Below are 57,671 nucleotides of genomic sequence, written 5' to 3' on the forward strand. Positions count from 1 at the left end.
AACCGTGGTGTAGTTGGCCTAACATGCCTGCCTGTCACGCAGGAGATCGCGGGTTCGAATCCCGTCGGTTCCGCCATTATCATGGATAAACTTATATGGCTCGGTAGCTCAGTCGGTAGAGCAAAGGACTGAAAATCCTTGTGTCGGGGGTTCGATTCCCTCCCGCGCCACCATTTAATACAACTTAATACGCCGGTGTAGCTCAATTGGTAGAGCAACTGACTTGTAATCAGTAGGTTGGGGGTTCAAGTCCTCTCGCCGGCACCATCCTCGGAGGCTTAGCGAAGTGGCCAAACGCATCAGACTGTAAATCTGCTCACGTACGTGTTCGGTGGTTCGAATCCATCAGCCTCCACCATTTTTAGGGGCATAGTTTAAAGGTAGAACAACGGTCTCCAAAACCGTTGGTGTGGGTTCAATTCCTGCTGCCCCTGCCAAACTAATTTCATAAGCTTAATATGGCGGCCGTGGCGAAGGGGTTAACGCACCGGATTGTGGTTCCGGCATTCGTGGGTTCGAGACCCATCGGCCGCCCCATTTCTTTTGAAATTGTTAATTGATCTGAGATCTACTAACTTCATATGGCGACTGTGGCGAAGGGGTTAACGCACCGGATTGTGGTTCCGGCATTCGTGGGTTCGAGACCCATCAGTCGCCCCATTTCTTTAAACTTAATATTGGGGATTAGCCAAGCGGTAAGGCAACGGACTTTGACTCCGTCATTCATAGGTTCGATTCCTATATCCCCAGCCATTAATGCGGACGTGGCTCAGCGGTAGAGCATCGCCTTGCCAAGGCGAGGGTCGCGGGTTCGATTCCCGTCGTCCGCTCCATTTACATGGCGCCATAGCCAAGTGGTAAGGCAAAGCTCTGCAAAAGCTTTATCCCCAGTTCGAGTCTGGGTGGCGCCTCCATTTTTATTAAGAACTAATTCATATGTATGTGCCGGCGTGGCGGAATGGCAGACGCGCTCGACTCAAAATCGAGTGGGAAACCGTGGAGGTTCGAGTCCTCTCGCCGGTATACTTAAAGGGTTTATAAATTTGCTGATCAGCAGATTTATAAACCCTTTTTTATGATTTTAATATAATTTTGAATAAATTATTAGTGATATTATTATATGATTATGGAGGAACATTTGGACAGGATCTTTTATTGCAAAAGCACCGGAACTTTAAGAGTCCTATTGGGAGTCATAGGGAGTTCCTTAGGATTGATGGAGTTTTATGAACTTTACACGTCTCAAAAAACCCGTAAAAACCTTGAGTCTAAAGGTCTTTACGGGTTTAGTATTTAGTAGCGTCTTTATGGAAGCTTGTTGCCGGCCGCGCGGTAAATTTCATACCATTCTTCTCTGGATAGGGTAATGTCCGAAGCCTTTGCAATATCCAGCAGGCGCTGAGTATTGGTAGTTCCTACAATCGGTTGCATCTTGGCAGGATGTCTTAAGAGCCAGGCGATAGCGATGGCGGTATCGGCAACGCCTTTTTCGTCAGCTAAACGGTCAATGACCTGGTTCAGTTCTGGGAACTTGTCATTGCCCAAGAATACGCCTTCAAAGAATCCGTATTGGAATGGTGACCAAGGCTGAATGGTCATGTCGTGCAGACGGCTGTATTCCAGAATACCTCCATCATGAACCACTGAAGCGGAGTTGGTCATATTGACGTTGAAGCCGGAATCTATCATGCCGGAAACCATGATGCTTAGCTGCAGCTGATTAAATAGCAGTTTTTGTTTTACATTTTTTTTGAGCAGCTCAATTTGTAGGGGGTTCAGGTTGCTGACACCGAAGTGTTTAACCAAGCCTTTTTGCTCCAGATAATCGAAGGCTTCCGCCACTTCTTCCGGCTCCATTAAGGTGTCAGGACGATGCAGGAGTAGTACATCCACATAATCGGTTTTAAGGCGTTTCAGGCTGTTCTCAACGGATGAGACAATATGCTCCTTGGAGAAGTCAAAAAAACCATTGCGGATGCCGCATTTGGTCTGAATCATCAGCTTTTCGCGCATGCCTGGGCTGTTCGCTACAACTTCACCAAATACCTCTTCGGCCTTGCCGGCGGCATAAATGTCTGCATGGTCAAAAAAATCAATGCCTGCTTCAAGGGCACTGTGAATATGGACGTCAGCTTCTTTGGGAGACAATTCGGCAATCCGCATACATCCTAATGAGATTTGGGCAACCTCGAGTGTACCGTTACCCACGTTAATTGTTTTTACCATTAATTATTCACTCCTTAAAATGTAAGGTACAGTATAGTATAAAGTGTAGACCTTAGAGCTAGGTGTAAGTCAACAGTTTTGTTAGCGCTCTTTTCATAGATTCATATTGGTGGTAATTTAGAAATAGATCAACTTGCCGGGCTGAGTCGGCGGAATGGGGCAGAGATATGGGTTACAGCATCAAAACAATAGCACAAAAAAGCGGACTAAGCCAATATACGCTGCGTTATTACGAAAGAGAGGGTGTCCTGCCTGTTGTAGCGCGGGATGAGCACGGTAACCGTTGCTTTCAGGACGAAGATTTGGAGCTGATCTCGCTGATCTGCTGTTTGAAGGACACAGGGATGCCGATTGCCGATATTAAGCAGTTTATTGCATTATCCCAAGAAGGGACAGGAGCACTGCCAGACCAACGGAAGCTGCTCCAGGCGCATAAGCTGCAGATTGATGAGAAAATCAAGTTTTTTCAAAGCTTTGCGCAAAAGGTTGAACATAAAATCGCTTATTTTGCCTCGTTGGAGAAGGAAGCGGAAAAGCAGGGAGCCGGGAAGTAGGCGTGATTACTGGAGTATCTAGTCTAGACTAGACTATTTTACATTTACCCAGGTTATAAGAGGTATGAATAGGGGGTATTGTTCACCATGCAGTGTTGGCGGACGAATGCTCTCTGTCAAATCCCTTTTGTGATCCTGGGCTTTTTGGCGTACGCGGAAATCAGGCTCAAAAATAATGAAGCATAATGTAGATTGTAAATTAATGTGCTTAGTATGGGGGTTCAACCGAAAGCTTCCAGCTTAAAAGATTTAAGCATGGTACGGTCCGTTAGCCCGGTGAAATGTATCCGTAGAGAAAATAGGGCAAGTCTGCTTTTATCCAATTACTATCCGTTTATCATGTTATAACCGGAAAGCTACAGCACAGAGAGACGTTAATAGTCCGGCTACTTCATGATTCAGCAGCTTGCAGATTATAGAGATCATTACTGCTGTTAATACATCACTGTATAAAGCAGTCAAGAGAAGCGCTGGCGGTATTGGCGCGGAGAAAGGCCTTCCAGCTTCATAAAGCTGGCGCTGAAATAAGGCGCCTGGTTGAAGCCGACCTCTTCGGCAATCCGTGCAATGGGGAAGCTGGTCTGCATCAGCAGCAGCTTGCTCTGCTCAATGCGGTAGCGGATTAGATACTCAATGGGTGAGCAGCCGTATTCCCTGTTCATGCACCGGGCGATGTAGACCGGATGGAAGTTAAGGCTCTCTCCGAGTCTTGCGGTGGTGATCTCCTCACGGTAATGTGTCCGGAGGAAGGAGGCAGCCTGTTCAGCACAAGCGGTAGACTGGGAGCCGGTACGGTCTTGCTCATTGGAAGCTGCAAGTTGCTGAAGGATTTCCTGAAAAAGGATTTGCTGTCTGAAGCGGACAGCGGTTAGATGGGCATTGCTTTTGAGCTGCTCCAGCTGGAGCAGCAGCTCCTCTATTCTGGCAGGCTGGAGTAGGGTGATGAACTGGGAGAGACGCAGGGTGAACGGACCGATCCCGAAGTAGGCTGCAGGAAGGGGCTCTGTGGACGCAAGCAATCCGCCAGGCTCGTGGAGCGCGGGAGATGAACCGGCCTGGGCAGGCTCACTGGATTTACGAGGCATAACCTTTGCAGCGTGTTTGCTCAATACATTGGAATCATCCATTAGAGCAAGTCCCTCTGTGGCAGATTCGTTCATAAGAGAGGGAGATGAGCTGTTCAGTATACGCCAATAGCCGGAGGTCTGGAAATGCAGCCAATAATAGGCCGTATCTTCACGGCAGCCCTTACTCCCATAGTGATGACTATCCGGACGCAGGAGCAGCGCCTCGCCTGCATTCACTGTAAAGCTGCGATCCTCCTCACCAATGTACAGGCAGCCCTGGCGGACGATCAGCAGATCGAACACCTGAATATGCTGACGGTTCGGATGAAGATAGCCGGGCTGGCATTGATTAAGTCCGCTGATAATGTAATGCGGTAATGGCGGCACGGTAAATTCTAGAACATCCATAGCTTGTCTCTCCCCAATAAAGGTTTAGATATTGAAAGTTTAGGTTTCGTATGTGGTACATTTTTCAGAGTATATCACCTATAATTTACTTCTGACAAGATGAATGGTACCAAAGTAGGCGAATAATTCAAGTGAGTAGGTACATCATGGGAGGGTTGATTTCGTGAAATCTATAACCGGGAAATCCGGTCTGTGGATGCTGGCCTGGCCGATCTTCATCGAGATATTTCTGCAGACACTGCTGGGAACCGTGGACACGATTATGGTCAGCCGGATTTCGGATAATGCGGTTGCGGTTGTAGGTATTTCCAATCAGCTGTTCGGTGCATTGACCACACTCTTCACCACCTTGGCCGGTGGGGCGGGAATTCTGATTGCCCAGCGTCTGGGTTCGGGGCGCTCAGAGGAAGCTCGTACGATTGCTATTATGGGGGTGACTTCCAGCAGTATCCTGGGCCTCGGCGTTAGCCTCCTATTGTTCCTATACTCTGGTCCCACAGCCCGGCTGCTGCATATCTCCGGTGAGCTGCTGCCTCTTGCCCATGTCTATCTTACTTATGTGGGGGGCGGGTTGTTCATGGTCGGGATGACCGTTGCCCTGGGTTCGGCGATCCGCAACACCGGAAATACTCGGGGGCCGATGTATACAGGAGTAGCTGTAAATATTATTCATATTGTTCTTAACTATCTGCTGATCTTTGGAGTGTTCGGGCTGCCGGAGCTGGGCCTGGCTGGCATCGCAGTGTCCAATATAATCAGCCGGATGCTGGGTGTCTTAATTCTGCTGTATATGTTCAGCCAATCTTTTGAACGAACGATCCGGCTGCGGGATTTCCGGATTTTCAATCAGAAGCTGTTCGGAGAGATCGTCCGGATCAGCTGGCCCCTGGGTCTCAATTCATCCGCATGGGTGTTGTCACAACTGGTGATTTATTCTTTTATGGCGATACTGGGAGCAAAAGAACTGGCTGCCCGCACCTATCTGAATACGCTGGAATCCTTCTGCTTCACCTTGGGTTATGCCGTAGCAATGGCCGGGCAGATTCAGCTTGCACATCTCTTCGGGGCAAAACAGACGCAGGAGGTATATAGAGGGGCTTACCGCACGCTATATATTGGGCTGGCCATTGTAAGTGCCAACGTGCTGCTGCTGTTTGTGTTCGGGCGGACGCTGCTGGGATTCTTCACCAGTGATGAGGCGATTATCTCGATTGGAGTATCGCTACTGTCCCTTAATCTGCTGCTTCAGCCCTGCAAAATGTTGAATATGGCCATGGGTAATTCCCTGAATGCGATTGGGGACACCCGCTATACCATGTATGTCTCCATCTGCTCCATGTCGCTCATTGGCGTGGGTTGCTCCTACTTACTGGGGATCAATGCCGGCTGGGGTCTTACAGGCATCTACTGCTGTATGATTGCCGATGAAGCGGCAAGAGGGTTGCTGGTGCTGCGGCGCTGGCGGAAGCGGAAGGTGCTGAGCGAGGCAGAACGTCGAATGGATGAGGAAACGCCGGGGCTGGCGGCGAAGCGAGGCCGTACTCTTTTCGTGGAATCCTAGATTAGTTATGCAGTTGGTCTTCTATACCAAGCTCCGAAACTGTCCTGAATAGGAGAGTTTACGGGGCTTTTTGCTGTTCTAGCTTCGATTCCTCCACATAAGTCAGAAATGTTCACTAGGCGGTAGTTCACATTATACAGGAATACCCTTAAGCTGCACTGTTCACCCTTCAAGGTGTCTTCTATACTCAAAACATACATTGGATGGAGCTGCTGAACACAGCTTAAGGCGTCCAAGCGGAGGTGGAGGCTATGTACCGCCGCAAATTATTTTATATAGGGGTATAGGAGGGTGAAGGCTTTGAGATACCGCAAACGTAAGAGCGGAATACCGCTCGCCATTGAGCTTCCTATTAAAGGGGCAGGGTTACCGTCCGAGAGGGGAGCTTGGACTGAGAATAAGAAAAAGAAAGGTTTTCTGCATGAGCTGGTCCATAACCGGGTTCTTTTTCTGATGCTGCTGCCTACACTGCTGTTCTTTCTGGTCAATTCGTATTTTCCGATGGTGGGTGTGTATTACGCGTTTACTCAGTTTGACTTCAATTCCGGCCTGTTCGATGCGCCCTTTGTGGGTCTCAAAAACTTCGAATTTCTCTGGAAGTCCGGTACACTGGTGAAGCTTACACTCAATACAATCGGTTATAATCTGGCGTTTATCCTGCTGGGGAATGTGCTGGCCATTGTGTGTGCGATTCTGCTCAGTGAGCTGCGTGTGAAATGGTTCAAAAAAGTGACTCAATCCATCATGTTCCTGCCGTATTTTGTCTCTTTCGTTATTCTGAGTGTTATCGTATACAACGTGTTCAATTATGATAACGGTTTCTTAAATACGCTGCTGGCTCAGTTCGGAGCGGGACCTGTCGATGTCTACAACAAACCGACGGTCTGGATCTTCCTGATCATTCTATTTTACCTCTGGAAAAATCTTGGTTACAGCATGGTCATTTACCTCGCTTCCATTACAGGGATCAGTGAAGAGTATTATGAAGCAGCCAAAATTGACGGTGCTCATATTTTTCAGCGGATCTGGTATATCACGGTGCCGATGCTGAAATCGACCTTTGTGGTGCTGCTGTTGTTCTCGCTGGGAAGTATTATGAAAGGGCAGTTTGACCTCTTTTATCAGCTGATCGGTAATAACGGGGTGCTCTATAATACTACGGACATTCTGGATACGTATGTGTTCCGCTCGCTCAAGGTTACCTTTGACATCGGAATGGCGACGGCTGCAGGGCTGTACCAATCGCTGTTCGGCTTCATTCTGATCATGACGGTCAACTACATTATCCGAAAAATAAACGATGATTACGCTCTGTTCTAGGATGTGCTGAACACGATACGGAAGGAGAAATAGAGTATGCATATCAAGGACGATCCATACACAAGGATGCTGCAGGGCCTAGCCTACACAGTTATTATTCTCGGCTCGCTGGCCTGTCTGATTCCATTCCTGCTGATTATTTCGGCATCCTTGACGGCCAATGATTCGATCATTAAGGATGGTTATCATCTGATACCGGCGCAGTTCTCGCTGGAGGGCTATAAAACGGTGTTTACCTTCCCTGACGAGGTGCTGCGTGCATATGGGGTAACATTGTTCACTACGGTGACGGGTACGACACTTGGGCTGTTTTTTATGACTATGGCCGGATATGTGCTGGCCCGCAAGGATTTCAAGTACCGTAATACTTTTTCATTCTACATTTACTTCACCACCCTGTTCGGCGGGGGGCTGGTACCCTGGTACATTATGATGACTAAATATCTGCATCTTACCGATTCATATGGGGCGCTGATTTTTCCGGGGCTGATGACGCCCTTCCTGATCATTCTGATGAAGAACTTCATCCGTTCGGCCGTTCCTGAGGAGCTGTTCGAATCCGCCAAGATTGACGGAGCGGGTGATTTCAAAATCTATTGGAGGATTGTGCTCCAGCTATCGATGCCCGGCATCGCCACAGTCGGCCTGTTTCTCGCATTGGCTTACTGGAACGACTGGTTCTCGTCTTCGCTGTTCATCAATGATCCGCATAAATATCAGCTGCAGTTCCATCTGTACAATGTAATCAACTCGGCCGCTTTCATTGCCAATATGGGTGCGGGTACCGGCGTTAGCTTGGGCAGCGATTTGCCCACCGAATCGACCAAGATGGCGATGGCCATCGTCGTTACCGGACCCATTCTGTTTCTGTACCCGTTCATTCAGCGTTATTTTGTAAAGGGCTTGACCATTGGGGCTGTAAAAGGTTAGAACCGTATGGCAGAAAGCACCATTACCATGCATCTGTTATTCGGCTAACATAGAGTCATACCATTTAGGAGGGTTCATATGAAAAAGAAAGCAGGCAGAAAAACTCTGGTAACGCTTACAACGACTGCGCTGGCCCTATCACTTCTTGCGGGATGCGGCGGCAACAACGGCAACAGTAACAGTAATGCTAACAAAGACAGCGCGGGTACGGAGGGCAAGAGCAATACTGCCGTCACAACAGATGGCAACACGGCCGCAGCTGAACCCGGAATCGACACCTCGAAGAAGGTGGAACTGCAGTTCTACATGCTTGGCGACGCTCCGAAGGATCTGCCGGCCATCCAGGCCGAAGTCAATAAAATGGCTCAGGAAGATTTGAATGCTACCGTGAAGTTCAATTATACAAGCTGGACGGACTGGGATCAGAAATATAAGCTGCTGCTGTCATCCGGCCAGGCGATTGATCTGATTTTTACAGCGGACTGGACTCAATATCAGTCATATGCCAAACGCGGTGCGTTCCTGGCAATTGATGATCTCCTGCCCAAGGCTGCACCGGAGCTGCAAAAATTCGTTCCTGAATCGATGTGGGAGGATGTTAAGGTAGACGGTAAAATCTATACGGTTCCTGCCACGTTTAAAGAATACGTAACTAACGGTTTTGTATACCGTGAGGATCTGCGCAAGAAATATAATCTTCCCGTCCCGGCAGATCTGACCAGCTATGAGGCCTATATGGACGGTATCGTTAAAAATGAACCTGATATGATGCCTATGTCCCTGAACAGTGATGTAGGAAATAATCTGCATTACATTTATACGGAGCTGAACAAAATGGTGGGTGCTCTGCCTTACGGTATGGGCGTGAAGTATGAAACTCCTACCACCGTCTACTCCTACTGGGGCTCCGATGAGCAAAAAGAAGAGCTGAAGACCATGAAGCGCTGGGCGGACAAAGGCTTCATTCCTAAGAACGTGCTGAACATCAAGGATACGATGCAAGACCCGGTTACTTCCGGTAAAGCGGCCAGCATGTTCGGTGACAACCCTAACCGTTTTAACGATATGAAGATGAAGATCAGTACAACACATCCTGACTGGGAGCTTGCCTATTCTCCTTTCGGAAGAACAACAGGCTATGCTACACCGGTACATCCGATACACAATGGGTTTGCGATTCCGAAGAGCAGCAAAAATCCGGAAAGAGCACTCGCCTTCTATCAGAAGATGGTCCTGGACAAACGGTATAACCAGCTGACTCAATACGGTATTGAAGGCAAGAATTACACTGTAGAAGACGGTTATTACAAACTGGTGGGCACGAGTACCTCCAATGGCTTCTCCCGTGAGGGTATGAACGGCTGGGCATGGAGAAATCCAGAATTCATGCTGTTCGACAAAGGATTTGACGGGGTAAAGGCGATTTTCGACGAACTCGACAAAATTCAGAAGCCGGACTTATTCCTGGGATTTGCGGAGGACTACACGTCGTATCAGGCAGAGAAAGCGGCACTGGAGCAAGTAGAGAAGCAGTACCTGTATCCATTGGAAGCGGGACTGGTAGCGGATGTAGACAAAGGTCTGGAAACCTTCATGCAGAAGGCCAAACAGGCCGGTCTGGAAAAGATTCAGACGGAATGGACGAAGCAGTGGAATGCTTATACTGCTGAAAAAGGCATTAAATAGAGGAGGGCCCCGCAAGCCTGTTGGCTGCGGGGCTTTTTTTTGCTGTTTGGAGGTTAGAGGAATTGGGGGAACATAATCGGTTCTGGCCGTAACTGCGGGGAATGTTTGGACTTCCGGCCGCTGTTAGGTTTGGATTTCCTCATTCATACCGCGCTTGCGGTAGAAATCCAAACCTAAAGGCGGACGCTATCGCTCCTACAGTTCCAAACTTCCCCTTCGTTACTCTAACCTTAATGGTTTCGCCAAGTTCATCTAACCAGAGCGGGAAGTCCTTTGTCATCTTTCGGGACAAAAGGAGGAGTAAGTAAAGAGCCTGTCTCCGGGAATTGGAGACAGGCTGATATAGAAAGGCGGGAGACTCATATCCTTTATTTCATCTTCCTAGTCATACCCACCGTCTTAGCAGGTGGGTATGACTATTGGACTGCAAAAGCCTCCAGGGTTGCTGCCAAATCTTTGAACTCATCGTCTATTGGATTTACATGTTTCTCCATAAACCTTAAAGCTAGTAGACGGCAGGTTTGCTTGTGCTCTGAAGTCAGGATTCCTGCGAAATACAGAGCTTCCACATAATAATTAACTAGTAAATAATCTTCGGAAGTCCAGTCGTTTCGGTTAGTCAGCAATAGCAGACGCTGAAGGGCTTCATCTGCTAAAGCACTTCCTAAGTACTCCATCTGAAGGAAGATATCGTAGGGGGAGCGGAAAAGCGTATATGGAAATACCGAGCTATACCCATCTTGTACCGCATCCAGCCAATAATCCAGGTATTGAGCTGCCGTCATACCCACATTTTTATTGACCTTTTCCTCAAATAGTTTGTCTTTTTCCTGCATGTCTGGAAACACGTTGTAGAATAGTTCCAGATTGATCGTTTTGCGCATAATTAAGCTGTAGTCGAGGCTGTAATCTCCAATTGAAGAGAAGGCTATAAACTGATTCGTACGATTCAGCGTGGCAAAGGCATCTTCGGCAATCAACTGCTGCATGGCTTTTAAGAAAAGAACATAATATCCATCCTCAATAATTCCTGCCTCAAAAGCGATTAAAGGGCGGTCGCTTACATCCAGGGGTGTTACTTCATCCACGAACGAAGGATAATCACTCAGATTTCGGAAGTGGGTCAGAATCTCACCCGCGGGTCCCATCTCTTCGGGCCAGAAGGAGAAGCTGAAGTCTCCCAAATTATACTTCAAGGAATTATTTTCTTTATAGTTAGGATATTTCGATTGATAATCCTTAAAGGTTTGTCCATATGCAGAAATTGTATTCATATACACATGAACTCCCTTATACTCGTCGGTGCTTAGGGCGAAGGCATATACATCCTGGTTGTCGGGCCCCTCCGCAAAAGTACGGATGACTTTTCTACAGCTCTCAACCAGAGCAATTATAAATCTATCAGCATCAATGATTATTGTATTTACAGGTCTCTCCCTGCTGAATCTAACGTTGTCATCTTCGCAAATCAAATAGTAGCCAGGCTTGTTAATCGGAGTCCGCTCCTCCAGAATTCTGCCGAGTTTGGAACAGTAGGTATTCAATCTTATTTTCCTCTCTGTTATATGTTGGAATATCAAATAAATATTTCTTCGTTATATGGGTATTACCTCTTTTTGGTACAAAATAGTCAGGTAGTCCCGCTCTGTATTTGCTTAAGTCTCTTACGCATTCTTGGAGCGGCGGTAGTCGGTTGGGGTGGTGCCGAAGCTGCGCTTGAACATCCGGTGCAGGTAGGAGCTGCTGGTGAAGCCGCAGCGTTCGGCGATGGTGGTCACAGGCAGGTCGGTATTCTCCAGCAGGCTGCAGACTTCGCTCATCCGCACTTCCAGAATGACATCCACGATGCTGGTTAATGTCTGCTGCTTATATAAGCGGCTGATATAAATCGGTGACATATCCAGTTCGTCTGCAATCTGGTTGAGGCTTAGGCTGGGCTCCATATAGTTCTCCTTAATTTTTTGATTGATCAGGAGGACAAGGTCATGCTGCTTAGAGCTTTTTTTCTCGGCCAGCTGTTCATGCATTTCACTAAAAAGAGCGAAAAAAGCCTGTTCCAGCTCATCGACTGTTTCAACCAAATCCAAAGTGGGCAGTTCAATGGTCCCTTCATTTTGTAAACGGTTACGTTTCTGGACGGTGATGATAATCTCTTTGATGGTCACACTGAGTCTGGATACGGTCAGCTGTACCGATGAGAACGGATAAGCTGATAACTCACGGAGAATGCTGCTGAAATGTTCCCGGGCCTCTTCTATTTTGCCGCTCATCAGTGCATCGACGAGTCTTTTCTCTTTTTCGGTAGGATAGTGATAAAGGTTAGCTTGCAGGGCATTGATGGATTGTGCACTGATGATACAGCCATGACCATAGAACAGCCGGTGATTTGATGCTTCCCTAACCTGCTTATAGAGCTGGTGCAGCTGTTGGGGATTATGGTCAATATGACTGTAGGTAAGGGTCAGACTAATCTTCAAATAGTCGGAGCAAGCCTGCTGAATCTGGCGGAGCAGCGTCTCAATCAGCTCTGTGTCCGAATATTCCTTGGGATCCACAATATTCAATAGCAACAGAATACCGTCATCGTTCATATCCACGGTCTCAACCCGATAGGTCTGGCCGCAAACTTCTGAAGCGATATTCATAATGGCGAACTTGTAGGCTAGCAAATAGGAAGAACGGGATTCTCTGAACGCCTGATAATGGTCAATCCGCAGCAGAATCAAACGGTAATCATCATTAAAGGTAAAGTGGATGCCAAGCTGGCGCAGCTTCTCGACCTGCTGGATGGATTGCAGGGGCTTGAGGCCAAGGATCAAATCGCGCAGCGTATTTTGCCGGATCGTGAACATGCTATCCCGTTTTTCAGATTCCAGAATATTCATCTCTCGGACAATCCGGTCGATCGGCAGATACAGCCTGCGCGACATGAGCCAGGAGAAGGCGATGCCTCCTACGAAAATCAGCGCGGCAATCAGCAGTGTGGCGTTGCGGATGCTGTTGGTCTGCTTGGTGATGATATCATATGGCGTGATGCGCACGTACTGCCAGCTTAGAGCATCCTGCGAGGTATAAGAGATCAGTGAGTTGACCCCGCCGAATTTACCGATAAAAGAGCCGGATGACTGGCCCTGGATCCGGTGCTGAACCCAATTTGCTTCTATTGGAGACAATTCCTGCGGCTCGAGGCTACCTACGGACAGGAACTTTCCTTGATCAGCAAGAATAAAGGTGGCGCTCCTGGAGTCTATGGGACTGGTGATTTCTTTATTAATCCATGGCGCTGAAATGTTAACAATAACGGCTGAATTGATGGCCCGGTCCCAGCCAATGGCATCGTAGCACAGGAAGGTGTAGGCCCGGACCTGGTCATTCTCCGCAGCGCCATTAGAATACACGCGTGGAATGGGTGTGAACGGCTTATATTCCTGATAGTGATTCAGAATATCCAGAATGCTCGTATCCACTAATTCCTGCTCGGTAAATACACCGTTCTGGCCGTGAGACGAGGCGATATACAACTTTGCACTTTTGGGATTATAGACATAGATGGACTCGATATAGGGCATGGAGCTAAGGTAATTACCCAACTCGGACATGGCTGCCGTAACGTCATAGATATCCGGCTTGTCATAAAATACGATTTTGGAGACAGTGCTGTTGCGGTAGATTTGAAATGAAAGCGATTGCGCCGCATCGGTCATGTTGACTACCTCTTTGCTCGTTTGCGTGAGGTTGCTGAGGTCGGAGCGGAACGCCTGGTTTTTTTCTACGCCAATATAATAGTTGTAATAGATGATGGTGGAGACAAGGAAAGTTAAGGATACACATAACGTCATACTGACCAATATTTTGCTGTACAGCGCTCTTTTGTTGCCGATCTTGTTCAGTCTCATAAGCATCCCCCTGATTCACTGTGTATGGGTGTGATGATCACGCCTTCTCTCTACTGTTCACAGTATCAGTATAAGCTTCACACCGTGAACAGACCAGTGGAGCAAGAGGAGAATAGTGCACAAGTTGAAGATCAAGAGAGTGAACAAATCTAATATTGATGTACAAAAGCTACCTACTGCGCGGAAATATTGGCGGGTACACAATATTAACCAATTGTGCTAGGCTAATTAATGATTATTTGGCAGATATCACTCTATTATTCAGGATATGGAAGGGAGCGAGAAGATTGCTGAAGGTCATGCTGGTGGATGATGAGCCATGGGTGCTCGAAGGCTTAAGGACAATGGTGGACTGGGATAAATATGGGTTTGAAGTGTGCGGGGAATCTCTGAACGGCCCGGATGCGTTCCGGATGATTCAAGAGCTTCGGCCAGACTTGGTGCTGACAGATATTAATATTCCTGTGATGAACGGCCTGGAGCTGATCACGAGGCTGAATGAAAGGATGGCCAAGGCGCCGCGGTTTGTAATACTGAGCGGATACGACGACTTCAATTATGCCAAGACCGCCTTACGCCAACGGGTTGAACAATATTTGCTGAAGCCGATTGATGATGAGGAGATCGGAATTCTCCTGGATAAGCTTAGCCGAACGATCCGAAATGAAACCGCTTCCGAGATAGAACGGAGGAAGGAGCAGGCCTGCATCGCAAGTCATTTGCTCGGACGCTTCATTCAGGGGGAGTACAGCGAAGAATTGCGCAGACTCGCCCGGGATGTGCTACAGCTTGAAGAGGATACTGAATTGGTATGCATTCTGATTACAGCCGCTGCTTCCACGATCAATGCAGAACGGCGGCTGGAGCGAGGATTTCCCTGGGAAGGCAGTCATACGTTTCAGGATGGGTCGGGCCGGGCAGGACTGATCGTACAGTCCGCTGCCTTGTCTTCCGATGCGCTGGAAGGAGCTGTCAGTCTGCTGCAAAAGGAACTGGCAGAAGAACTTCAGGAGCCTGTTATCGTAATGGCCAGCGATCGGCTGACCGGTATTGCCGGAATCCGGCAGGGCTATCTGCAGACTCTTGAAGTGTGGAAGCTCAAGTACCAGAAAGAGCGCAGCGGGATTTTCCATTACAGGGATCTGAAGAAATGCTGGCCGGAGATAAGGAATCATGAAGAAGGCTTCGCAGCACTTGTGAACAAGGTAAAGGCGGGTGAAGCAGCGAAGCTGCAGGTTTCTGTCAAGGAGGCTTTTGCAGGGTTTGCCGGTAAGCTGTTCACGGTTGAAGAGGTACAGGCAGAAGTAGCCCATCTGGAAATGACTCTATGCCGCTACCTCAAGGAGATGAATGGTGATCCTGACATGGTGATGGGCCATCTTCAGATGGAATTCGGAAATCTCGGGGAGCTTGGTGACTATTTCCTGCTGAGCAGTTATGTGCACCGGTTGTGTACGGAGAGTGTTGCCTATCTGGCAGAATTGAAGCAGGCCAATGAAGGAAACACCATATTTAACGTCATACAGTATGTAGATCTTGAGTTCAGGGGGAAGCTGCAGCTTCAGGATCTGGCCAGGCAGTTTCACATGAATTCTACCTACCTGGGCCAATTGTTCCGTAAGGAGACCGGGCGCAGCTTCAGTGAATATGTGAATGAAAAGCGGATTGAAGCAGCCAAGGGCCTCCTCAAGCGGACACAGCTCAAAATATCGGATATCGCTCTGCAGGTTGGTTTTTCGAATACGGATTATTTTATAGAGAAATTCAAGGGAATGGTGGGAGTTCCGCCTTCCATATACAAACAGTCGGGTAAGCACAAGCAGCCCTAGGAAAGCCGGTGTATGCCATGGAGAAAAAAAGATTCCGATTTGCTCATTTCGTGAACGATATTCCGCTGAACTATAAATTTTTCCTGATTTACTTCGTGGGTGTGCTGTTGCCCATTATGATCATCAATCTGGTCTTTCTGGACCGGATCACGGATCTGATCCGATCCAGGGAACAGCAGAATCTGGAGATCTCACTGGAACGGGCACGGAAGGATATTCATGATTATATCGAGGGCGGGGTCGCAGTGGGCTACACTCTGTCCACGGACAAGAATCTGTATGAAATGCTGGACCAGAAGTACAAGGATCCCATCGATTTTTACAGTGCTTATGATGAACAGTTAAGGGACCGTTTGAACAGCTATATGCCGGTGAACAACCAGATTGAACGGATCACTGTATTTACGGACAACCGCACAATCGCATCCGGGGGTAACTATCAGATCATGAACAGCCAGGTCTTGACCAGTGACTGGTACAAGCAGCTACGGACTTCGCATAACCAGGTTATTGTGACTGCTTACCGTACGGGGGTGACTGGTAATGCATCCGCTTCCATTCCTGCTCTCAGTGTGGTTAAGACGATGAATAGCTTCCGCAATTACAATACATACCAGAAGCTGGTACGGATCGATCTGGACCTTACTGAAATCTATGATGTGATAGCTCGGGAAAAAGGTTATCTCAATCTGTATCTGGTCAACGAGCAGAATCAGATTGTCATGTCGGCGGACAGCGGCTACCAGAGGGTAACCGACGAGCCTTATCCGCTATTTAAACAGCTGGATGAAGGACCTAATGAGGATGTTCATATCGCGCCATTAGGCACAGCTAATTACCTGAAGGGCTGGAGGATTGTCGGCATCACCCAGGGGGAGCGGATTACGCAGGCAGTGCTGGATATGCGGCTATATGCTGCTTTTCTGGCGACCACGATTACACTGCTGACTAGCGGATTTATCTATGTGATGCTGAGATCTTATAACTACAGGGTCAAGCGTCTGTCCAGACATATGCAAAAGGTGACAAATGAGAAATTTGAGCTGATCCGCATCGACGAAGGACGCGACGAGATTGGAGGACTTATTCATAATTTCAACCGGATGACCACCCGGATTAATTCGCTGATCAATGACGTGTACAAGCTGGAAATCCAGAAAAAAAATCTGGAGATGGAACGTGTCCGGGCTGAACTTAATTTCCTCCAGAGTCAGATGAATCCTCATTTTCTGTTCAATACGCTGAATGCGATTTTGGTGGTCTGCACCAAAAACAATTACTCCGATGTGACGGATATTGTGAAAAGCTTGTCCAAGCTGCTCCGGAGGCTGCTTAGCTGGAAGGAGGACCTGGTGTCACTGGAGGAAGAATTAACGTTCATTGAGATGTATCTGAAGATCGAAAAGTTCAGGTTCAGAGATAAATTCGACTATGTGTTCGAAATCGATGAGCAGTCCAAAAGGTATAAAATTCCCAAGCTGAGCATGCAGCCACTGGTAGAGAATTCCTGCAAGCACGGGCTGCAGACCATTGAGGGTCTGGGGATCATCACGGTGAAAACGGCAGTAGAGGATAACCGCCTGCAAATTTCAGTCTCCGATAACGGCAAAGGTATAGAGGCCGGGCGACTCAAGGAGTTGTTAGATGCGATCAGGAACGAGGATTCTTCGGGTGTAAATGTCGGGCTGCGGAATGTGTACCGCAGACTGGAGCTGTATTACGAGGATCAGGTCCGATTCGAGATCATCAGCGCACCGGACCAGGGAACGGTCGTGACCTTCGGGATTCCGCTCCGGCTGCTGGAAAGATTGTACCCGTTTGAAGGTGAGGGAGGCGCATGAGGTATAAAGTGCTATTGATTGATGACGAACCCAGCAGTCTTGAGGGGCTGATGCTGTGGATTGACTGGGGGGCGCTGGGCTTCGAAATCTGCGGAACCTGCAGCAATGGCCGGGAAGGAATAGAGCAGATGCGGAAGCTGCAGCCGGATCTGGTGATAACGGATGTGAACATGCCTGTGATGAACGGCCTGGAGATGGTTGCCGCCTGGCGCCTGGAAGAACCAGTGAAGATCAGATTCGTCATATTAAGCGGGTACAGTGAGTTCGAGTATGCGCAGACGGCCATCCGGTATGGCATCCATCATTATTTGCTGAAACCGATATTTCCGGAAGAGACCGTGGAAGAGCTGATAGAAATTCATCAGGAGTTGGAACGGGAAAATCGCCAGCTTCTGCTGAATCAACTGGCTTCTTCCGAGACGGTAACAGCGGGAATGAAGAGGATGCTGCTAAATAAGCCGGATGACCTGCAGGTGCAGGCGCTTCCGGCGGGACTGCCTGAGGGGATGGAATGGTGGAACGTGCTGCTGCTTCAGACCATACCGGAGCTGTATCCCGAGCTGAGGGGCAGAGTGGCAGCTCTTGTCGCTGAACAACAAGCAATGTATTTAGTGGACCTGGAAGCAGGCAGCTTGGCTGTTGTATTCGGCTATGGAAACCGCTACCCGCACACTGCAGAGGATGTGTTAGCCCCGCTGCAGCAGGAATACACGGGCAAGCCCGTGTTCATCTCAATCGGAGCCGCAGGCAAATCTCCGAGGCACTTGGCAGACAGCTACCGGACAGCGAAAGAAGCGGGGCAGCATTTCTTTTACCGGACATTACCCGTCGGTTATATATCCTATCAGGAGATTAACGACAATCCGTTTAGCTATCACTATGACCATATCCAGCTGATGGATGCTATTCTGGCTCCGGTCAATACGCTGGATCTAGAGGGATTCAGGCAAGCGGTTAATTCGGCGGCCCATAGTTTTCGTGAACAGCATGTGGCGCCCGATGTCGTAAAAAAGCTGGTCATTCATCTGATGTACCAGATGGTCGGGCTCACCCCGGAAGGCGGAGAAGTGCGAAGGCCGCTCTTGCCGGTAAGCCTTGATGCTGCTGAAATACCGCATACTATGCTTAACTTAACCCGGTTAATGAAGCTGTTGTCTACCTGCGGGGAAGCCTGCATTGAACAGCTGATGCAGGCGCAGCGTCAGGGCTCCCATGGAATTGTTCAGGAGATTAATCACTATATCGGGGAGCATTACCGCGAAAGCCTGACGATACAGAAGCTGGCGGAGATTTTTTATCTGCATCCGGTATATCTTGGACAGCTTCTTCGCAAAAAGAACGGTATTCCTTTCAATGAGCAGCTGCACAATCTGCGGATTGAAAAGGCGGCGGTTCTGCTCCGGCAGAGTTCGCTGAAGCTCTCCGAAATTGCCGATCTGGTGGGATATGCGAATTATGGGCAGTTTCTGAAACAGTTTGAAAAGAAAATGGGCACCGGCCCCGGACAGTACCGTAATCCAAAGTCCTAAACTTTTTGGGGGGTATACCTTTAGTTCAGTCGTATTTTCGATCATGCAGCACCTCTATAATTTAGAAATGTAAGTGCTTACAAAATGGATATACCAAACCAAGTATGGAGGTGCTTTATGGGGGGCAAGTCGAAAAATATGTTCAAGCTATCCCTGATTGTCCTGTTATCCCTGAGCTTCACACTGGCAGGCTGCGGTGGCAACAACAGCAACAATGGCAAGGATGCAGCGAAGAATGGCGGGGCTACTGCAACAGAAACGGCAGCTAGCACGGATGGCAAGGTTGAGCCGTTTGACATTAGTGTCTTCATCGGTGAAGCGGGCCAGCCGCCGACACCGGACAACAAAATCTTCAAGAAGATCAAGGACGAAACAGGGGCCAATTTTAATTTCGAATATTTAGCCGGGGATATCAATCAGAAGCTCGGCGTTATGATCGCAGGGCAGGATTACCCGGATATGATGACAGGGAATACGAAGCTTACAGCGGCAGGAGCTTATATTCCGCTGGAAGATCTCATCGAGAAATACGCTCCTAATCTGAAAGCGCATTACGCAGATTATTGGAACATGATGAAGGACCCGAATGACGGACATATCTACATTCTGCCTAACTATGGTGTATATAACGGTGAAGTAAAAAGCTCATGGTATTCAGGACCGGCCTTTTGGATTCAAAAAGCCGTGCTCAAGGAATTCGGTTATCCAAAAGTTAAAACACTGGATGAATATTTCGACCTGATTGCCAAATACAAAGAAAAATATCCGAAGATTGATGGAAGCCCGACCATTGGCTTCGAAATACTTAACTATGACTGGAAAAACTGGGGTCTGCTCAACGCACCTCAACATTTGATCGGCCATCCGAACGATGGCGGTGTTGTTGTAACTGATGGAGTAGCGGAGATTTTTGCAGACAAGGATTATGCCAAGAAATATTATCAGAAGCTGAACGAAATGAACCAGCAAGGACTGATCGACAAAGAAACCTTCGTTCAGAACTATGACCAGTATATGGCGAAGCTGTCCAGCGGAACGGTTCTCGGAATGTTCGACCAACACTGGAACTTTAGTGCGGCGGAAGATTCCTTAACCACACAAGGGAAGATCGAGCGGACCTATGTGGGGCTTCCTCTGGTGTATGACGCATCCACCAAAGATTACTACCGGGATCTTGCAGTGCTGAACCTGAACAACGGACTCGGAATCAGCATTAATGCCAAGGACCCTGTGAAGATTATCAAGCTGCTCGAAACGCTGATCAGCGAGGATTGGCAGAAGACCTTCTCCTGGGGTATTGAGGGTGAGGATTATATAGTTGAAAACGGAAGATTTATGAAAACCCAGGAACAACGGGACAACGCCGCTGATCCGACCTGGCAAATGGCTAATAAAGCAAAAACTCTCTACGGCTATCTCCCTAAGCTTGAGGGCAGCTACAGTGACGGTAACTCCACGGATGCGTCAGCACAGCCTGAAGAATATGCAGCCAGTGTAAAGCCTTACGACAAGGAAGTCCTTGCTGCATACGGATTTAACAGCTATGTGGACTTCTTCAGTACACCGCCAGCGAACCCAATCTATTACCCAGCCTGGTCCATTGACCTCGTGGAAGGCTCGGATGCGAAAATTGCCAACACCAAGCTGAATGAACTGTCCACCAAATACTTGCCGAAGGCCATTTTAGCGGATCCGGGTAAATTCGATGCCGTCTGGAGCGATTATGTAGGTGACATCAAGAAGGCCAATGTGAAGGCTTATGAAGATAAGATCAATGAGCAGATTAAATGGAGAATTGATACCTGGAGTAAATAGGCTGCGGCGTTAAGAGGTTAGAATCACCAGGAGGTGCAGAGCCGTCAAGAGGGCTAATGCACCTCCTGAAATAAATGATTGTGTGGGGAGATAAACCTATATGGATGAGACCTTAGGGAAAGAAACCGTCGCCTTGCATCCAAAGAAAAGAAAGAAGCAGCCCATTACGTGGTCGCTGATCAAAAATCAGAATCAGCTGATTTGGATGTCTGTTCCCTTATTGCTGTATATTGTGCTTTTTGCGTATGTCCCTGTATGGGGCTGGACCATGGCTTTCCAGAACTACCGGCCGGGTCGTTCCCTCAGTGAGCAGGAATGGGTGGGCTTTAAGCAATTCAAATTCCTGTTTACAGATGATAATTTTCTCCGGGTGCTGCGCAATACGCTGGCGATGGGAATTATCAACCTCGTTCTCGGATTTGTGACTGCGATTGCCCTCGCCTTGCTGCTGAATGAAATTCGCAAGGTATTCTGGAAAAGAATAGTACAAACGATCTCCTATCTACCTCATTTCCTGTCCTGGATTATCGTAACTGGTATTGTAGCTACGTCGCTCTCTATCAATGACGGGATCGTTAATATTGTCCTGATGAAGCTGCATATCATCAAGGACCCGATTCTATGGCTCAGTGAGGGCAAATATTTCTGGGGAATCGTCGGGGCTTCGCATGTGTGGAAGGAGGTCGGCTGGAATACGATTATTTATTTGGCCGCCATTGCCTCCATTGATCCCGCATTATATGAAGCAGCTGAAATCGACGGTGCCAGCCGATACAAAAAAATGAGATTTGTGACTCTGCCGGGGATCAAAGCCACGATTGTTATCCTGCTAATCATGTCTATTGGACATGTACTCGAAGCAGGCTTTGAAGTACAGTATTTGCTCGGCAACGGGCTTGTAATGGATTGGTCGGAGACGATCGATATTTTCGTACTCAAATATGGGCTTGCCCAAGGCAACTATTCACTGGCCACTGCAGGCGGGATCTTCAAGACAGTCGTTAGTGTCACTTTGTTGCTGATGGCAAACTGGACAGCGAAACGGCTCGGGGAAGAGAGGTTGTTATAGCATGGCGAACCAGCAAATAAGCCGAGGCACTACGCCAGGCCTATCCGTGAAAAAAAGCTTGAGACCCAGCGGACTGGAACCGGTTCTCTTCCATAGTATTAATACGATCTTCATGATCTGTCTGGTGCTCGTTACTTTATATCCTTTTATTAATACGATTGCCGTCTCGTTCAATGCGGGAAATGATACTATACGCGGGGGCATCTATCTGTGGCCGAGAGTGTGGACCACGCAGAATTACAAGGCGATCTTTGCTTCCGGCACCATCTATGATGCGTTCTGGATCTCGGTAGCGCGGACTGTAATTTCAACGATCCTGAATATTTTTCTGACCACCATGCTTGCGTATACGCTCAGCCGAAAAGATTATGTGTTCCGCAAGCCGATCACTATTATCTTTGTGCTAACGATGTATTTCAGCGCTGGTCTGATTCCCAATTACTTTCTGATTAAAGACCTGAACCTGCTGGGCAGCTTCTGGGTCTATATTTTCCCTTCGATGATCAGTGCATTTAATATGATCGTCATCCGCACTTATATCGGCACGATCCCGGAAAGTCTGCTGGAATCGGCCAAAATTGACGGTGCAGGCGATTTCAAAATTTTCATGCGTGTGGTATTTCCCCTGTGCAAGCCGGTGCTGGCGACCATCGCACTGTTTGTGGCAGTGGGAGCCTGGAACTCATGGTTCGACGCCTTTATCTACACCTCTTCCAAGCAGAGTCTGAGTACGCTACAGTATGAGCTGATGAAGCTGCTGTCGACCACGATGAACTCCAACAGCAACCCGAACGTTGCTGCAGGTGTAGGAATGGATAAGGATTCCGCCAAAGCGATGGTGACCCCACTGTCTATCCGGGCGGCGATAACCATAGTGGCTTCCGTGCCGATCCTGGTCGTATATCCGTTCATGCAGAAGTATTTTGTAGTGGGCTTGAACGTCGGCAGTGTAAAAGAATAATTCGCCGCTAGCTGCAGGCAGCGGCGGATGATTATACCGGCTGGCCAGCTTGAATAGGCTGAGCTATAAGCTTCATGGAGACATCGCTGACCGAGGTCAGCGGTGTTTTTTGCATGCGTAGCTGTAGGACTGTGAGCACCAGGTTGCCAGAGACGGCTTCACCTCATGTATGCAAAGAGACTGCTTAGTGAATCATTGGAGACAGGAGGACACCCTCCTTAATGGGGCCATGCTTACATGACCTTGATATAGCATTTTCAGATAAATGATGACACAGCGAAGAAAATACCTTATTATTTAAAGAGATTTTTAATAAAACAGTTTTTAAATAATAGTAATACACTTATTGGGAACAAGGGCTTAAGTCCGGGCAGCCTGAAAGGAGGGCTTCATATTCTATCTCTGAGCGGAGTAAGCAAAAGCTTTGAGCTGAAGGAAGGACGCTACCTTGCAGTGGATAAGGTCTCGCTCGAAGTGCGGGCGGGGGCCATCCACGGCATTATTGGAGCCAGCGGGGCAGGGAAATCTACACTGCTACGGCTCATTAATCTGCTGGAGCGTCCGGATGAAGGTACTGTGTCTGTAGAAGGCAGACTGCTGACAGAAATGCCGGAAAAGCTGCTGCGTCAGGAACGGCAGAAGATCGGCATGATCTTCCAGCAGTATAATCTAGTGGGCAATGCCACCGTCAGCCGGAACGTTGCCATTCCGCTGGCGCTGGCTGGAACGCCCCGGAGCGGGCGGATGGATCGGGTGCAGGAATGCCTGAAGTTCGTGGGGCTTGCGGACAAAGCAGACCAGTACCCTGCCCAGCTGAGCGGAGGACAACGGCAGCGGGTGGCCATCGCCCGGGCGCTAGCGAACAGCCCGAAGCTCCTGCTCTGTGACGAGCCAACCTCAGCACTGGACCCCGGGACAACAGCAGATATTCTGGGCGTGCTCCAGCATATCAATGACGTGATGGGGGTAACTATAATCATCGTTACGCATGAGCTGGATGTCGTCCGGAGAATCTGCACCGATGTATCCGTCATGGAAGGCGGACGCATCGTCGATACCTTCTCCCGGGAAGACGGCAAGTTCCTTGCACCGGAAGACCACACGGGAAGTTACCGTGAACGGATTACGGGAAAAGCGGGGGAAGCGCATGCTTGAGAATATGCTGAAATACCAGGATCAGATGTGGCAGTCCATCGGGGAAACGTTTGTGATGGTCGGGATTTCGGTAGGTGCGGCAGTGCTGCTGGGGCTTCCGCTGGGTACTGTTCTATATTTTTGCCGCAAGGGCCAGCTCTATGAGAACAAGACGCTGTCGCTTATCCTGAATAGCATCGTTAATGTGGTCCGTTCCTTTCCGTTCCTGCTGCTGGTGGTGGCGTTGATTCCTTTCACCCGCTTATTAGTGGGTACGGCCATCGGTACTATGGCGGCAACCGTACCGCTGTCTATCGTCGCTATCGCCTATTATTCACGGCTGGTGGAGCAGTCTTTGCTGGAGGTTCCCAAGGGCACAATTGAGGCCGCATTGTCTATGGGGGCATCGAAGCCGGGTCTGATCTTCAGGTTCCTGTATATGGAAGCCCGTTCGGGGCTCGTGCTGGGACTGACGGTTTCGACGATCAGCTTCATTTCCTTTTCAACAGTGATGGGAGTAGTCGGCGGAGGAGGGGTTGGCGATTTCGCCATCCGCTACGGGTACCAGCGTTTTGAGACGGCGGTAATGGTCTATGCGATTCTGGTGATGATACTGCTGGTGCAGATCATCCAGTATGCAGGAAGTACACTGGCAAGGCTGCTGGATAAACGCTGAGAGACCGGGAAGTCGCTGAAGTAAGATAATAACAAATATAAACATGGGGGTTCACTGCACAAATGAAAAAAACATTGAAATATACGCTTATGCTGCTCGTACTGGTCATGATTGCCGCAGGCTGCGGAAACAACAAGGAGGCCGGAAATACACCGGCAGCAACCACACCGGCAGCAACCACACCGGCAACAGCTAACGCCGAGCCTGTGAAAATTAAAGTAGCCTCGCTCATCCCGCCGATGACTGATATTCTTGACATCGTGAAGCCGCTGCTGAAGGAAGACGGAGTGGATATGGAGATCGTCATCCTATCTGACAATGTGCAGCCAAATGAGGCATTGGCAAATAAGGAAGTGGACGCGAACTTCTTCCAGCACGTACCCTACATGGAGCAGTTCAATGCGAGCAAAGGTTCCAAGCTAGTTCCGGTTCAACCGGTATATGATGCGATCTACGGCGGTTACTCCAAGCGCTACAAAGCTATTGCCGACCTGCCGGAAGGTGCGACGCTGGTTATGGCGAATGACCCCTCCAACATTGGGCGTTCACTGCAAATGTTCGCTAAGGCGGGACTGATCAAGCTGAAGGAAGGCGTGGGCATTCAAGCCACCCAGGCCGACATCACCGAGAACACCAAAAAATTCAAGTTCGAGGAAGTTGACCTGCTGATGCTGGCCCGCATGCTGGATGATGCCGATCTGGTGGCCATGACTCCTGCTTATGCCAGTCCGCTTGGACTGACACCTAAGAAAGATGCGCTGATCACCGAAGGTGAAGATTCCGAGTTCACCATTACACTGGTCGCACGTGAGGATAACAAAGACTCTGACGCTATTCAAAAGCTGGCGAAACGCATTAGCGGTCCGGAAGTGAAGAAGTTCCTGGAGGACAAGTACGCAGATATCGCGTTGCCTGCTTTTTGATGTAGTTAGCGCAACTAGCTGGGCACCGCAGTGCGTTGGTCCGGCTCGGAGAGTCGGAAACAACGGCAGAAGTATCGCCACTGTATTCCATAAGCAAAGCAGCGTTCTCCATGGATGGGAGAACGCTGCTTTTTGTTATTATAGTTCGTTGAGGCAAACCTTCTGTTCTTACAAAAGAGAGTCCATGCCTAGTCAAGTAAATCTACACCAACAAAGGTGTCAACCCAATACACTTGCTAACGTAGCAACCTCATACTGCGCCGATTCAATCCAGCTGCCCGTGGTGAAATCCCGTCCTTTTACAAGTACTTTGTCAGTGTAGACTTCTACGTAGAAGCCTTGGCTGCCGGTCTTGTGCTCATCCGCATTCGTCCAGAGATAGGCTACAGAAGCGCTATTGAACATGGTGGCTGTCTCCCCGTTGCCGGAATACATCGTATTGTCTACTTCCAGCTCCCAGTGGGTATGCCCGGTAAAGAGCAGGGTCTGCGGATATTTGGACAGGATGGAGCGCAGCTCCTTGTCCTGAGTGACGCCGTACCAATCCTGTGATTCCAAAGTTCCGGCTACCGTGTCCTTGAGCGGCTGATGCAGGAAGAGAAAAACAGGTTGTTCAGGCTTATCTGTCCCACTCATCACTGGGTCTTTCAACAACTCGCCAGCAGGCGCTTGCCCACTTGAGGGTTGCCCGATCATTGGCAAGTTCTTCTGGGACGGTTCATCGGGTAACTTTTCCCTGAGCTTCTGTTCCAGCCACTGGAGCTGCTTGTCGGATAGACTGCAGAATGTTGGGAGACCTTCCTCTGTTCCCATGAAAATAAAATGATACCCGCCGACCCAATGGTCGTGGTAGGGGCCGGGCATTTCCATGCGGGAGGTGTACAGTGCCAGGCGCGATTCCCAGTGGCCGAGGCCGACGTCATGATTCCCCAGCGTGTAGCGGATCTCAGGGAGCGCTGCCTGGTGGCGCTGCAGGATACGGTGCACTTCGTCGTACTCTTCCGGGAAGCCATGATCTGTTATGTCTCCGATATGCATAATCCCGCTGCTGCCTTGAGCATGCTCCGCCAAGTCTTGCAGTGCCCGCTCGAAATTCTGATTGTACTCATGGGAGGGATCAGCCGTAACATGGGTATCCGTGATGATCTGAAAGGTAAGCAATGGCTGTTTGCCGCCCGATAGGTTTGTACTCATTGATAAGAGCGCCTCCTTAAATGTTGCATGACTGCAAGCGGGTTCAGGTGGTTAAGAATGAAATGACTTTAGTTCTCTCGCCGCTGGTCTCCCTAGTGTCCCTTAGTGCTTATGTTCAAGCCCACAATGCCGGCCACAATAACGGTCACCCATAAGAGGGAGGACAGGGTCAGCCGCTCTTCAAAATATACCGCCCCCACCACCGAAATCAGGATGATTCCCGCCCCCGACCACACGGCATAAGCTACCCCGACCTTTATGGAGGTGAGCGCCACATTGAGCGAGGTGAAGCTGATTCCGTAGAAGAGGAACATCAGCACAGACGGCCAGGGCCGGGTGAAGCCGTGGGATATCTTCATGGAGATGGTTCCGGAGAGCTCGAACAGAATTGCCATCGCGAGAAAAAACCACGCCCATGCCCCCTCGGCCCTCACTTTGTTATCCTTCTAATACTGAGCTCCGCGTAGGTCTGAACCATTACATCGGCATCCGGCAAAATAACGCCCACATCTGCATCGCCATCCGCCCTGGCTGCGTCCGCTTCGCCAGTAATCCCGATGGCTACGGCCACGCCAGCAGCCTTAGCCATCCTCATATCCCCGTTTGTATCGCCGATGACAGCAGCCCCGGCAGGCAGAACTCCAAGCTGCCCGCAGGCGAGCAGCACCATATCAGGGAACGGCTTGCCCCGTTCCACTTGATCCGTGCCGACCACAGCGGAGAAATATTCGCGGATGCCGAGCCAGCGGAGATGATTCTCTGCAGCTGCCGTTTCATCTGCAGTAACTACGGCCAGAGGAATCCCTTGAGCTGCACACTCGTCAAGAAAGCACAGCAGGCCGGGGAGCGGAAGCACAGGTTTGTTCTGTTCCATTCCCGCATCTGCTGCCTGACGGCAGTAATCCACCAGCTCCATGGATTCGGCCCAGGACAAGCCAAGCAGATAGCCCTGCCAGCACAGAATGGCATACAGGTCGCTCATCGTTCCCATAGCCAGCGGGCCATTGCGGTCATAACCAGTAATTCTGCCTTCTGCATCGTGAATCGTCCCCAGCAGGGACGGCAGGTGCTGTGCCGGGAATTCAAGACCGCGCTGCTGCAGCTGACGGGTGAACTGTTCCAGGAAGCATTGGCTCCAGCTTCCCCAGAGGGAGACGAACTGCAGAAGGGTGCCATCCTTATCGAACAGGATCGCCGATATAGAATGATTCCCTTGCGGAGTAATGAGCTCTGGCATACTGCCGCCCCCTTGATTAATAGTGTAGGTTCTGAATGTTGGATGAATCACTAATCACTACCGTATTATTTCAGTTTATCCAGTGCCGCTTGGGCAGTCTGCTGTGCTTCCTTCAGAGCCTCAGCCGCTGGAATATTTTCAATCTGTACTTTGTCCGCAGCGATGGTCAGCGCATCGTTGATCTTGCCGCCGGTAGGGTCCTGGAAGGGAGCGGAGGCGTGCGAAGCCTGCATCAATGGGATTTTGATCTGCGGATGGGTCTCGCTGAATGAGACGAAAGCCGGATCTTTGAGCGCAGACTGGCGGACAGAGATATATCCGGTGTTAATCGACCAGAAGGCTGTATTCTCGGAGTTCGAGAAGTAGGTCAGCCACTTCATAGCAGCCTGCTTCTCGGCATCTTCTGCCTTGGCAGGAATTCCAGCCATGATCGCCTGTGCGACTGGCTTGCCTTCGCCGGCCCCGGCCCAGCCAGGTTGCTCCATAGCCGAGACGATGCTGAAGTCGAGATCGCCCTGATCGCCGCTGGAGCCGGTGTATCCGGCCGCTTGGCCTTTCATCACATCGTCGATCGTCTTGTACCAGTACTCCCAGCCTTGGCCGCCGGAGTGAATGCGCATGATCTTGTCCTCATGAATCCATTTACGGAAGAGGTCCCAGGTTGCGATCCACTCAGGAGAATCGATCGTTACTGTCTTACCGTCTTCGCTAAGAATGCTTCCGCCCTTGCTGAGTACGGCATCGATCATATTGCCGGAGCCCCACATGGGTTCCCAGCCGAAGAAGGTAGTTTTGCCGCCTTCTTTGACGGTCATTTTCTCAGCGGCTGCGGCGAGGTCTTCCCAGGTTTTCAACTGGCTGGCATCAATCCCGCTTTTCTCAAAAGCATCCTTGCGGTAGTACATAATCTGGGTTGTTCCGTACATGGGAAGGAAGTATTGCTTGCCGTCAACCTGCCCCTGGTTCAGGAAGGTCTGGACAAAATCCTCTTTATTGAAATCCGGCTGCTGGGTGATCAGCTCATCCATTGGTGCAAAATAGCCTTTGCGGGCCCAATCTATATTAGAGGAGAGCACAGCCGCAGGGACCTCACCGGTAGCAATAGCCGCCTGGAGCTTCTGCTCGGTTTCTGTGTAGTCTGCCTGTACAATACCTTTGACAATGACCTCTTGCTGCGAGGCGTTGAATTTCTGAATGAGCGATTGCATATTGTCGCCGAGCTTGCCGCCGAGTCCATACCAGAATTCGATGGTTACAGGTTTGCTCGGGGCTGGAGCGGCTACTGCGGCCGGGGCTGCGGATGCTCCGCTTGCCTCCGTAACATTATCCGAAGCGGAATTCCCGCTGCAAGCCGTGAGTAAAGAGATACCTGCAATCATGGACACTAGCGGCAACCTTTTGAATACGTTCATCATCATTCTCCTCTTTGTTTGGAAATGTGGGGGGTTAACCTTTACTTGCGCCTGCCGTCATATTGACACTTTGCATAATCGTTTTTTGCGCCAGCAGGAAGACAAGCAGCAGCGGGGCGATGGTGAAGGCGCTGGCGGCCATGATCAGTGGCCATTGTAATCCGTATGCACCCCCTTCCACAAAAAAGCTGCGCAGACCGGCCGAGACGAGCTGGAGGTCAGGGTCTTTGGTAATCAGCATCGGCCAGAAATAATTGTTGTATTGTTCAATGAAGGTAATCAGCGCCAGCACGGCAAAGGAAGATCTCGTAACCGGCACAAGCACCGTCCACAGAATCCGCATATGCGAGGCGCCATCCACTTCACCAGCCTCCACCAGCTCATGGGATACCTGCAGGAATGCCTGCCTAATCAGAAAGATCGAGAAGATACTTACACAGTTGGAGAGAATGAGACCGGCATACGAATTCAGCAGATGCAGTTCGGACAGCACAAGATACCCGGGCAGGTAGACTGCTGTAGCCGGCACCATATAACCGAATAGAATCACACCGGCAAAAAGCCCCTTCAGGCGGAACTTCATATGTGTCAGCGCGTAAGCCATCATGCCGGAATTGATAATCTGCAGAATGACGATGGAAGTGGCGACAACCATACTGTTACCCATATATCGTGAGAACGGCGCTTCATTCCAGGCTGCGGCAAAATTACCCCATAGCGGCACTTCAGGCCAGAGCGTAGGCGGGGAGCGCCAGATTTCGTCATTTGTTTTCAGCGCGCTGGTAACCATCCAGTAGAACGGGAAAGCCATCAGCAAGGCAAGCGCGGCAAAAAAAAGATGGCGGGCCGTTCCTCCCAGCCGTGTGAGCATACGCAAGCGGTGGACCTCCTTTTCGGATACACTTGGATTATTGGTAATGCGTAGTCCGCTTACTGACGCCGAAAGAGAATACGGACAGCAGCATGCAGATGACGACAAGAACGACAGCTACAGACGAGGCCTCTCCGATCTGGAAGGATTCGAAGGCGGACTGATAATACAGATACAGCAGGGTGCGTGTGGAACCGGAAGGGCCGCCCTGGGTCAGCACATTGATCTGATCATAGGCCTGAAGCGCCTGAATTAGCTGGACCACGAACAGAAACAGGGTGGTTGGCGAGATCAGCGGCAGCGTGATACGAAAGAACTTCTGCGCTGCGCTTGCGCCATCTAGCTCACTGGCTTCAAGCAGGTCTGAAGGCACATTCCTAAGCGCCACCAGATAAAAGATCATCGCCCAGCCTACCGATTTCCAGATGGTTACCAGCAGCACGCCGATCAGCGCCCATTTGGGGTCCTGCAACCAGCCGATGGGTTCAAGCCCGAGGACATCAAGTACCCTATTGGCAAGCCCGACCTCCGGTTCATAGATCCAGGACCAGACGATGGATACGGCAACGGTTGGTGTGACCCATGGCGAGAACAGCAGCACCTGATAGAGGGCGGAGCCTTTCAGCTTGCGGTTCATCAGCAGAGCAAGTCCAAGTCCCAGCAGGATGATCGGCAGCACACTGCCTGCACAGAACAGCACGGTAACTCTCAGCGTTTTGTAAAAGGCCGGGTTGTTAAAGAGGTCGATGTAATTTTGCAGTCCGACAAAGGTTTTCTCGGGGCTCATAAAGTCCCATTCCGTGAAGCTGAGATACAGCACATACAGCAGCGGCGCCAGCCAGAACAGAACGAAGGGGACCATCGCCGGCAGCGTGAACAGCACGGGCTTCAAACCGTTAATAACCTTTGAGCGTGTCATTTTTGTTCCAATACCCCATTCCATCACTTGTGTTTTGCGGTATAATCCAGAGAAAAGCTTCTCTGTTCAAAAAAAATTGTACACTCAGAAGCGGAGCTTGTGGTCAAGCAGAAGTAAAGGTCGTTCGGAAATTGTGTAAAATTTGTAGAAACCCTGCCGTAAAGCTCCGGTTTTGTGTAATGTAGAGAGGACAATTCTAATTAGAGTGAAGGTGCAGCGAGATGAAGCAGGCCGCATTTGGCGAGAATAATCCGCATTTATCTCCACGGGAGCAACTGCTACGCGGAGTAATCGATGCGATTGCGCAGACGATGGATTTGTATGGAGCGAATTATTCCTTCGGGCAGCTCTACGGGATTATGTTCTTTGAGGACAAGCCGATGACGCTGGAGGAAATGAAGCAGGTTATGAATATGAGCAAAAGCAACATGAGCTACGGCGTACGTTCCCTGATCGCTTCCCGGATGGTAACCAAGCTGGACGAGAAACGCGAGCGGAAGGATCTGTATGCCGCCGAGACCGATTTTTTTCAGGCATTCAAAAACTTCTTTACCCTGAAGCTCCAGCGGGAGATTGATGTGATGCAGGAGGCAATGGGTACGGCAATGCCTGAGCTTCAGGCGCTAATTGACTCGGCGGATACCCCGGAAGAGGAGCGGCAGGCCTGCCTGAGGGATCTTGATAAGCTCCAGCACGCAGTAGAGTATTATGTCTGGCTGCAGCGGTTTGTGACGGGCCTGGAGGAAGGGGAGTTCTTTGGCATGAATGGACTGCCCGGCAGGGAGTAGTGGCTGAGGGAGTATGTGTTTAAAATGCTCCTTTTGCGTAAACATAGTCCTAAGAATCGAATGTCCCATGAAGAGATTGGCAAGCCGGCTGCTTGATGAAATGGTTAGCTTGTTTGGTAATAGAAGAAAGGATTCAGATCTATGAAGAGAGGATGGTGGGCATGAAGCAGACTGGAGTAAATTCGTTGTATGTGACTATGATTGCGTTGTTGTCTGTTTATTTGTTTTGGGGAGGCACATACGTCGGCATGAAGATTGCGATTGAGACCATGCCACCTTTCCTTATGGCGGGTGTACGTTTCTGCGCTGCCGGAATTGTTCTATACATAGTCGCCAGATTGAGCGGTGCCAAACGTCCAGCGGGTCGAGAATGGAGGTCTTCGGCAATGGTCGGCGCACTGCTGCTGCTTGGCGGCAATGGACTGGTGGCGTGGTCGGAGCAAAGGGTCGCCTCATCCATTGCTTCCCTGATCGTTGCCGCTGTTCCAGTCTGGATGATGCTGTTCGGTTGGTTTGGCCGCAGCGGTAAACGTCCTAGTCTCGGCGTTATCGCCGGAATTGTGCTTGGGCTGCTTGGTATTGCTGTGCTGGTCTTCCAACCGGGACAGGAGGCGAAGAGTACGGCTACTGATGTGACGGGCATCATTACCTTGCTTGTAGCCTCCCTAAGCTGGGCTGCAGGGTCTATGTACTCAAGAAGTGCCGGGTTGCCGGATTCCCCGGTGATGTCGACAGCTGCACAGATGCTGACCGGAGGGGTGCTCCTGATCGCATTTTCCTATTTCACCGGCGACTGGTCCAAGCTGGATGTCACAGCAATTTCCCTTCGTTCTTATGCTGCTGTGGGTTATCTGATTGTCTTCGGCTCGATTGTCGGGTACACGTCCTACATCTGGCTGCTCCAGAATGCCGATGCCACCTTGGTTTCGACCTATGCGTTCGTGAACCCGGTAGTCGCGGTATTCTTAGGCTGGCTGCTTGCAGGTGAGCAGCTTACGGTCAACACGTTGACCGCCGCCGTAATCATTATTGCTGCCGTGGTGCTGGTTACCCTCTTTCGCAGCCGGACGGTACCGGTCAGGAAGAAGCAAGGAACAGGAAACAGGGGGGCTGAACGTTAAGAGGTGAAAGTCCGCTGCACATCCCTTCGCCGAAATATACGAATCCCATAAAGTGCACACTTTCCATAGTTTAATGCGTTAGCAGTTTTGAAGATGACGGGTTACCCCTACAACTATAAAATGTACTTGAAGCTGTGTGGTTTTTGAAGATTTATCTTCTGGATAAGCTGATTCCTGGAAGTAAATAATGGTGATAGATTGACAAACATCATTATTTTGGAGGAGGAACATCATGTCTGCATTGAAAATTGGAATTATTCTGGGCAGCACGCGGCAAGGCCGTTTAAGCCCGCAGGTGGGTGAATGGGTGAAGGGGATTGCCGACCAGCGCGGCGACGCCAATTATGAAATTGTGGATATCGCAGATTTCAAGCTGCCATTACTAGGCGAAGCGGATGCTTCGGAACAAGCCGGGCGCTGGAATGAAAAGCTGAATTCACTGGACGGTTTCGTCTTTATCGTAGCGGAGTACAATCACAGTATTACAGCTGCGCTCAAGAATGCTCTAGATTATGCCCGCGAAGCATGGAACAATAAAGCTGCAGGGATTGTTAGCTATGGCTCCGTCGGAGGAGCACGTGCAGCCGAGCATCTGCGCGGCATTCTGGGCGAGTTGTCCATTGCGGATGTCCGTGTGCATCCGGCGTTATCCCTTTTCACTGACTTCGAGAACGGCCAGACCTTCAAACCGGCGGATCTCCATCTTACGAACGTGAACGGTATGTTGGATCAAGTGATCGCCTGGAGCGGTGCGCTGAAGACGCTGCGCTGAAAAATCCTAAGTGGAAGACGCTATGCTGAAAAAAGTTAGACTGAAAATGTTACGTTAAAGACTTTACGTTATACCTTGCATTAAATACCTTGCGCTTAAGTTGTTGTCGCATAAAAACAAACATCCCTCACCTCCAGGACTTCCTGGGGCGAGGGATGCTTGTTTATTACTATACTTTCTATTGTTCTACAGCAACAAAGTGGAGCAGCTTGCTCTGAAAGTCCCCGTGCAGCTCCGGCAGGAGCAGACCGGCGTACATCAGCCGATCCCCGCCATATACCGCTCCGGTTTCCTTGAGGACGTAGTCCTTCTCCGGGTCCAGCCCCTGAAGACGGAGACGCGGGCGTTTCGTGTTCGGACTGGCCAGTACGCGGAAGTATCCCGCCAGTGCCTCAGTCCGGCCTTCATTTACGAACATCCAGGCCGTTTCATTGCCTTCAAACGGCGATAGGAGCCGGTACATATCGCCCTGCTGAACGAGAGAACGGATTTCCTTGTAGAAGGCTACCTGAGCAGCCGCTTCTGCCTGCTCTTCGGGTGTGAAGCGGGTCAGGTCCAGCTCATACCCGAAGTTGCCGGACATGGCCACGTCGCCACGCATCGAGAGCGAGGTGTTGCGGTGCACCTGATGGTTCGGCACAGCCGAGATATGGGAGCCCATGCTGCTTGCAGGGTAGACGATGCTGGTACCGTACTGAATCTTGAGACGTTCAACAGCATCTGTATCATCGCTGGTCCAGGTCTGTGGCATGTAATGAAGAATGCCCGGATCAAATCTGCCGCCGCCGCCGGAACAGCTTTCGAACAGCACATGCGGGAATTTGGAGGTGATCTCTTCCATTACCCGGTACAGACCCAGCATATAGCGGTGAGCCGTTTCTCCCTGACGCTCAGTCGGCAGGGCAGCGGAGCCGATCTCGGTCATATGCCGGTTCATATCCCATTTGACATAGGTGATCGGGGCCGATGCCAGCACGCTGCTGACCGACTCGATAATATAATCACATACCTCCTGGCGCGACAGATCCAGAATCAGCTGATTGCGGGCCTGACTGCGTCTGCGGCCTTGCACATGCAGACACCAGTCCGGATGAGCGCGGTACAGTTCGCTCTCCGGTGATACCATCTCCGGCTCGAACCAGAGGCCGAACTGCATCCCGAGACTCCGGACCCGCTCCACCAGATCGGGCAGACCCTGTGGCAGCTTGCGGGTATCCACGAACCAGTCGCCCAGCGAAGTTGTATCGTCATCGCGGCGGCCGAACCAGCCGTCATCCAGCACGAACAGCTCGATCCCCAGCGCCTTGCCGGCACGGGCGATATCTTCGATTTTGTCGGCATCGAAGTCGAAGTAGGTGGCTTCCCAGTTGTTGATCAGCACCGGACGGGGCTCGTCGCGGTATAACCCCCGCGCCAGGCGGGTCCGGTACAGCTTGTGGTAGGTCCGGGACATCCCGCCGATGCCTTGGTCGGAATAGACGAGCACCGCTTCGGGCGTCTGGAAGCTCTCGCCGGGAGCGAGCAGCCAGCGGAAGCCGAACGGGTTGATGCCCAGCGTTACGCGTGTAGTTCCGTATTGATCCACATCGGCATTAGCACTGAAGCTGCCGCTGTAGACCAGGCTGAAACCATAAGCCTCTCCGCTGTCTTCCACAGTTTGAGGAGACAGGAGGGCCAGGAACGGATTTTGCTGATGGCTGCTGGCACCACGTTTGCTGTCAATGCCCTGTCGTCCATTGTGCAGAGGAGAACGAACGAGGTGGCGTTCGCGGGCCCAGGACCCGGACAGCTGGATCAGCTCGTAATTGTCATGCGGAAAATCGAGCGCTGCCGATAAAGCACGGTTCAGCTTCAGAGGTCCGCTGCCGATATTTGTTAGCTGTGCAGAGCGGATTATGGCATCGAAGCCCTTCATTAAAGTATAAGACAGCACAGCTCGCAGGCCTGTTGTGGTATCCTCCAGTACAAGCTGCAGCGTTTCTGCTTCATCGCCGCTTTCAGCATAGACAGCTGGCAGTCCCTCCAGTGCCAGTTTACCCTTGAGAATGCTATGGGATACATAGGTAAGCTCCGTTACAGAAGTGCCGTTCAGCAGCTCCGCCTCATAGGCAGGCTCCCGGAAGTCTCCCGAGCCATAGCCGGGGTATTCCTGGGGGAGCATGTCCAGAGAGAAAGCATTATCCTTGGGATCAACCGTGCTGCTGAAGCCCATGAGCTCGGGGCTATAGAGATCAGATATAGCAGCGCCGCGGATTTTCCGGCCCCAGTGCAGATGCACCGGATAGGAGCCGCGGGCAAGGCCGAAGACATAGCTGGTGTTAGCGGTTTGCAGATGAAAGATTTGATGCTCGGCATCGAAAATAATGGACAAGGTAACAACCTCCTGGGATGTCTGCAGATTTAGAGTGGCGGATGCAGGAAAGCATGGTATTCGAATCAAAAATCAGATCATAATGTAAGGATGCCCACTGTACGTCTTAAACTGTCATTGCTGCTCGCGGACAGTGGAGAGTCAGCCTCAGTATAAGTCTGTTCTGCACCTAAATCTATGGAGAAAAGCAGAGTCCATATGGACGAATGTCGTTTATTTTGGGATATGAAACTTTATATGCCGGACGTCATAAAGTATCCTTCTATTTCTCGCTGAAACGAATACCGCCTATTATTGAGGATGGCGATGTCATTTTTACTTAAAAGAAACACCTGCTAGTCTGTTTGCCGCAGTCTTTCGACAACCGTGGCCTTGCTCAGCATTCTATAGGAGGATAAGGTAACGGTATATGCAATCGCAGCCAGGACCGGAACAAACAGAACAAAAGGAAGCCAGCCCATATGGAAGACGGTGAACGCCATGTTATCCGTTATGTTTTTGGAAATACGGTAAGTCAGAAATACGCCTAAGGTCGAGGTGACCGATACGGCTAATAGGACATTGAACATCCCTTCATACACCAGAACTTTTTTCAGCTGCCGCTTGGTCATGCCGATGCTCTCCAGCAGAGCGAATTCATTCTTTCGCGCAATCACTCCCGTAATTACCGTGTTGATATAATTAAGAACGCCAATCAGGGCAATGACGAAGCTGAGGCCGTAGCCGACCGTCTGGAAAATGCGGATAAACCCGCCAAGCTCCTGCCTGTAATCCTCTCTGGATTTGTAGGCCAGCTCATCACTTGAAGCTGCAAGAGCTTTGGCGGTCTGCATGGCACTTACCAGCTTGGCCGGGTTGACATGAAGCGTTGCCGACAGAGCCTTAGGCGGATCGCTTCCCGCAGGTAGCTCTTTAGTCAATTCTGAGGAAGGAAAGAAAGCATTATAACCGTAAGCTGAGAAAGCTTGGGTAGTTGCGGCATAAAGAGCATCATAATTTAGAATGGCCATGACCTCATAGCTTTTGCCCAGACCCTCATACTTCACCTGGTCACCGGGATGGTAATAAGTTTTATAAGTATCCTCACCCATGATGGTTTCGGTCACCAGCACATAGTTTCCGGAGGCGAATTTCTGCGGATCAAAGCTGCCTTCAATGACGTTCTTTTGCACCAGGTCGTACCAGCCGGTATCCACACCGTATAGATCAAGCTGAATGAGGTTATTCTTAAGAACCCATGCAAGAGCCGGGTCAGATGGACCAGTCTCTACCTGAGGCTTCAGTGCTGCACGTATTGTTTCATCCATAATGTAGTTTTCAAATTTAAAATAGACCCTGTCCACACGTTCAACTCCGTCAATCTTCCCTAGTTCACTTATCAATGGCCCCGAAAGCTTGTAAGGATCACCGGACGGCCCGCCCAAAGCGTGCATTACAGCACTGTTACGGATCACAACGTCCCCGTTGATAAATGTGCTCAGGTACTTATTGACATCCAGCGATGAGATGACGGTAAATATAATACTGAACAAGATCATGCTTAAGGAGAGCGAGGTCAGCATAAGGAACAGTTTCTTTTTGTTGCGGAACAGATTGGCGAAGGCCATGGTGTGCAGCCGTGCCCCGCGTTTCGAACGTTTGTTCATCTTACGCTTGGCGCTAACGCCTGCGAACCGTACGGCCTCAACAGGGGCAATCCGTGCGGCCATCCGGCCCGGCTTGCTTGCGGCGATCCATACCGTCAGGTAGGCGAACACAGCGGCTCCGATAAAGATCCACGGACTGGATGAATAAGCAGTTTCGCTTGGTTCACTTGAAAAGGTACTCAGCAGCGGAGACAACCACCGGCCAATTCCGTAACCGGAAGCCAACCCGAAGGGCAGACCGATCAGATACAGCAGCTGGGACTGGATCGTGATGATTCGCTTTAGCTGTCTCGGCGTAGTTCCGATTGCTTTCAGCAGGCCGTAAAATTTGACATCCCGTACAACCGAGATGTAAAAGATATTATAAATCAGCAAATATCCGCTCAGCATGATGATCAGGATGACTGCCAGATAAGGGACCAGATTGATGATGTTTTCCGAGAGAGATGAAGCCGTGTAGGCCCAATTGATCCCAATCGGTACATCCAGACCGGTATCCGCGAGTACTTTGTTCAGTTTTTTTTCGATATCTACGGCATTGCTGAACATAACGCTCAGCTCTTCGGTGTTCACATAAGAGCCGCTGGCCTTTGATTTTACCGGATCAATAGAGGACAGGTGCTTCTGCACCCAAGCATCGGAGACGAATGTCAGACCTGCCATCGACAAATTTTTATCCGCCTCATAATAACCCGATACGATAAAATCCTGATGTATCACATGCGCCCCGATATCAATATCCAGAGTAACCTTCTGGTCCAGTGCATGCTTGATGCCGAGCTTATCCATCACCCAGGTATTCAGTACAACTTCATTCTCAGCAGCAGGCAGTCCGCCTTCGATAAAGTTAATAAAACCGTGCCTGGCGTAAGCTTCATCGATCCGCATAACCTCTACCGGGTTGTTCTTGAAAACTTCATTCCCCAGATTCCCTGCATGCAGGGAAACGCCGTATTCCCGTATGGAGGGATGTTTCTTCAGGATCACCACCTGAGTCGGAGTAAGATATTTGAAGCCTCCGTGAAAATCAGAACCAACGGTCTTCATCTGGGTCAATTCCATGGATTTGTTGATGCTAAGGACCATTGTAAAAATAGAAGTGATGAGTAAGGTCGTCAGGAGGACCGCGCAGATTACAGCCAAATTGCGCATCGGACTGGCTTTGAGGCTCTTAAGGGAGAGGCGGGTTACAATTCTGCGGTTGTTGGTGCTGATCATAACGGGCTTACTCCGCTGGAGGCATGGCCCGAAACAATGCGCCCGTCTTCAATGCGGATAATGCGGTCAGCGGTCTGCGCGATAGATTCGTTGTGGGTAATCATGACAATGGTCTGGTTGTATTTTTCGCTCATCTGCTTGAGCAGAATCAGTACCTCCTGGCTGGTTTTGCTGTCAAGGTTGCCTGTAGGCTCGTCCGCCAGAATGATAGAAGGCTTGGTAGCCAAAGCTCTGGCAATAGCCACCCGCTGCTGCTGGCCGCCGGAGAGGTTGGAAGGCAGATTGTGGATTTTTTCCTGCAGGCCCAATGCCCGGATCACCTCGTCCAGATACGCCTGATCGATTCTACCGCCGTCGAGCTCTAGGGGAAGCAGAATGTTTTCGAGCACATTTAGGATCGGTACCAGATTGTAGCTCTGAAAGACGAATCCGACCGACCGCCGTCGGAAAATTGTCAATTTCTCATCACTCATCGCAAAAATATCATTTCCATCCACAAAAACCTTGCCTGACGTCGCCCGGTCCAGACCGCCCAGCATATGCAGCAAGGTACTTTTTCCGCTGCCGCTGGTGCCCACAATGGCCAGAAACTCACCTTTCTCCACGGTTAGGGATACATCGTCCAGCGCTTTTACAGTCGTCTGCGGATCTTTTCCATAATATTTCTTCAGATGTTCGATTCTCAGAATAGGCATGGGCAAAATCATTCCTCCATCATCTTGGGTTATTCCTTAAGATATCAGACCAATCTAACCGGGCAGTGTCTGAAATCTGTCAGGATTGACACCATTAGACCTGGGGGAGGAAGATCGAGAGCTTCGTTCCTGTGCCGATCTCCGATGCCGCCGTAATAAAACCTCCTTGGAGGCTGATGATTTTCTGCGTCAAATAGAGCCCAATCCCGATGCCTTCGTATTCCCTGGCGCTGTGTCCCCGGTAAAACCGTTTGAAGATATGCTCGAGCTCATCCCCCGGAATCCCCATGCCTGTATCGGAGATATCAATCCGTGTAAACATTTCATTGCCTTCGGCTGTAATCCGGATAATGCCCCCTGTTTCTGAATACTTCACCGCATTCTCAAGCAGGTTGAACAGCGCTTCGCTGGTCCATTTGTGATCGTGACGGGCTATCGTCAGCGGATCACATTCAATCTGGATGTTGATTCCTTTATTTTCTGCGCGGGTGTAGACGTGTGTCACAGCGTTGGTAATTGTTGCAATAACAGGTGTGAGCTCGCTGTGCAGGGTAATCATGCCCGTTTCCAGTCTGGATAATTTGATTAGTGAGGTGATCAGCCATTCGAGCTTTTCCGATTGAGTCTCGATCTGGTTCTGCAGAAGCCGTGTATCCCCGCCAAGCCCCGGAGTTTCAGCAAGCAGCTGGCTGTAGAGCAGAATATTGGAGAGAGGGGTCTTAGTCTGATGGGAGATATCCGAGATGAGTTCCTTGATAATGTTTTTTTCGGTTTCCAGATTCTGCTCATTCGCTTTGTTAATCTCAATGTAGCGCAACAATTTGTGCTCCAGGGAAGAAAGGCTGGTCTCGTCAAAATCGGTCAGCTTCTCCCGTCCATGAATCGCCCTGTCCACCATTTCATCTACTAAATTCATAAAGGCTGTAACCTGCCGCCGCAGCGTCCAATTCCATAAGGCTCCCAGAATCAGCATGCAGGAGACGAAGAGGACCGTCAGTTCCGTGAGTGCAGGCTGCTCCCCCTCCAGAAAGAAGACCCTTCCGGCGTAGCCCAATACCAGAAGCACCAAGATTGCCGAAAAAACATGGTTGCTCCGTTTGGAGTTCTGTACTCGATTGCGGCTAGTCATGGATTCGGTCTCTCCGCCCACATATACCCCAGGCCGTAGACGGTTTTGATGTATTTTGGAGCCGCAGGCTCGTCCTCAATTTTGGCGCGCAGCCGTTTGACGGCTACCGTCAGGGCATTCTCATCCACAAACGCGGCTTCCTGCGACCAGATCTTATCAATTAACTGTTCCCGGTTCAGAATCATACCAGGGTTCGCGACTAGTATTTTCAGCAACTTCAGTTCGGTTTTGCTAAGGATTAAGGGTTCCGAATTTTTATAAAATTCCATCCGTCCAAAATCAAAGCGCAAAGCACCAAGTGTGAGCTTATCCTCACCGCGGGAGGAAGCCCGTTTGAGAACGGCCATGACTCTGGCCCGAAGGATCATCAGGCTGAAAGGCTTAGTAATATAGTCATCGCCTCCAAGCTCAAATCCTGTAACGATATCCGGCTCCAGGTCATTTGCGGTCAAAAAGATAATCGGCACCTGAGAGGTTCCCCGGATTTTCTCACAGTAGTCCAATCCGCTTCCGTCAGGGAGATTAATGTCCAGAATGATCAGATCTATCTTAATAGAAGAGAGGATGTGTTCTGCTGAGGCAATATCGTAGGCTTGCTGTATCGCAAACTCATTCTGGGCAAGAGTTAAGGCGATGCCTTTGTTCAGGCTCCGGTCATCTTCAACGATGAGTAGTGTCTTCATGGTTATGCTCCTTTGTTCTGACACTTCTATACAGCAGCCAGATTAAGGATGACTTCAGGCTGCGGGCTATGTACTTCCATATTATGTACAACGCAACAGGATTACGCAATCCGAATTTAACCACACCAGCGAAGACTCACCCTCCGTCCAGGCATCCTGCAGTCGCATAGCCTCCCCGACTAAGGTCCAGTACACAAAACCGTCCACGGTCTGTTTTGAAAGTCTGCGGTTTGCCCTAGAATAAGGCTATAAGGTTCAAGGTTAACGAAAGGCGGTGAGAAAAAATGCAAAGAAGACAAGGTAACGGACTTGCGATTGTCCTGATCGTGCTTGGAGCGATTATGCTGATGGGGATTGCCCTTCCACTGATCCACGGAATGTTCAGACTTCTGTTCCCGGTATTGCTGGTTGTTCTCGGATACTATGGAATTAAAAGCGGACGCAAGGTTATCGGCTGGGTGGTACTGTTCATTGGTGTCATGTCCCTGATCGCCAAGCTTTCCTGGATCATCGGACCACTACTCGGTATCGCGCTGGTGGTATGGGGTATCTCGGTACTGAAAGGTAGAAGAAACGGAACATATTAAGCATTCCAGGGTTACTTAATAAGAAGCAGGGAGGGAGCCAAGAATCATGAGTGTTTTTCGCCGCATGAGGGATATTACCGTAGCTAACTTGAATGAACGACTGGAACAGAGCCAGGATCCGGTGAAGCTGATCGATCAATTTCTACATTCAACACGTGAGGAAATCGCCGAAGCCGAGAGGCTGTACCAGCAATACGCAGCCCATACGAAGCAGCTGCAGCAGCAGGTGAATCAGGCGACGGCTATGAGGAACAAACGTGAAGAGCAGGCTTTGCTTGCACTCAAGGCTGGCGAGGATAACCTGGCTAAGCTGGCACTGCAAGAGAAGATCATTCACGAGGAAAAGCTGGAGCAGTACAGCGGTCTGCTGGAGCAGAGCCAACAATCACTCTTTGAGCTTGAAGGTCAGCTGAACGAGCTGAAAATGGAGTACCAGACGGTATACAGCAAACGCCAGTATTATGCAGCACGGATGGAGTCGCTGCGGTTGCAGCAGCGCATGAACCAGAGAGCTACAGCTTTTGGCAATGGCAGTGACGTTCCCAAGATGTTCGGCCGGCTGGAAGACCGGATGAGCGATTGGGAGCTGGAAGCGAAGAGTCTGCGCGATCTGCGCCGCATGGGCCAGGAATACGCCATTCAGGCTGGAGAAACCGTGGCGACTGTACTCGAAAGAGAGATGGCCCGCCTGAAGGAGAAACTGAACAATGATGGAAAGGAGTAGTTCTATGACGCGATTGTATCGTTCAACCCGTGACAAGGTGATGACAGGGCTGGCAGGTGGATTGTCCGAGACGCTCGGCATCGACTCCACCCTGTTCCGGATTTTGCTGGTGGTCAGTATTCCTTTTACCGGCGGAGCAACTATTCTTGCTTATTTTGTCGCAGCGCTTATTATACCCAAAGAGCCGACCCAGTATAATCCTTTCGGTCCTGGACCGGGCGGCCCTTATGGCGGTCCTTACTCAGGAAGACCTGAACATGGACGCGGACCTCAGGGTCCTCACGGACAGGGTGGATACGGCCCTTACGGCAGCCAGCCGGGTTACAACCCCGGTTATGATAAAGCGGGTGCCTATTCTGCACAAGACTCTGGTATTGATGCCATGATGAAGGATATTGAGAAGAAAGCTCTGCAAAAAGAAGTCGAAGAGCTCAAACAAAAACTTGCTAAATACGAGAAGGGAGAAGTGTAAATTATGGGAGTATTTCAACGGATTAAAGATATGACAAAAGCGTCGGTAAATGACTTGCTGGATAAGGTAGAGGACCCAATCGTAATGCTGAACCAATATCTGCGCGATATGGAGGCTGAAATTCACGAAGCTGAGGTAACTGTAGCGAAGCAAATGGCTAATGAGCGCCGCATGAAGCAGCGTGTTGAGGAAGCCGCCAAGGTATCCGGACAACGTGCAGCCCAGGCTGAACTGGCACTGAAGAATGGCCAGGAGGAAGTTACCCGTAAGCTGCTGGAAGAAAAAATCTACTTCGACCAGAAGCAAGCCGAATACAGCGAGCTTCACACTCAGGCAGAATTGCAGGCTAAGGAACTGGTACAGCAACTGCATGACATGAAGGATGAATTCTACAAGCTGCGCAACAAACGTAATGAACTGGTCTCCCGTGCCCAAATGGCCAAGGCCAAGAAACAGATGTCGCAAATCAGCAGTGTTCATGCCATCGAGAGCGGCAGTGCATCCCTCGGCTTCCACCGGATGGAAGAAAAAATCATGCAGCTTGAAGCAGAAGCAGATGTGATGCGTGCACCTTACAGCCCTTCGGCAACAGCATACAGCAAACCGGTTGATGCCGAAAAACAGCTGAAGGTGGAAGAACAGCTCGCCGCATTGAAGAGCAAGCTGAACACCCCTACATCATCCCCTTCTTTGGATAAAAAAGAAGAATAAAGCCTGTTCCATAATTACAGGCGAATATGATATGCTGATCAAGGTAAAGCCATACGGTATGGATCTTCCATACCGGTATGGCTTTTGTAGCGGGATGCAGGAAACTTACGAATACTATTTATAAGAAGAACTTTATATTTTAAAAAGGGGTTGAAGTGACGAAGGAGAAGTTTGGAACTGGAGGAGCGGCAGCGTCCGCCTTTGTCTGGCAGATTTCCACTGCTAACAGCAGTATTAATTGAAGAAATCTGCAGACAACAGCGGCCGGAAGTCCAAACATTCTTCGTAGTTACGTCCGTAACCCCAATATTAATATCTTAAGTTCAACTTATATACTGCTTACAAAGTCAGTTTTGCTCCGCAAAACTTATAGGAGGTGCGAAATGGATAAACGGAACCGTATGATTGCCATAGGACTGATCGGCGTCGGCTGCTTGATGATATTTGGCAGATGGCTCGGCTTTTTTTCCATTGTCGCGCTTCTGTTCCTGCTGCTCGGAATCTACCGGACAACGTCGGGCAACGTCAAGCAGGGCTATAAGCTGCTCGGGGTTGGTGCAGTACTGCTGCTATTGGATCACCTGCTGCTGGTACTGGGGATTTGCCTGATCTCCCTGGGGATGTTTTTTGTCAAATCCAGACGGATGCAGCGCAGGGGCGGGTTTATGCAGAAGCAAAGCTTCTCCTCCAGATTTGACTGGGATCTGTCACCGTGGGTGATGCGCAGCCTAAGTGCCTGGCATGTGCTGGGTGAGGTTGATATTGATCTGTCGCTGGCGATGGCGGAGGACCGGGAGACGGTGATGCTGTTCCAGGGGATTTTTGGGGATACGGATATTCATCTGTCCGAGAATTATGGGGTGGAGATCGAGGCATTCGTGCTGTTTGGTTCGATTGAATTCGGCAGCCACCGCGATACGGGCATGCTGAACCGTTTGAACTGGAAGTCGGCTAACTACGACAGCTGTGAGCAGAAAGTGAAGTTTAATATTTCTTATATTATGGGTGACCTGGATGTGCGGGCAGATTGAGTAGTCTGACACAGAACCATGAAGGAGGGCTTCCCGGCATGGGCAAAAAAAGCAGCAATATGGTTACGCGCAGCATGGGTGAGGGGGCTCTTTTCTCATTGGTCATGCTGCTCGTGATCCTGTACATCATGTATACATATGGATATCTACAGCCGTTCGAGGATTGGGAAATCGGTGTGAGGACAGCGGTATCGCTGATTCTGCTGCCGGTGGTATTCGGTATCGTCTTCGGCTTCTACCAAGGATTCCGGACCAAGCGGAAGCTGGAGCTCCTGCGGGCTACACTCGTAGCTTGGGAGAAAGGCAATCTCACTCCGGCGATGCCGGAGCTGGGTAATGATGAGCTGGGCCGGCTCAGCGAGCAGCTCAGCCGGATCAGCGGCAAATGGGAGAATCAGGTGAATACGCTACAGCGGCTCTCGACGAACAACGCCAAGCTGGCCGAGCAGGCCCGCGTCACAGCGATTATGGAAGAACGGCAGCGACTGGCGCGGGAACTGCACGATGCCGTATCGCAGCAGCTGTTCGCGATTTCCATGACAGCAACGGCAGTAGGGCGAACGCTGGAGAAGGACTTTGACAAAGCGCAGCGGCAAATTGCGCTGATTGAGGAAATGTCTGCCGTCGCCCAGTCTGAGATGCGGGCGCTCCTGCTGCATTTGCGCCCGGTCTATCTGGAGGGCAAAGGGCTGCGGCAGGGGCTGCAGGAGCTGATCAAGGAGCTGGAGATCAAGGTTCCGATCAATATTGTGTTCGAGATGGATCCGGATGTGCAGCTGATGAAGGGCATTGAGAATCACTTGTTCCGCATCGTGCAAGAAGCTATATCCAACACCTTGCGCCATGCCAAGGCGGAGAAGATGGAGATTCGGCTTCACCGCCGGGGCGATACCGTCCGGCTGACCCTGCGCGACGACGGGATCGGGTTCGAGATGGATGAGAGCAAGCAGACATCCTACGGGTTGTCGAACATGCAGGAGCGGATTATTGAGACCGGAGGCTCGATCCAGTTCATTACCGCACCGGGCAAAGGCATGCGGATAGAGATTACCGTACCATTAGTCAATGAATAGGAGGCAAGGGTACCATGGAGATGGAGGAAGCGGAAGCGATCAAAGTACTGCTTGTGGACGATCACGAAATGGTCCGGATTGGACTTGCTGCGGTGCTTGGCACCGAGGATGGGATCGAAGTGGTAGGTGAGGCAGGAAGTGGGGAAGAAGGCATACGGCTGGCCCAGGAATACAATCCGGATGTGGTCCTGATGGATCTGGTTATGGATGGCATGGATGGGATTGAAACAACGAGACAGCTTCTGAAGCTGTACCCGGATTGTAAAGTAATTGTGCTTACAAGCTATCTGGATGATGAGAAAATGTATCCGGTGATTGAAGCCGGCGCATTCAGCTATCTGCTGAAAACCTCGCGGGCCAGCGAAGTGGCAGATGCCATCCGCGCTGCTGCAAGAGGCCAATCGGTACTGGAGTCGCAGGTCGCATCCAAGATGATGAACCGGTTCCGGTCCAATGCCAAAGGCGGAGAAGCCCCTGCCTATAAGGAACTTACGGAACGCGAGATGGAAGTGCTGAAGCTGCTGGCTCAGGGCAAATCCAACCAGGATATCGCGGATCAGCTTATTATTGGGATTAAGACTGTGAAATTTCATGTGACGAATATTCTTGCCAAGCTGGGTGTGGAGGACCGTACCCAAGCGGCCATTTATGCTTATAAGAACGGACTTGCGGAATAACCGCAGGTATAGAATCTCTTTTCCTGGATATCCTGTTTAGTAGATTACTAGACCGGATAGAGAGGGAGATTGATGATGAGGAACAGAGGAACAGGCAGAGGTGCAGGCAAAGGGATACTGCTGATGATCGGGTTATGTGTGGCGGCCGGTCTTATGGCTGGATTCCGCAGTGCTGACGCTACCGTAGATGCAATCTCGGCTGAGGTCGTAACTTCTGCTGAAGACACTGTGTCATCCTATCAGTCTACTTCCTCAGCAGCTATACATGCACCTTCACCAAAGGACGCTTCCTTCGTCCCAACCAGGGTTTCATCTCAAACTGCAGCAGACTCGGGTACTGGCAATCTTGCGGATTCCATCGAGCGTATGGCTAGTCTTGGCACTGCAGTTACGTTGCCGGATTCACCGCTCCGGTTTGTCTTGAAGTGGCAAGGCGAATATAGCAGCGACACATCCGGCGTACTTGCTGATGAAGCTGCGCAGAACCTGGCAGTGAAGCTTGGGCTTGGAGTGGTCAGCCGATCTGACGAAGACGGGCATATGACCTCCCGCGCAGCTGCGGAGTTGGCCGGAGCGAATGTCTCACTCTTCTGGAGTGAGCTGGGAGGCGGACGCAGCTATGTGATCGTGACCTTCGAGACGGCGGATCTGCTGGATACGCCGGAGCTCCCGGCCGCTGCGGAAGCGGCTGGGCAGAAGCTGCTCCAGGTGGGCATAACGGCCGAGTGGAATGCCTCGCTGCAAGGTACCGCGAGGGATCAGAGCGGGCCGGAAGCCGCATTATTTTCAATAGAACAATCCATCGAAGAACAGCTCCCCGGAATGAATCCGGAAGAGAGCTACGAAGACGACACTACATACAGCCGCACTTACAGTGTTCCCGGCCTGAAGCGAACGGTCACTAGCGGCAGTCATTCGATTGCACTGCAGTTGGCCGTCCATAAGAACGGCAACAATCATACTAACCGGGTAACGCTTGGAATGCCTTTAATTACTATTGAATACTGAGCAGGGGATTTCTATACTCCATGCTATACTATATATCCTGAAAAGCCGTTACACGGACCTTATATCCTGTGGCGGCTTTTTGTTATACGGGAAGGCTGACGTCCAGAACTTCCGCATGTGGGCTCCGTGTTTGCGGAGCTTTTGGCATAACGGTATAATAGGTTTGTGAATGCTGGACTGTGTTGTCCTATAAGCAGTTGTCCATAAACAGATAAGAAAGAGTAATGGAAATTTGCGAAATCCCGAGAAAAACTGTCAGGAATGTGATAGCATACTTCCGGCGGATATGATAAAATGACATCACGCCGTCGATGTATTCTATGAACTATCCGGCGCTGAGAATGATTGTCAACTATATTACATACAGAGAGATGAGGAGCCATGGCTGAAAATCAAACCCTTGATGCACTGCATACACCCGGTGCTGTATTCTTTATCTTTGGGGCAACCGGAGATCTAGCCCGCCGCAAGCTTTTCCCGGCGATTTACAGTTTGTACCGTGAAGGCAAGCTGACCCATGATTTCGCGGTCATTGGCGTGGCTCGGCGTCCCCGTACCCAAGAGGAATTCCGTGAAGATGTGAAGGAATCCATTCATGAATTCTGCCGCTACCAGGCTGGAGATGCAGCCGAATGGAATGAATTCGTACAGCATTTTGAATACAAGTCTTTGGACATCAATAATATTGACGGCTTCCGTGAGCTGAATGCGCAGACCGAAGCATTGGAAGAGAAGTTCCATATTCCAGGCAACCGTATGTTCTATCTCGCCCTCGCTCCCGAGCTGTTCGGCAGTGTCTCGTTCAACCTTAAGGCTGGCGGCATGCTGCAGACACGGGGCTGGAACCGTCTAGTGATTGAGAAGCCGTTCGGCTACAATCTGGAATCCGCAGAACAGCTAAACGAGCAGATCCGCCAGGTGTTCAAGGAAGAAGAGATCTACCGGATCGATCATTACCTGGGCAAGGAAATGGTGCAGAACATTGAAGTGATCCGTTTTGCCAATGCCTTCTTCGAGCCGCTCTGGAACAACAAGCACATTGCCAATATTCAGATTACGCTTGGTGAAACCGTTGGGGTAGAAGAACGCGGCGGATACTATGATCATGCCGGTGCGCTGCGTGATATGGGCCAGAATCATATTCTGCAGCTGCTGACGATGATTGCAATGGAACCGCCAAGCCGTCTTCTGGCTGAAGATATCCGTGATGAGAAGGTTAAAGTATTGCGCTCGCTGCGGCCTTACGCTTCCTCAGAGGAAGTTCATGAGAATGTGGTGCGTGGACAGTATACACAAGGACTCTACAAAGGCAAGACCCTTCCGGCTTACCGCCAGGAAGATAAGGTGGATCCGGAGTCGAACACGGAGACTTATTTTGCGGCCCGTATTTTTGTAGACAATTTCCGCTGGGCAGGGGTACCGTTCTATATCCGTACGGGTAAACGTCTGCCTGTGAAAACAACGGAAGTAGTGGTGGAGTTCAAGGGTATGCCGACCAACGTGTATTTGGGTCAAAAGCATAAACTCGAGCCGAACCTGCTCGTCATCCGTGTCAATCCGATGGAAGGCATCTACGTGAAGATCAATGCCAAGAAGCCGGGCTCGGAATCGGAGATTCAGCCGCTCGCTATGGACTTCTGCCAGAGCTGCATGGTTGGGATCAACTCACCTGAGGCTTACGAGCGTCTGCTGCATGATGCCGCGCGCGGAGATTCAACCTACTTCACCCGCTGGGATGAAGTCTCGTCGGCCTGGTCCTTCGTGGACCGCATTGCAAAGGCCTGGAAGGAAGGCACAGGTGATCTGGCGTCCTATCCGGCAGGCTCCTGGGGTCCGATCGAAGCCGATCAGCTGCTGGCCCGTGAAGGCTTCCACTGGTGGCCGGTTAACGGACAGGATGAAGACAACGTGGTGTGGCAGGCTAACAGCTAGTTCATCGCGTAATTGATATGTGGTGTGAAGAGAATCGCCCTTGCAGTCGCCTTTGATGGCTGTAGGGCGATTCTTTTGCGTTGTCTCCACTTCATGCAGGTTAACTATTCCCCAGATAATTTACCAACATCTTTGCCATCCGCCGCTTTTATGTAGATAATCTTCACCGGATTTTGTTATACTGAAAAGGATGCTTTCACCAGAAGCGGAAATGTAACGGTAACGGTACTGTGGCAATGGCAAATTCACCAATAAAGGGGTTTGTACAAATGAGCAGAGCACCGATTTGATGGGTACCCGGTAATTGAAGCAGAAGCATGAATTTATATGTGAAGGGATAAGTGCAAACCATATGGCACCGGATCAGAAGCTGCAAAAGGAAGTGGACAAACGCAGAACATTTGCGATCATTTCCCACCCGGATGCGGGGAAAACAACATTAACGGAGAAGCTGCTGCTGTTCGGCGGCGCGATCCGATTGGCGGGTTCGGTTAAGGCCCGTAAAGCTAGCAAACATGCGACCAGTGACTGGATGGAAATTGAGAAGCAGCGCGGGATCTCTGTAACTTCCTCCGTGATGCAATTTGACTATCTGGACCACCGGGTGAATATTCTGGATACCCCAGGTCACCAGGATTTCAGTGAGGACACCTACCGTACCTTGACGGCTGCGGATAGTGCGGTCATGTTGATTGACGTAGCTAAGGGTGTGGAAGCACAGACAATCAAGCTGTTCCAGGTCTGCGCCAAACGGGGCATTCCGATCTTTACATTCATCAACAAGCTGGACCGTGAAGGCCAGAGTCCGTTCGAGCTGATGGAAGAGCTGGAGAATGTACTGGGCATCCGCTCCGTACCGATGAACTGGCCGATTGGCGGAGGGCGTGAGCTCTGCGGCGTATACGACCGGATGAAGAATCAGGTGGAGCTGTTTCAGGGCGACGATCATTCTGTAATTAAGGTGCAAAAGGTAGACAGCTACCAGGATCCGATCATCCGTGAGATGGCCGGGGATTACCTGCATGACCAGCTGTGCCAGGATTTGGAGCTGCTTGACGTGGCGGGGGATCCCTTTGATTATGAAAAAGTACTACGCGGTGAGCTAACACCGGTATTCTTCGGCAGTGCGATTAATAATTTCGGCGTGCAGACCTTCCTGGACAACTTCCTGGAGCTGGCACCGAAGCCAGAGCCGCGCCGGAGTACGGTAGGTTCCATTGAGCCGACGAACGATAAATTTACCGGCTATGTCTTCAAAATCCAGGCGAACATGAACCCGGCCCACCGTGACCGGATCGCCTTCCTGCGGATCGTATCCGGCAAGTTCGAGCGCGGGATGAGTGTTAAGCATGTTCGTGCGGGTAAGGACATTAAGCTGTCCCAGCCGCAGCAGTTCCTGGCGCAGGACCGCGATATTGTCGAGGAGGCTTTTCCGGGGGATATTATCGGGCTGTTCGATCCCGGAATCTTCCGCATTGGAGATACGCTTAGCCAGGCCGGAGATATTGAATTTGACGAGCTGCCGACGTTCTCGCCGGAGATTTTCTCTAAAGTAAGCATCAAGAACGCACTGAAATCGAAACAGTTCCAGAAGGGAATCGACCAGCTGACCGAGGAGGGCATGATCCAGGTGTTCCGCACGGTCAACTTTGACGATATTCTGCTGGGAGTTGTCGGGCAGCTGCAATTCGAGGTGTTCGAATACCGCATGAAAGGCGAGTATGGCGTAGACGTTCAGCTGCAGCGGATGAGCTATCAGTTCGCGCGCTGGATTGTAGATGAGAATAAGCCGGATGCAAGCAAGTTCCGCATCAACTCCACGCTGGTCACCGACAAAAAAGGCAACTATGTTGTGCTCTTCGAGAACGAATACGCGATGCGTACAGCCATGGAGAAGAACCCGACCGCGAAGTTCCTGGAGACGGCTCCTTGATGGATCGACCTGTGCAGCAAGTTAAGACCGAGTACCGCTGATCTGGAATAACGACGAGGCAACTATGGGGCTACACATAGCACCAAAGAGATGCTCTTTGTCAAAAAACCTCCGCCTCCACATGTGCAGCTGCAATGTGGAACGCGGAGGTTTTTTGTTGAACTAGCATTCCTGCTAGGAGGTGATGGATCCTGGGGTGATCTTCTCCAAATGATTGTGCAGCATCGAGACTAGAGCATCCTGTTTGGCATGGTCCAGGTCTTTCCACATCATTTCGAATACAGCACCCAGTCCGGGTAACGCCGTTTCCGGCCCATCCACAGAGCCTTCAATCATCTGCCGAAGGTCGGCTTCAGACTGTCCGTGCACTTTATGGATAATCGCCTGTCGCAAATCAATGGTAACCGGCATAGAGAGCCTCCTTAAGTTTTGTGGGTATTCCAAAGTTCAGCTTGTACGGCCTCGTTATAAGATGCCCTGAATGTGCGGTGAAAATTCAAGTTTGGGGCTCCTTATGCTATACTGTGTGAGATGCAAATTGCTACGGGAGGTACAGAAATGGCTGCAAAAAAACAATATGCCGTAATCGGCATGGGACGTTTCGGCTCAAGTGTCGCCAAGGCGCTCAGCGGCATGGGATTCGATGTGCTGGCGATCGATGCCGACGAGCAGCGCACACAAGAAATCTCCAGCATTGTAACTCATGCGGTATCTGCGGATTCCACAGATGAAGAGGCACTGCGCGCACTGGGCATCCGCAATTTCGATGTGGTGGTAGTGGCGATTGGGGAAAATATTCAGGCTAGCATTCTGACGACGTTAATCCTGAAGGACCTTGGCGTTCCGGCGATTCTGGTCAAGGCCAAAAGTGAGCTGCACGGCAAAGTGCTCAGCAAGATTGGCGCAGATAAAGTGATCTATCCCGAACGCGATATGGGCATGCGGGTAGCGCATCATTTGGCTTCCCCCAATATTCTTGACTACATCGAGCTGTCACCCGATTACAGTATTCTTGACATGAAGGTCTCCGGACCGATGCTCGGCAAGAACCTGCAAGAGCTGAACATCCGGGCCAAATACGGCTGCAACGTTATGGCCATCCGAAGGGGCGAGGAGATGAACATTTCCCCCAGAGCCGAGGATCGGCTGGTCGAAGGTGACGTACTTGTTATCGTTGGCCGGAAGGACAATCTGACGAAAATGGAAATGGCATATCAATAGTCGCAACACGGAATAGAAAGGTAGGACCCCATGGAAATTATGTCCCCCCAAAATACACGGGTGAAGGAATGGGCTGGTCTTCAGGAGAAGAAGCACCGTGACAGAGCCGGTAAATTTATTGTAGAAGGTATCCATTTGGTGCAGGAGGCGCTGCTTGCTGAAGCTGATGTGGAATGCCTGGCCTTTGACCTGGATAAAGGCATGCCTGCCGAGCTGAAGCCCTTGCTCCAGTCGGTGCAGGGTATGGAGGTGATTGGCGTATCGGCAGCGGTTATCGCCAAGTGCAGCAGCACCGGGACACCGCAGCCGGTGTTTGCCATTGTGCGGAAGGAACAGCAGGGACTGGATGTCATCCTCGCGAAGCAGGACAGCTGGGTTATGGTGCTGGACGGGGTTCAGGATCCCGGCAACGTGGGGACGATCATCCGCAGTGCCGATGCCGCAGGTGCGGACGGTGTGATCCTCGGCAAAGGGTGCGCCGATCTGTACAATCCGAAGACCATCCGTTCCACCATGGGCTCAATGTTCCATCTCCCGGTTGTGGAGGGGGACCTAAGCGCCATTCTGCCGCAGGCCCGTGACCGCGGGTCGCTGCTGGTCAGCACCTCGCTGACGGGAACGGATTCCTGCTACACCCATGATTTTCACGGAAGTCAGTGGCTGCTGATCGGCAGCGAAGGTCAGGGCATCTCCCCACAGACGGCAGCCCTCGTTGACAAAAGCATCATCATCCCGATGGCCGGCCGGGCCGAATCGCTCAATGCGGCGATGGCCGCGACGATCCTGCTGTTTGAGGGGATGCGGCAGCGGGGTTTAACAAATAAATAATTCCTGTGAGTCCTGATGATCAAGACAACTTGATCCATCAGGACTTTTTGTGTAAACAAAGAAGCTGCGGTAACTCTCAAGACGAGTCAAGGCAGCTTCTTTACGAATATCATTTATGCTCTAACCAGAATTGTATATTGATACGGATTCAGATGAATCTTTATCTGACCTTCTTCCACTACGGCTGCTTCTCCGGTGAATGCATTTTTCCAATTGCCCTCAAGCACCTGGGACAGCGTTACCAGCTCCTCTGAAGGATTCATCCAAATGGTAAAGTGGCTATGCTCGTCATAACGTTCATAGATCAGGGAGCGTTCGTGCTCAGTGCTCTTTAGAAAGCGAAACTGCCCGGTCTGAAGAACAGGATATTTTTTGCGCATTTCAATCAGCTGCTTATAGCTTTGATGAAGATCCAGATCCTGTTTATCTTCCTCCCAGATCATACATTTCCGGCAATCCGGATCATCTCCGCCTTCCAATCCGATTTCATCGCCATAAAAAATGCAAGGGGTTCCCGTAAAGGTAAGCAGGAAGGCGATAGCCAGCTTCAGCTTTCGTGTATCGCCACCAAGCTGGGTGAGTACACGCGGGGTATCATGGCTTGCCATCAGGTTGAACAGGACCTCATTAGCTTGCTGCGGATACCGCATCAGGAGACCGCCGATATGTGCTGCGAAGGTACTGGCATCCATCTCCGCAGTCTGCAAAAATTCAATTAACCGTTCCGATAACGGATAGTTCATTACGGAATCAAATTGATCACCTTCCAGCCAGCGCATAGATTCATTCCAATTCTCACCAATGATATAAGCTTCCGGGTTGATGGCTTTGATCCGGCTGCGGAACTCCTTCCAGAAGGCATGATCAATTTCATTAGCCACATCGAGTCGCCAGCCGTCTATACCTGCTTCCTTGAGCCAATATTCAGCAATATCCAGCAGATACTCGCGGGTTTCCGGATTGGCCGTATTCAGTTTAGGCATTTGTGCAAAGAAACCAAAGGCATCGTAATTAGGTTTTCCTTCTTTGACCTGGACCGGAAACTCGTTGATATGAAACCAATTCACATATCTGGAGCTTTCTCCATGCTCAATCACATCTTTGAATTGCGGAGAATTGGCGCTGATATGGTTAAAGACCGCATCCAGCACAATGCGTATTCCCCTGGCATGGGCTTCCTTCACCAGTTCCTGCAGGAGCTTCAAATCGCCAAAATGCGGGTCAACTTTTTTATAGTCCGTTGTATCATATTTATGGTTGGTTGGAGCTTCAAAGATCGGAGTCAGATAAATTGCGTTAATCCCCAGATCCTCCAAATAATCCAGACGCTCTATAATACCTTGAAGATCACCGCCAAAAAAGCTCTCTACAGTGGGTGTATCTCCCCAAGGTGATAGGTCTTCCGGGTCATTGCCGGAATCACCGTTCGCAAAACGGTCAGGCATGATCTGATAAAATACCGCCGACTTTGCCCATTCCGGTGCTTCAAATAAGTCGATCTTATGAATATAGGGCCGGTCAAAAAAGCCGTTTGGAGCTTCAGGTTCTTCTGTGAAAATCCCTTTTTCGGTCATCCATACGTTATCTTCTCCAGAATGAAAGCGAAAGGCGTAAGAGAAACGGCGGTGCTCCGGCCGTACAGCCGTCTGCCAATAATCGAAGAAACGGTCGGTCGCCACCTTTTGCATTTCGTGTTCGTGATGATAGGTTTCCCAGTCATATTTATCCCCTGTCAGAGCAAAGACATGATCCACGTCCTGCTTCTTAGTTCTTACGCGTAAGTGAAAGGTATCTTTATCATAAAGATACGCCCAATTGCTATGAGGAACATGATGAAGACATTCCATATGAATGTTTGTAGTATACTCATCAGAGTTATTAGCTTGTTTATTGGGGCTCATCTAGGTCCCTCCTGTATAGGTTTGGTTGTATCTTAGGTACGTTATTGTTGATGAACTTTGAATTTCTAAGGCAAAGTTAATTCTGTAGCCACTTGTATATGCGCCTCCATTTTGTGTAAAAATTTATATAAATTTTTACACCAGCTCCTCTGGAAGTAAACATTTTTGCAAAAAAAGTTTCACCGGTATGGTTGTTTGGAGTGGATCTGCTGATTGCACCAGAAAGAGGCGGCCAGACTCTCCGGGCTAATGTCTATGGAAGCAACCTCTATGCCTGTTTCCTGCTCTTTTCTGTACAGATTAACTGTTTCATCCTTCAGGCACCGGGTAAAGTAAGAGTGCAACAAAATACTCAAAACCCGAAAAGGAGAGATTTCGAAATGGCACAGAATCAGAATAATGATAAGATGAGCCGTGAAGAAGCAGGACGTAAGGGTGGAGAAGCGACATCAAAGAATCATGACCGTGAATTCTATCAAGAGATTGGTGAAAAAGGCGGAGAAGCCCGGGGTCAGCGTAATAATTCTGACAGTGATGACGGCAAAATGAGTCGTGAAGAGGCGGGCCGCAAAGGTGGAGAAGCCCGTGCCAAACAGAGAGACAACTAAGTAAATAAGCAATCCTCGATGGATGAAAATAATGAAAACAAGGCCAAGATCTCTTCGGAGGTCTTGGCCTTTTGCTCTGGCAGCTAGATGGTCCATAGGCGGATAGGGACAAAGTGTTTTTTTATTTCATATTAAATTTTAACTTTGACTTTCAAAGAAATCCCATATAATATAGCTAATATGATTAAAAATGATAATCATTATCAACCAAGCGATAACGATTATCAAGGAAGTAGATTATACATACAGGGGGATTTGCAAAGTGAACAAAAGATTATTGAGCTTAATTATGCTTATGGTTGTCGTACTGATTGCAGCAGGCTGTGGATCTAACAACGCAAATAACTCAGCAACGAACGGAGGAACGGCAAACAATGTTGCCGCAACAAATGCTGCTGCTACAGATGCACCCGCGGCAGATGCTTCAAGTGAAGCTGTTACTGGCCCTATTGTTGTGAAGGATGCCAAAGGCGAGATTACGCTGGACAAACCTGCACAAAAGGTTGTAGTACTGGAATGGACATTCACAGAAGATGTTATTGCGCTCGGTGTCCAGCCGGCGGGCAATGCAGATAATGAAAACTATAAATTGTATGTAACCTCAGAAGCACCGCTCGATGCGGGTGTGATGGATGTAGGTACCCGTTCCGAGCCGAATCTGGAGACGATTGCATCCTTGAAGCCGGACCTGATTATCGCAAATACGGATAGCCACGATGCCATCTATGAACAATTGAAGGGAATTGCGCCAACTCTGATTTTTAGTCTGTATCCGCCTGAAGGGCAGGGCGATCAATATACGCAGATGGAAGATATCTTCAAAAACATCGCAGCAGCTCTCGGTAAAACAGCAGAAGGTGAGAAGGTGCTTGCTGATTTGGATGCACATTATTCAGAAGCCAAGACCAAACTGGCTGCAGCAGGCAAGGAAGGCCTGAACTATGTGCTGACCCAGGCATACAGCTATCAGAATGCAGCGACGATGCGTCTTTTTACAGACAACTCCCTAGCAGTACAAACATTGGACCGGATTGGCCTGAAGAACGATTGGAAATCTGATAAATTCGAGGCTTACGGATTCAGCACATCGACGGTTGAAGCTTTGCCTGCGGTCAAAGACACGAATCTGCTCTATATCGTCCAGAAGGATGATGATATCTTCTCGAATGAACTGAAGGACAATTCAGTCTGGAATGGCCTGGATTTTGTAAAAGAAAAACGCACCTTCGGATTGGCCAGCACAACTTGGGTATTCGGCGGTCCTGTCTCCTCCAAAGTGCTCGTGGATGAAGTAGTAAATACATTAACGAAATGAGCACCCTGATGAATAACACAACGGGCAAAAGAACCTCGACCGGGATGACCTGGCGGCTGATTGGGATATTTGGGGGCGGCATTGCCGCCCTCTTCGTTGTATTTATACTTAGCCTCTGCTTTGGGGAGGCCAAGCTTCCGGCAGCAACCGTATGGAATGGCCTGTTGCA

General features: G+C 50.1%; 49 protein-coding genes and 10 tRNA genes (1 of these 59 running past the window's edge). 42 read left to right on the forward strand and 17 right to left on the reverse strand.

Annotated features, from left to right (window positions below; translation table 11 throughout):
* The first annotated feature begins 97 nt into the window (after positions 1-97).
* The 10 genes from ACAN54_RS19020 to ACAN54_RS19065 all read left to right on the forward strand — a co-directional run bounded on the left by ACAN54_RS19020 (position 98) and on the right by ACAN54_RS19065 (position 1,023).
* Positions 98-173 (forward strand) — tRNA-Phe (locus ACAN54_RS19020).
* A gap of 18 nt (positions 174-191) precedes the next feature.
* Positions 192-267 (forward strand) — tRNA-Thr (locus ACAN54_RS19025).
* 5 nt (positions 268-272) lie between these two features.
* Positions 273-358: transfer RNA gene (locus ACAN54_RS19030), tRNA-Tyr, on the forward strand.
* 5 nt (positions 359-363) lie between these two features.
* Positions 364-437, forward strand: a tRNA-Trp gene (locus ACAN54_RS19035).
* 24 nt (positions 438-461) lie between these two features.
* Positions 462-537, forward strand: a tRNA-His gene (locus ACAN54_RS19040).
* 47 nt (positions 538-584) lie between these two features.
* A tRNA-His gene (locus tag ACAN54_RS19045) sits at positions 585-660 on the forward strand.
* An 18-nt stretch (positions 661-678) separates the two neighbouring features.
* Positions 679-753, forward strand: a tRNA-Gln gene (locus tag ACAN54_RS19050).
* Between the two features lie 5 nt (positions 754-758).
* Positions 759-833, forward strand: a tRNA-Gly gene (locus ACAN54_RS19055).
* A 7-nt stretch (positions 834-840) separates the two neighbouring features.
* Positions 841-914 (forward strand) — tRNA-Cys (locus tag ACAN54_RS19060).
* Positions 915-944: 30 nt separating this feature from the next.
* Positions 945-1,023 (forward strand) — tRNA-Leu (locus tag ACAN54_RS19065).
* 282 nt (positions 1,024-1,305) lie between these two features.
* On the opposite strand, the gene ACAN54_RS19070 is transcribed toward ACAN54_RS19065, so the two are convergent.
* Positions 1,306-2,226 (reverse strand): aldo/keto reductase, encoded by a 921-nt coding sequence (locus ACAN54_RS19070; RefSeq protein ID WP_379158791.1) that lies wholly within the window; start codon positions 2,224-2,226, stop codon positions 1,306-1,308.
* Between the two features lie 167 nt (positions 2,227-2,393).
* Here ACAN54_RS19070 and ACAN54_RS19075 point away from each other — a divergent pair, with 167 nt between their 5' ends.
* A complete protein-coding gene (locus ACAN54_RS19075) occupies positions 2,394-2,780 on the forward strand; it encodes a MerR family transcriptional regulator (RefSeq protein WP_379158794.1) in 387 nt (128 codons plus the stop codon).
* 458 nt (positions 2,781-3,238) lie between these two features.
* Here the strand turns inward: ACAN54_RS19075 and ACAN54_RS19080 are convergent, their stop codons facing one another.
* Positions 3,239-4,255 carry an AraC family transcriptional regulator gene (locus ACAN54_RS19080; protein ID WP_379158797.1) on the reverse strand — a complete coding sequence of 339 codons (1,017 nt, stop codon included), beginning with the start codon at positions 4,253-4,255 and terminating at the stop codon, positions 3,239-3,241.
* A 163-nt stretch (positions 4,256-4,418) separates the two neighbouring features.
* Here ACAN54_RS19080 and ACAN54_RS19085 point away from each other — a divergent pair, with 163 nt between their 5' ends.
* The 4 genes from ACAN54_RS19085 to ACAN54_RS19100 all read left to right on the forward strand — a co-directional run bounded on the left by ACAN54_RS19085 (position 4,419) and on the right by ACAN54_RS19100 (position 9,752).
* Positions 4,419-5,816: an MATE family efflux transporter gene (locus ACAN54_RS19085; RefSeq protein WP_379158800.1), complete on the forward strand. Its 1,398-nt coding sequence runs from the start codon at positions 4,419-4,421 to the stop codon at positions 5,814-5,816.
* Positions 5,817-6,269: 453 nt separating this feature from the next.
* Positions 6,270-7,136 (forward strand): ABC transporter permease, encoded by an 867-nt coding sequence (locus ACAN54_RS19090; protein ID WP_379159850.1) that lies wholly within the window; start codon positions 6,270-6,272, stop codon positions 7,134-7,136.
* 36 nt (positions 7,137-7,172) lie between these two features.
* A complete protein-coding gene (locus ACAN54_RS19095) occupies positions 7,173-8,066 on the forward strand; it encodes a carbohydrate ABC transporter permease (RefSeq protein ID WP_379158803.1) in 894 nt (297 codons plus the stop codon).
* Between the two features lie 78 nt (positions 8,067-8,144).
* Complete coding sequence (locus ACAN54_RS19100) at positions 8,145-9,752, forward strand: extracellular solute-binding protein (protein WP_379158806.1); 1,608 nt, start codon at positions 8,145-8,147, stop codon at positions 9,750-9,752.
* 416 nt (positions 9,753-10,168) lie between these two features.
* On the opposite strand, the gene ACAN54_RS19105 is transcribed toward ACAN54_RS19100, so the two are convergent.
* Together ACAN54_RS19105 and ACAN54_RS19110 are read right to left on the reverse strand one after the other, a co-directional pair.
* Positions 10,169-11,332 carry a DUF4303 domain-containing protein gene (locus ACAN54_RS19105; protein WP_379158809.1) on the reverse strand — a complete coding sequence of 388 codons (1,164 nt, stop codon included), beginning with the start codon at positions 11,330-11,332 and terminating at the stop codon, positions 10,169-10,171.
* 84 nt (positions 11,333-11,416) lie between these two features.
* The gene (locus ACAN54_RS19110; RefSeq protein ID WP_379158812.1) at positions 11,417-13,648 is read right to left on the reverse strand and encodes a helix-turn-helix transcriptional regulator; all 2,232 of its coding nucleotides are present in this window, start codon (positions 13,646-13,648) and stop codon (positions 11,417-11,419) included.
* A 287-nt stretch (positions 13,649-13,935) separates the two neighbouring features.
* Between ACAN54_RS19110 and ACAN54_RS19115 the strand changes: the two genes are divergently transcribed.
* The 9 genes from ACAN54_RS19115 to ACAN54_RS19155 all read left to right on the forward strand — a co-directional run bounded on the left by ACAN54_RS19115 (position 13,936) and on the right by ACAN54_RS19155 (position 25,425).
* The gene (locus ACAN54_RS19115) at positions 13,936-15,477 is read left to right on the forward strand and encodes a response regulator (protein WP_379158815.1); all 1,542 of its coding nucleotides are present in this window, start codon (positions 13,936-13,938) and stop codon (positions 15,475-15,477) included.
* 17 nt (positions 15,478-15,494) lie between these two features.
* Positions 15,495-17,318 carry a sensor histidine kinase gene (locus ACAN54_RS19120; protein WP_379158818.1) on the forward strand — a complete coding sequence of 608 codons (1,824 nt, stop codon included), beginning with the start codon at positions 15,495-15,497 and terminating at the stop codon, positions 17,316-17,318.
* Positions 17,315-18,847: a response regulator gene (locus ACAN54_RS19125; RefSeq protein WP_379158821.1), complete on the forward strand. Its 1,533-nt coding sequence runs from the start codon at positions 17,315-17,317 to the stop codon at positions 18,845-18,847. The genes ACAN54_RS19120 and ACAN54_RS19125 overlap by 4 nt, the downstream gene beginning before the upstream one ends.
* 117 nt (positions 18,848-18,964) lie before the next feature.
* The gene (locus tag ACAN54_RS19130; protein WP_379158825.1) at positions 18,965-20,662 is read left to right on the forward strand and encodes a type 2 periplasmic-binding domain-containing protein; all 1,698 of its coding nucleotides are present in this window, start codon (positions 18,965-18,967) and stop codon (positions 20,660-20,662) included.
* A gap of 100 nt (positions 20,663-20,762) precedes the next feature.
* Positions 20,763-21,731, forward strand: a complete 969-nt coding sequence (locus tag ACAN54_RS19135) for an ABC transporter permease (RefSeq protein WP_379158828.1) — start codon at positions 20,763-20,765, stop codon at positions 21,729-21,731.
* A gap of 1 nt (position 21,732) precedes the next feature.
* Positions 21,733-22,692: a carbohydrate ABC transporter permease gene (locus ACAN54_RS19140; protein ID WP_379158831.1), complete on the forward strand. Its 960-nt coding sequence runs from the start codon at positions 21,733-21,735 to the stop codon at positions 22,690-22,692.
* Between the two features lie 393 nt (positions 22,693-23,085).
* The gene (locus ACAN54_RS19145) at positions 23,086-23,847 is read left to right on the forward strand and encodes a methionine ABC transporter ATP-binding protein (RefSeq protein WP_379159854.1); all 762 of its coding nucleotides are present in this window, start codon (positions 23,086-23,088) and stop codon (positions 23,845-23,847) included.
* On the forward strand, positions 23,840-24,502 hold the full coding sequence (locus ACAN54_RS19150) for a methionine ABC transporter permease (protein WP_379158834.1): 663 nt from the start codon (positions 23,840-23,842) through the stop codon (positions 24,500-24,502). Before ACAN54_RS19145 ends, ACAN54_RS19150 begins: the two co-directional genes overlap by 8 nt.
* 62 nt (positions 24,503-24,564) lie before the next feature.
* Entirely contained in the window at positions 24,565-25,425 is an 861-nt protein-coding gene (locus tag ACAN54_RS19155; protein ID WP_379158837.1) for a MetQ/NlpA family ABC transporter substrate-binding protein, read from the forward strand.
* A 219-nt stretch (positions 25,426-25,644) separates the two neighbouring features.
* Here the strand turns inward: ACAN54_RS19155 and ACAN54_RS19160 are convergent, their stop codons facing one another.
* From ACAN54_RS19160 to ACAN54_RS19185, 6 genes are all read right to left on the reverse strand, one after another.
* Positions 25,645-26,619 (reverse strand): metallophosphoesterase family protein, encoded by a 975-nt coding sequence (locus ACAN54_RS19160; protein WP_379158841.1) that lies wholly within the window; start codon positions 26,617-26,619, stop codon positions 25,645-25,647.
* Between the two features lie 92 nt (positions 26,620-26,711).
* Entirely contained in the window at positions 26,712-27,053 is a 342-nt protein-coding gene (locus ACAN54_RS19165) for a DMT family transporter (protein WP_379158844.1), read from the reverse strand.
* Positions 27,050-27,856 carry an HAD family hydrolase gene (locus tag ACAN54_RS19170; protein ID WP_379158847.1) on the reverse strand — a complete coding sequence of 269 codons (807 nt, stop codon included), beginning with the start codon at positions 27,854-27,856 and terminating at the stop codon, positions 27,050-27,052. The genes ACAN54_RS19165 and ACAN54_RS19170 overlap by 4 nt, the downstream gene beginning before the upstream one ends.
* A gap of 65 nt (positions 27,857-27,921) precedes the next feature.
* Complete coding sequence (locus ACAN54_RS19175; protein ID WP_379158850.1) at positions 27,922-29,268, reverse strand: ABC transporter substrate-binding protein; 1,347 nt, start codon at positions 29,266-29,268, stop codon at positions 27,922-27,924.
* 34 nt (positions 29,269-29,302) lie between these two features.
* Positions 29,303-30,139 carry a carbohydrate ABC transporter permease gene (locus ACAN54_RS19180; protein ID WP_379159857.1) on the reverse strand — a complete coding sequence of 279 codons (837 nt, stop codon included), beginning with the start codon at positions 30,137-30,139 and terminating at the stop codon, positions 29,303-29,305.
* 37 nt (positions 30,140-30,176) lie between these two features.
* Complete coding sequence (locus ACAN54_RS19185; RefSeq protein WP_379158853.1) at positions 30,177-31,082, reverse strand: carbohydrate ABC transporter permease; 906 nt, start codon at positions 31,080-31,082, stop codon at positions 30,177-30,179.
* Between the two features lie 197 nt (positions 31,083-31,279).
* Between ACAN54_RS19185 and ACAN54_RS19190 the strand changes: the two genes are divergently transcribed.
* The 3 genes from ACAN54_RS19190 to ACAN54_RS19200 all read left to right on the forward strand — a co-directional run bounded on the left by ACAN54_RS19190 (position 31,280) and on the right by ACAN54_RS19200 (position 33,739).
* Positions 31,280-31,846 carry a GbsR/MarR family transcriptional regulator gene (locus tag ACAN54_RS19190; protein ID WP_379158857.1) on the forward strand — a complete coding sequence of 189 codons (567 nt, stop codon included), beginning with the start codon at positions 31,280-31,282 and terminating at the stop codon, positions 31,844-31,846.
* 161 nt (positions 31,847-32,007) lie between these two features.
* Positions 32,008-32,967: an EamA family transporter gene (locus ACAN54_RS19195; protein WP_379158860.1), complete on the forward strand. Its 960-nt coding sequence runs from the start codon at positions 32,008-32,010 to the stop codon at positions 32,965-32,967.
* A 232-nt stretch (positions 32,968-33,199) separates the two neighbouring features.
* Positions 33,200-33,739: an NADPH-dependent FMN reductase gene (locus ACAN54_RS19200; protein WP_379158863.1), complete on the forward strand. Its 540-nt coding sequence runs from the start codon at positions 33,200-33,202 to the stop codon at positions 33,737-33,739.
* A 178-nt stretch (positions 33,740-33,917) separates the two neighbouring features.
* Here ACAN54_RS19200 and ACAN54_RS19205 read toward each other — a convergent pair whose 3' ends face one another.
* The 5 genes from ACAN54_RS19205 to ACAN54_RS19225 form a co-directional block, all read right to left on the reverse strand.
* Entirely contained in the window at positions 33,918-36,110 is a 2,193-nt protein-coding gene (locus ACAN54_RS19205; RefSeq protein WP_379158866.1) for an alpha-galactosidase, read from the reverse strand.
* A gap of 335 nt (positions 36,111-36,445) precedes the next feature.
* Complete coding sequence (locus ACAN54_RS19210) at positions 36,446-38,974, reverse strand: FtsX-like permease family protein (protein WP_379158869.1); 2,529 nt, start codon at positions 38,972-38,974, stop codon at positions 36,446-36,448.
* Entirely contained in the window at positions 38,971-39,669 is a 699-nt protein-coding gene (locus tag ACAN54_RS19215; RefSeq protein ID WP_379158872.1) for an ABC transporter ATP-binding protein, read from the reverse strand. Before ACAN54_RS19215 ends, ACAN54_RS19210 begins: the two co-directional genes overlap by 4 nt.
* A 94-nt stretch (positions 39,670-39,763) precedes the next feature.
* Positions 39,764-40,798: a sensor histidine kinase gene (locus ACAN54_RS19220; protein ID WP_379158877.1), complete on the reverse strand. Its 1,035-nt coding sequence runs from the start codon at positions 40,796-40,798 to the stop codon at positions 39,764-39,766.
* On the reverse strand, positions 40,795-41,481 hold the full coding sequence (locus ACAN54_RS19225; protein WP_379158880.1) for a response regulator transcription factor: 687 nt from the start codon (positions 41,479-41,481) through the stop codon (positions 40,795-40,797). Before ACAN54_RS19225 ends, ACAN54_RS19220 begins: the two co-directional genes overlap by 4 nt.
* 284 nt (positions 41,482-41,765) lie before the next feature.
* Between ACAN54_RS19225 and ACAN54_RS19230 the strand changes: the two genes are divergently transcribed.
* The 10 genes from ACAN54_RS19230 to ACAN54_RS19275 all read left to right on the forward strand — a co-directional run bounded on the left by ACAN54_RS19230 (position 41,766) and on the right by ACAN54_RS19275 (position 51,629).
* The gene (locus ACAN54_RS19230; protein ID WP_074113483.1) at positions 41,766-42,068 is read left to right on the forward strand and encodes a hypothetical protein; all 303 of its coding nucleotides are present in this window, start codon (positions 41,766-41,768) and stop codon (positions 42,066-42,068) included.
* Positions 42,069-42,114: 46 nt separating this feature from the next.
* Complete coding sequence (locus ACAN54_RS19235; RefSeq protein ID WP_379158885.1) at positions 42,115-42,792, forward strand: PspA/IM30 family protein; 678 nt, start codon at positions 42,115-42,117, stop codon at positions 42,790-42,792.
* Between the two features lie 4 nt (positions 42,793-42,796).
* Positions 42,797-43,264 (forward strand): PspC domain-containing protein, encoded by a 468-nt coding sequence (locus ACAN54_RS19240; protein WP_379158888.1) that lies wholly within the window; start codon positions 42,797-42,799, stop codon positions 43,262-43,264.
* Positions 43,265-43,267: 3 nt separating this feature from the next.
* Positions 43,268-43,975, forward strand: coding sequence for a PspA/IM30 family protein (locus tag ACAN54_RS19245; RefSeq protein ID WP_379158891.1), 708 nt, complete (start codon positions 43,268-43,270; stop codon positions 43,973-43,975).
* A gap of 383 nt (positions 43,976-44,358) precedes the next feature.
* Entirely contained in the window at positions 44,359-45,006 is a 648-nt protein-coding gene (gene liaF, locus ACAN54_RS19250) for a cell wall-active antibiotics response protein LiaF (protein ID WP_379158893.1), read from the forward strand.
* A 38-nt stretch (positions 45,007-45,044) separates the two neighbouring features.
* Positions 45,045-46,079 (forward strand): sensor histidine kinase, encoded by a 1,035-nt coding sequence (locus tag ACAN54_RS19255; RefSeq protein WP_379158896.1) that lies wholly within the window; start codon positions 45,045-45,047, stop codon positions 46,077-46,079.
* 20 nt (positions 46,080-46,099) lie between these two features.
* On the forward strand, positions 46,100-46,756 hold the full coding sequence (locus ACAN54_RS19260) for a response regulator (protein ID WP_379159859.1): 657 nt from the start codon (positions 46,100-46,102) through the stop codon (positions 46,754-46,756).
* 75 nt (positions 46,757-46,831) lie between these two features.
* A complete protein-coding gene (locus ACAN54_RS19265) occupies positions 46,832-47,764 on the forward strand; it encodes a YwmB family TATA-box binding protein (protein ID WP_379158899.1) in 933 nt (310 codons plus the stop codon).
* Positions 47,765-48,145: 381 nt separating this feature from the next.
* Entirely contained in the window at positions 48,146-49,696 is a 1,551-nt protein-coding gene (gene zwf / locus ACAN54_RS19270) for a glucose-6-phosphate dehydrogenase (RefSeq protein ID WP_379158902.1), read from the forward strand.
* A 352-nt stretch (positions 49,697-50,048) separates the two neighbouring features.
* Entirely contained in the window at positions 50,049-51,629 is a 1,581-nt protein-coding gene (locus ACAN54_RS19275; protein ID WP_379158905.1) for a peptide chain release factor 3, read from the forward strand.
* A 174-nt stretch (positions 51,630-51,803) separates the two neighbouring features.
* On the opposite strand, the gene ACAN54_RS19280 is transcribed toward ACAN54_RS19275, so the two are convergent.
* Positions 51,804-52,040: a small acid-soluble spore protein SspI gene (locus tag ACAN54_RS19280; protein WP_379158908.1), complete on the reverse strand. Its 237-nt coding sequence runs from the start codon at positions 52,038-52,040 to the stop codon at positions 51,804-51,806.
* A gap of 120 nt (positions 52,041-52,160) precedes the next feature.
* Here ACAN54_RS19280 and ACAN54_RS19285 point away from each other — a divergent pair, with 120 nt between their 5' ends.
* Together ACAN54_RS19285 and ACAN54_RS19290 are read left to right on the forward strand one after the other, a co-directional pair.
* Entirely contained in the window at positions 52,161-52,850 is a 690-nt protein-coding gene (locus ACAN54_RS19285) for a potassium channel family protein (protein ID WP_379158911.1), read from the forward strand.
* 30 nt (positions 52,851-52,880) lie between these two features.
* Positions 52,881-53,678, forward strand: coding sequence for a TrmH family RNA methyltransferase (locus tag ACAN54_RS19290; RefSeq protein WP_379158915.1), 798 nt, complete (start codon positions 52,881-52,883; stop codon positions 53,676-53,678).
* A gap of 113 nt (positions 53,679-53,791) precedes the next feature.
* Here ACAN54_RS19290 and ACAN54_RS19295 read toward each other — a convergent pair whose 3' ends face one another.
* Positions 53,792-55,579: an alpha-glycosidase gene (locus ACAN54_RS19295; protein ID WP_379158918.1), complete on the reverse strand. Its 1,788-nt coding sequence runs from the start codon at positions 55,577-55,579 to the stop codon at positions 53,792-53,794.
* A 380-nt stretch (positions 55,580-55,959) separates the two neighbouring features.
* Here ACAN54_RS19295 and ACAN54_RS19300 point away from each other — a divergent pair, with 380 nt between their 5' ends.
* From ACAN54_RS19300 to ACAN54_RS19310, 3 genes are all read left to right on the forward strand, one after another.
* The gene (locus tag ACAN54_RS19300; protein WP_379158921.1) at positions 55,960-56,187 is read left to right on the forward strand and encodes a KGG domain-containing protein; all 228 of its coding nucleotides are present in this window, start codon (positions 55,960-55,962) and stop codon (positions 56,185-56,187) included.
* 262 nt (positions 56,188-56,449) lie between these two features.
* Entirely contained in the window at positions 56,450-57,502 is a 1,053-nt protein-coding gene (locus tag ACAN54_RS19305) for an ABC transporter substrate-binding protein (RefSeq protein ID WP_379158924.1), read from the forward strand.
* An 8-nt stretch (positions 57,503-57,510) separates the two neighbouring features.
* Positions 57,511-57,671, forward strand: the beginning of a protein-coding gene (locus tag ACAN54_RS19310; protein WP_379158927.1) for an iron ABC transporter permease. The gene runs 1,900 nt beyond the window's last position; 161 of the gene's 2,061 nt are visible here — the first part of the coding sequence; its start codon is at positions 57,511-57,513; the stop codon falls past the right edge of the window.

The organism is Paenibacillus diazotrophicus (genome assembly GCF_042610465.1).

Coding starts and splice junctions, on each gene's coding strand:
- ACAN54_RS19195 (WP_379158860.1), top strand. CDS start 32,008: ATGAAGCAGACTGGAGTAAATTCGTTGTATGTGACTATGATTGCGTTG.
- ACAN54_RS19215 (WP_379158872.1), bottom strand. CDS start 39,669: ATGCCTATTCTGAGAATCGAACATCTGAAGAAATATTATGGAAAAGAT.
- ACAN54_RS19080 (WP_379158797.1), bottom strand. CDS start 4,255: ATGGATGTTCTAGAATTTACCGTGCCGCCATTACCGCATTACATTATC.
- ACAN54_RS19155 (WP_379158837.1), top strand. CDS start 24,565: ATGAAAAAAACATTGAAATATACGCTTATGCTGCTCGTACTGGTCATG.
- ACAN54_RS19185 (WP_379158853.1), bottom strand. CDS start 31,082: ATGGAATGGGGTATTGGAACAAAAATGACACGCTCAAAGGTTATTAAC.
- ACAN54_RS19300 (WP_379158921.1), top strand. CDS start 55,960: ATGGCACAGAATCAGAATAATGATAAGATGAGCCGTGAAGAAGCAGGA.
- ACAN54_RS19220 (WP_379158877.1), bottom strand. CDS start 40,798: ATGACTAGCCGCAATCGAGTACAGAACTCCAAACGGAGCAACCATGTT.
- ACAN54_RS19245 (WP_379158891.1), top strand. CDS start 43,268: ATGGGAGTATTTCAACGGATTAAAGATATGACAAAAGCGTCGGTAAAT.
- ACAN54_RS19135 (WP_379158828.1), top strand. CDS start 20,763: ATGGATGAGACCTTAGGGAAAGAAACCGTCGCCTTGCATCCAAAGAAA.
- ACAN54_RS19110 (WP_379158812.1), bottom strand. CDS start 13,648: ATGAGACTGAACAAGATCGGCAACAAAAGAGCGCTGTACAGCAAAATA.
- ACAN54_RS19070 (WP_379158791.1), bottom strand. CDS start 2,226: ATGGTAAAAACAATTAACGTGGGTAACGGTACACTCGAGGTTGCCCAA.
- ACAN54_RS19075 (WP_379158794.1), top strand. CDS start 2,394: ATGGGTTACAGCATCAAAACAATAGCACAAAAAAGCGGACTAAGCCAA.
- ACAN54_RS19280 (WP_379158908.1), bottom strand. CDS start 52,040: ATGCCGGTTACCATTGATTTGCGACAGGCGATTATCCATAAAGTGCAC.
- ACAN54_RS19160 (WP_379158841.1), bottom strand. CDS start 26,619: ATGAGTACAAACCTATCGGGCGGCAAACAGCCATTGCTTACCTTTCAG.
- ACAN54_RS19265 (WP_379158899.1), top strand. CDS start 46,832: ATGAGGAACAGAGGAACAGGCAGAGGTGCAGGCAAAGGGATACTGCTG.
- ACAN54_RS19275 (WP_379158905.1), top strand. CDS start 50,049: ATGGCACCGGATCAGAAGCTGCAAAAGGAAGTGGACAAACGCAGAACA.
- ACAN54_RS19255 (WP_379158896.1), top strand. CDS start 45,045: ATGGGCAAAAAAAGCAGCAATATGGTTACGCGCAGCATGGGTGAGGGG.
- ACAN54_RS19175 (WP_379158850.1), bottom strand. CDS start 29,268: ATGAACGTATTCAAAAGGTTGCCGCTAGTGTCCATGATTGCAGGTATC.
- ACAN54_RS19090 (WP_379159850.1), top strand. CDS start 6,270: ATGCTGCTGCCTACACTGCTGTTCTTTCTGGTCAATTCGTATTTTCCG.
- ACAN54_RS19095 (WP_379158803.1), top strand. CDS start 7,173: ATGCATATCAAGGACGATCCATACACAAGGATGCTGCAGGGCCTAGCC.
- ACAN54_RS19170 (WP_379158847.1), bottom strand. CDS start 27,856: ATGCCAGAGCTCATTACTCCGCAAGGGAATCATTCTATATCGGCGATC.
- ACAN54_RS19260 (WP_379159859.1), top strand. CDS start 46,100: ATGGAGGAAGCGGAAGCGATCAAAGTACTGCTTGTGGACGATCACGAA.
- ACAN54_RS19190 (WP_379158857.1), top strand. CDS start 31,280: ATGAAGCAGGCCGCATTTGGCGAGAATAATCCGCATTTATCTCCACGG.
- ACAN54_RS19285 (WP_379158911.1), top strand. CDS start 52,161: ATGCAAATTGCTACGGGAGGTACAGAAATGGCTGCAAAAAAACAATAT.
- ACAN54_RS19125 (WP_379158821.1), top strand. CDS start 17,315: ATGAGGTATAAAGTGCTATTGATTGATGACGAACCCAGCAGTCTTGAG.
- ACAN54_RS19235 (WP_379158885.1), top strand. CDS start 42,115: ATGAGTGTTTTTCGCCGCATGAGGGATATTACCGTAGCTAACTTGAAT.
- ACAN54_RS19120 (WP_379158818.1), top strand. CDS start 15,495: ATGGAGAAAAAAAGATTCCGATTTGCTCATTTCGTGAACGATATTCCG.
- ACAN54_RS19180 (WP_379159857.1), bottom strand. CDS start 30,139: ATGCTCACACGGCTGGGAGGAACGGCCCGCCATCTTTTTTTTGCCGCG.
- ACAN54_RS19295 (WP_379158918.1), bottom strand. CDS start 55,579: ATGAGCCCCAATAAACAAGCTAATAACTCTGATGAGTATACTACAAAC.
- ACAN54_RS19100 (WP_379158806.1), top strand. CDS start 8,145: ATGAAAAAGAAAGCAGGCAGAAAAACTCTGGTAACGCTTACAACGACT.
- ACAN54_RS19240 (WP_379158888.1), top strand. CDS start 42,797: ATGACGCGATTGTATCGTTCAACCCGTGACAAGGTGATGACAGGGCTG.
- ACAN54_RS19200 (WP_379158863.1), top strand. CDS start 33,200: ATGTCTGCATTGAAAATTGGAATTATTCTGGGCAGCACGCGGCAAGGC.
- ACAN54_RS19225 (WP_379158880.1), bottom strand. CDS start 41,481: ATGAAGACACTACTCATCGTTGAAGATGACCGGAGCCTGAACAAAGGC.
- ACAN54_RS19140 (WP_379158831.1), top strand. CDS start 21,733: ATGGCGAACCAGCAAATAAGCCGAGGCACTACGCCAGGCCTATCCGTG.
- ACAN54_RS19130 (WP_379158825.1), top strand. CDS start 18,965: ATGGGGGGCAAGTCGAAAAATATGTTCAAGCTATCCCTGATTGTCCTG.
- ACAN54_RS19290 (WP_379158915.1), top strand. CDS start 52,881: ATGGAAATTATGTCCCCCCAAAATACACGGGTGAAGGAATGGGCTGGT.
- zwf (WP_379158902.1), top strand. CDS start 48,146: ATGGCTGAAAATCAAACCCTTGATGCACTGCATACACCCGGTGCTGTA.
- ACAN54_RS19210 (WP_379158869.1), bottom strand. CDS start 38,974: ATGATCAGCACCAACAACCGCAGAATTGTAACCCGCCTCTCCCTTAAG.
- ACAN54_RS19150 (WP_379158834.1), top strand. CDS start 23,840: ATGCTTGAGAATATGCTGAAATACCAGGATCAGATGTGGCAGTCCATC.
- ACAN54_RS19230 (WP_074113483.1), top strand. CDS start 41,766: ATGCAAAGAAGACAAGGTAACGGACTTGCGATTGTCCTGATCGTGCTT.
- liaF (WP_379158893.1), top strand. CDS start 44,359: ATGGATAAACGGAACCGTATGATTGCCATAGGACTGATCGGCGTCGGC.